At 47.2% G+C, this 57,671-nt stretch carries 43 protein-coding genes and 1 tRNA gene (1 of these 44 only partly in view); 16 read left to right on the forward strand and 28 right to left on the reverse strand.

Annotated elements, in window-relative coordinates; genetic code table 11:
• Positions 1–967, forward strand: a 967-nt coding sequence (locus BQ7480_RS18255; RefSeq protein WP_235816687.1) for a DUF3362 domain-containing protein, incomplete at its 5' end; no start/stop codon positions are given.
• Between the two features lie 25 nt (positions 968–992).
• On the opposite strand, the gene BQ7480_RS13215 is transcribed toward BQ7480_RS18255, so the two are convergent.
• From BQ7480_RS13215 to BQ7480_RS13230, 4 genes are all read right to left on the reverse strand, one after another.
• Positions 993–1,910 (reverse strand): DMT family transporter, encoded by a 918-nt coding sequence (locus tag BQ7480_RS13215; protein WP_022353615.1) that lies wholly within the window; start codon positions 1,908–1,910, stop codon positions 993–995.
• Positions 1,911–2,036: 126 nt separating this feature from the next.
• A complete protein-coding gene (locus BQ7480_RS13220) occupies positions 2,037–3,377 on the reverse strand; it encodes a citrate/2-methylcitrate synthase (protein WP_022353614.1) in 1,341 nt (446 codons plus the stop codon).
• A gap of 49 nt (positions 3,378–3,426) precedes the next feature.
• Complete coding sequence (gene icd, locus BQ7480_RS13225) at positions 3,427–4,692, reverse strand: NADP-dependent isocitrate dehydrogenase (RefSeq protein ID WP_072543233.1); 1,266 nt, start codon at positions 4,690–4,692, stop codon at positions 3,427–3,429.
• Between the two features lie 7 nt (positions 4,693–4,699).
• Positions 4,700–6,955, reverse strand: a complete 2,256-nt coding sequence (locus tag BQ7480_RS13230) for an aconitate hydratase (RefSeq protein WP_072543234.1) — start codon at positions 6,953–6,955, stop codon at positions 4,700–4,702.
• Between the two features lie 748 nt (positions 6,956–7,703).
• Here BQ7480_RS13230 and BQ7480_RS13235 point away from each other — a divergent pair.
• Genes BQ7480_RS13235 through BQ7480_RS13250 form a run of 4 tightly spaced genes read left to right on the forward strand, consistent with a single transcriptional unit; the run spans position 7,704 to position 11,412 of the window.
• Positions 7,704–7,931, forward strand: a complete 228-nt coding sequence (locus tag BQ7480_RS13235) for a helix-turn-helix domain-containing protein (RefSeq protein ID WP_072543235.1) — start codon at positions 7,704–7,706, stop codon at positions 7,929–7,931.
• The gene (locus BQ7480_RS13240) at positions 7,912–9,834 is read left to right on the forward strand and encodes an HsdM family class I SAM-dependent methyltransferase (RefSeq protein ID WP_072543236.1); all 1,923 of its coding nucleotides are present in this window, start codon (positions 7,912–7,914) and stop codon (positions 9,832–9,834) included. The genes BQ7480_RS13235 and BQ7480_RS13240 overlap by 20 nt, the downstream gene beginning before the upstream one ends.
• Positions 9,815–10,540 carry a restriction endonuclease subunit S gene (locus BQ7480_RS18260; protein WP_072543237.1) on the forward strand — a complete coding sequence of 242 codons (726 nt, stop codon included), beginning with the start codon at positions 9,815–9,817 and terminating at the stop codon, positions 10,538–10,540. Before BQ7480_RS13240 ends, BQ7480_RS18260 begins: the two co-directional genes overlap by 20 nt.
• Entirely contained in the window at positions 10,423–11,412 is a 990-nt protein-coding gene (locus tag BQ7480_RS13250) for a restriction endonuclease subunit S (RefSeq protein ID WP_235816741.1), read from the forward strand. Before BQ7480_RS18260 ends, BQ7480_RS13250 begins: the two co-directional genes overlap by 118 nt.
• 68 nt (positions 11,413–11,480) lie before the next feature.
• Here BQ7480_RS13250 and mobV read toward each other — a convergent pair whose 3' ends face one another.
• From mobV to BQ7480_RS13270, 4 genes are all read right to left on the reverse strand, one after another.
• Positions 11,481–12,851: a MobV family relaxase gene (gene mobV, locus BQ7480_RS13255; RefSeq protein ID WP_072543239.1), complete on the reverse strand. Its 1,371-nt coding sequence runs from the start codon at positions 12,849–12,851 to the stop codon at positions 11,481–11,483.
• 228 nt (positions 12,852–13,079) lie between these two features.
• A complete protein-coding gene (locus BQ7480_RS17830; protein WP_139255781.1) occupies positions 13,080–13,262 on the reverse strand; it encodes a hypothetical protein in 183 nt (60 codons plus the stop codon).
• Between the two features lie 633 nt (positions 13,263–13,895).
• Positions 13,896–14,267, reverse strand: coding sequence for a hypothetical protein (locus BQ7480_RS13265; RefSeq protein WP_022383915.1), 372 nt, complete (start codon positions 14,265–14,267; stop codon positions 13,896–13,898).
• Positions 14,264–15,493, reverse strand: a complete 1,230-nt coding sequence (locus tag BQ7480_RS13270; protein WP_072543241.1) for a site-specific integrase — start codon at positions 15,491–15,493, stop codon at positions 14,264–14,266. The genes BQ7480_RS13265 and BQ7480_RS13270 overlap by 4 nt, the downstream gene beginning before the upstream one ends.
• Positions 15,494–15,792: 299 nt before the next feature.
• Between BQ7480_RS13270 and BQ7480_RS13275 the strand changes: the two genes are divergently transcribed.
• A complete protein-coding gene (locus BQ7480_RS13275) occupies positions 15,793–17,997 on the forward strand; it encodes a sodium-translocating pyrophosphatase (protein ID WP_072543242.1) in 2,205 nt (734 codons plus the stop codon).
• A 160-nt stretch (positions 17,998–18,157) separates the two neighbouring features.
• Here BQ7480_RS13275 and BQ7480_RS13280 read toward each other — a convergent pair whose 3' ends face one another.
• From BQ7480_RS13280 to BQ7480_RS13305, 6 genes are read right to left on the reverse strand one after another with little or no spacing between them, the layout of a single operon-like run.
• A complete protein-coding gene (locus BQ7480_RS13280) occupies positions 18,158–18,574 on the reverse strand; it encodes a hypothetical protein (RefSeq protein WP_022353609.1) in 417 nt (138 codons plus the stop codon).
• A 17-nt stretch (positions 18,575–18,591) separates the two neighbouring features.
• Positions 18,592–19,893 carry a phenylacetate--CoA ligase family protein gene (locus BQ7480_RS13285; RefSeq protein ID WP_072543243.1) on the reverse strand — a complete coding sequence of 434 codons (1,302 nt, stop codon included), beginning with the start codon at positions 19,891–19,893 and terminating at the stop codon, positions 18,592–18,594.
• Positions 19,894–19,925: 32 nt separating this feature from the next.
• Positions 19,926–21,248: an aminotransferase class I/II-fold pyridoxal phosphate-dependent enzyme gene (locus tag BQ7480_RS13290; protein WP_072543244.1), complete on the reverse strand. Its 1,323-nt coding sequence runs from the start codon at positions 21,246–21,248 to the stop codon at positions 19,926–19,928.
• A gap of 6 nt (positions 21,249–21,254) precedes the next feature.
• Positions 21,255–21,842 (reverse strand): indolepyruvate oxidoreductase subunit beta, encoded by a 588-nt coding sequence (locus tag BQ7480_RS13295; RefSeq protein WP_072544037.1) that lies wholly within the window; start codon positions 21,840–21,842, stop codon positions 21,255–21,257.
• Positions 21,839–23,458, reverse strand: a complete 1,620-nt coding sequence (locus BQ7480_RS13300) for a thiamine pyrophosphate-dependent enzyme (RefSeq protein WP_072543245.1) — start codon at positions 23,456–23,458, stop codon at positions 21,839–21,841. The genes BQ7480_RS13295 and BQ7480_RS13300 overlap by 4 nt, the downstream gene beginning before the upstream one ends.
• Before the next feature lie 11 nt (positions 23,459–23,469).
• A complete protein-coding gene (locus BQ7480_RS13305; protein ID WP_072544036.1) occupies positions 23,470–24,231 on the reverse strand; it encodes an amidohydrolase in 762 nt (253 codons plus the stop codon).
• Between the two features lie 250 nt (positions 24,232–24,481).
• On the opposite strand from BQ7480_RS13305, the gene lysS reads away from it, so the two are divergent.
• The 4 genes from lysS to BQ7480_RS13325 all read left to right on the forward strand — a co-directional run bounded on the left by lysS (position 24,482) and on the right by BQ7480_RS13325 (position 29,509).
• Entirely contained in the window at positions 24,482–26,209 is a 1,728-nt protein-coding gene (gene lysS, locus BQ7480_RS13310; protein WP_072543246.1) for a lysine--tRNA ligase, read from the forward strand.
• Positions 26,210–26,281: 72 nt separating this feature from the next.
• Positions 26,282–27,277, forward strand: coding sequence for an NAD(P)H-dependent glycerol-3-phosphate dehydrogenase (locus tag BQ7480_RS13315; RefSeq protein ID WP_072543247.1), 996 nt, complete (start codon positions 26,282–26,284; stop codon positions 27,275–27,277).
• 14 nt (positions 27,278–27,291) lie between these two features.
• Positions 27,292–28,641 (forward strand): glucose-6-phosphate isomerase, encoded by a 1,350-nt coding sequence (locus BQ7480_RS13320; RefSeq protein ID WP_072543248.1) that lies wholly within the window; start codon positions 27,292–27,294, stop codon positions 28,639–28,641.
• Between the two features lie 127 nt (positions 28,642–28,768).
• The gene (locus tag BQ7480_RS13325) at positions 28,769–29,509 is read left to right on the forward strand and encodes an inorganic diphosphatase (RefSeq protein ID WP_072543249.1); all 741 of its coding nucleotides are present in this window, start codon (positions 28,769–28,771) and stop codon (positions 29,507–29,509) included.
• A gap of 81 nt (positions 29,510–29,590) precedes the next feature.
• Here BQ7480_RS13325 and BQ7480_RS13330 read toward each other — a convergent pair whose 3' ends face one another.
• Complete coding sequence (locus BQ7480_RS13330) at positions 29,591–30,796, reverse strand: ROK family transcriptional regulator (protein ID WP_072543250.1); 1,206 nt, start codon at positions 30,794–30,796, stop codon at positions 29,591–29,593.
• 176 nt (positions 30,797–30,972) lie between these two features.
• Here BQ7480_RS13330 and nagB point away from each other — a divergent pair, with 176 nt between their 5' ends.
• The 3 genes from nagB to BQ7480_RS13345 all read left to right on the forward strand — a co-directional run bounded on the left by nagB (position 30,973) and on the right by BQ7480_RS13345 (position 36,510).
• The gene (nagB, locus tag BQ7480_RS13335; protein WP_072543251.1) at positions 30,973–31,764 is read left to right on the forward strand and encodes a glucosamine-6-phosphate deaminase; all 792 of its coding nucleotides are present in this window, start codon (positions 30,973–30,975) and stop codon (positions 31,762–31,764) included.
• Between the two features lie 11 nt (positions 31,765–31,775).
• A complete protein-coding gene (locus tag BQ7480_RS13340; protein WP_072543252.1) occupies positions 31,776–33,761 on the forward strand; it encodes a glucosamine-6-phosphate deaminase in 1,986 nt (661 codons plus the stop codon).
• 118 nt (positions 33,762–33,879) lie between these two features.
• On the forward strand, positions 33,880–36,510 hold the full coding sequence (locus tag BQ7480_RS13345) for a transglutaminase-like domain-containing protein (protein WP_072543253.1): 2,631 nt from the start codon (positions 33,880–33,882) through the stop codon (positions 36,508–36,510).
• On the opposite strand, the gene BQ7480_RS13350 is transcribed toward BQ7480_RS13345, so the two are convergent.
• The 10 genes from BQ7480_RS13350 to BQ7480_RS13395 all read right to left on the reverse strand — a co-directional run bounded on the left by BQ7480_RS13350 (position 36,494) and on the right by BQ7480_RS13395 (position 49,285).
• Complete coding sequence (locus BQ7480_RS13350; RefSeq protein WP_072543254.1) at positions 36,494–37,243, reverse strand: copper homeostasis protein CutC; 750 nt, start codon at positions 37,241–37,243, stop codon at positions 36,494–36,496. The two genes, BQ7480_RS13345 and BQ7480_RS13350, sit on opposite strands and share 17 nt — an antisense overlap.
• Before the next feature lie 259 nt (positions 37,244–37,502).
• A tRNA-Arg gene (locus BQ7480_RS13355) sits at positions 37,503–37,574 on the reverse strand.
• Between the two features lie 163 nt (positions 37,575–37,737).
• The gene (locus BQ7480_RS13360; protein ID WP_072543255.1) at positions 37,738–39,240 is read right to left on the reverse strand and encodes an MBOAT family O-acyltransferase; all 1,503 of its coding nucleotides are present in this window, start codon (positions 39,238–39,240) and stop codon (positions 37,738–37,740) included.
• Entirely contained in the window at positions 39,206–40,174 is a 969-nt protein-coding gene (locus BQ7480_RS13365) for a GDSL-type esterase/lipase family protein (protein WP_083581894.1), read from the reverse strand. Before BQ7480_RS13365 ends, BQ7480_RS13360 begins: the two co-directional genes overlap by 35 nt.
• The gene (locus BQ7480_RS13370) at positions 40,161–41,537 is read right to left on the reverse strand and encodes an SGNH/GDSL hydrolase family protein (RefSeq protein WP_072543257.1); all 1,377 of its coding nucleotides are present in this window, start codon (positions 41,535–41,537) and stop codon (positions 40,161–40,163) included. The genes BQ7480_RS13365 and BQ7480_RS13370 overlap by 14 nt, the downstream gene beginning before the upstream one ends.
• Positions 41,538–42,014: 477 nt before the next feature.
• Complete coding sequence (locus BQ7480_RS13375) at positions 42,015–42,656, reverse strand: TetR/AcrR family transcriptional regulator (RefSeq protein WP_072543258.1); 642 nt, start codon at positions 42,654–42,656, stop codon at positions 42,015–42,017.
• A gap of 13 nt (positions 42,657–42,669) precedes the next feature.
• Positions 42,670–43,437, reverse strand: a complete 768-nt coding sequence (gene lpxA / locus BQ7480_RS13380; RefSeq protein WP_072543259.1) for an acyl-ACP--UDP-N-acetylglucosamine O-acyltransferase — start codon at positions 43,435–43,437, stop codon at positions 42,670–42,672.
• 22 nt (positions 43,438–43,459) lie between these two features.
• Complete coding sequence (locus BQ7480_RS13385) at positions 43,460–44,842, reverse strand: TolC family protein (protein ID WP_072543260.1); 1,383 nt, start codon at positions 44,840–44,842, stop codon at positions 43,460–43,462.
• An 8-nt stretch (positions 44,843–44,850) separates the two neighbouring features.
• The gene (locus BQ7480_RS13390; RefSeq protein ID WP_072543261.1) at positions 44,851–48,081 is read right to left on the reverse strand and encodes an efflux RND transporter permease subunit; all 3,231 of its coding nucleotides are present in this window, start codon (positions 48,079–48,081) and stop codon (positions 44,851–44,853) included.
• Positions 48,082–48,178: 97 nt separating this feature from the next.
• On the reverse strand, positions 48,179–49,285 hold the full coding sequence (locus BQ7480_RS13395) for an efflux RND transporter periplasmic adaptor subunit (protein WP_394332657.1): 1,107 nt from the start codon (positions 49,283–49,285) through the stop codon (positions 48,179–48,181).
• 435 nt (positions 49,286–49,720) lie between these two features.
• Here BQ7480_RS13395 and BQ7480_RS13400 point away from each other — a divergent pair, with 435 nt between their 5' ends.
• The 3 genes from BQ7480_RS13400 (at position 49,721) to BQ7480_RS13410 (ending at position 53,797) form a co-directional block, all read left to right on the forward strand.
• Positions 49,721–52,006, forward strand: coding sequence for an NADP-dependent malic enzyme (locus BQ7480_RS13400; RefSeq protein WP_072543262.1), 2,286 nt, complete (start codon positions 49,721–49,723; stop codon positions 52,004–52,006).
• A 109-nt stretch (positions 52,007–52,115) separates the two neighbouring features.
• Positions 52,116–52,295 carry a hypothetical protein gene (locus BQ7480_RS13405; RefSeq protein WP_072543263.1) on the forward strand — a complete coding sequence of 60 codons (180 nt, stop codon included), beginning with the start codon at positions 52,116–52,118 and terminating at the stop codon, positions 52,293–52,295.
• A 167-nt stretch (positions 52,296–52,462) separates the two neighbouring features.
• The gene (locus BQ7480_RS13410) at positions 52,463–53,797 is read left to right on the forward strand and encodes an NADP-specific glutamate dehydrogenase (protein WP_072543264.1); all 1,335 of its coding nucleotides are present in this window, start codon (positions 52,463–52,465) and stop codon (positions 53,795–53,797) included.
• 95 nt (positions 53,798–53,892) lie between these two features.
• On the opposite strand, the gene BQ7480_RS13415 is transcribed toward BQ7480_RS13410, so the two are convergent.
• The 3 genes in view from BQ7480_RS13415 to BQ7480_RS13425 are tightly spaced (at most 16 nt apart) and all read right to left on the reverse strand, a layout consistent with a single transcriptional unit that may run on beyond the window.
• The gene (locus BQ7480_RS13415; RefSeq protein WP_072543265.1) at positions 53,893–54,579 is read right to left on the reverse strand and encodes a DUF4493 domain-containing protein; all 687 of its coding nucleotides are present in this window, start codon (positions 54,577–54,579) and stop codon (positions 53,893–53,895) included.
• A 9-nt stretch (positions 54,580–54,588) separates the two neighbouring features.
• Entirely contained in the window at positions 54,589–56,856 is a 2,268-nt protein-coding gene (locus BQ7480_RS13420) for a DUF4493 domain-containing protein (protein ID WP_161946438.1), read from the reverse strand.
• Between the two features lie 16 nt (positions 56,857–56,872).
• Positions 56,873–57,671: the final stretch of a PCMD domain-containing protein gene (locus tag BQ7480_RS13425; RefSeq protein ID WP_072543267.1), read on the reverse strand. Its footprint extends 821 nt past the window's final position; 799 of the gene's 1,620 nt are visible here — the last part of the coding sequence; its start codon lies off the right edge, out of view — the gene reads right to left on this strand; it ends in the stop codon at positions 56,873–56,875.

A 57,671-nucleotide genomic window follows, 5' to 3' on the forward strand; every position in this document is an offset into this window, starting at 1 on the left:
TACCCGTATGCCGAATCCAAAATACAAGAACAAACGGATTCCGGCATACGAGATGATTAAATTCTCTGTCAACATCCACCGGGGCTGTTTTGGCGGATGCGCTTTCTGTACCATTTCGGCCCATCAGGGAAAGTTCATTGTCAGCCGAAGCAAGGAAAGTATCCTTAAAGAAGTGAAGGCCATCACCGAAATGCCCGACTTCAAAGGCTATCTGAGTGATTTGGGAGGTCCTTCTGCCAACATGTACCAGATGGGAGGAAAAGATACGTCCCTCTGTCAGCGTTGTAAACGCCCGTCGTGTATCCACCCCAAAATCTGCCCGAACTTGAATACCGACCATCATCCACTGCTGGAAATCTATCATGCGGTAGACAGCTTGCCGGGCATCAAGAAAAGCTTTATCGGAAGTGGAGTGCGTTACGACCTGCTTCTGCACCAAAGCAAGGACGCGAAAACCAACCAGAGTACCAAGGAATATACACGCGAACTGATTACACGCCACGTAAGCGGACGACTGAAGGTGGCACCGGAACATACCAGTGACAAGGTGCTCAACCTGATGCGCAAACCGCCCTTTGAGCAGTTCTATGAGTTCAAGCGTATCTTCGACAAAATCAATAAGGAAGCCGGACTGCGGCAGCAGATTATTCCCTACTTCATCAGCAGCCATCCCGGATGTACGGAAGAGGATATGGCCGAACTGGCCGTCATTACCAAGCGGTTGGATTTCCATCTGGAGCAGGTGCAGGATTTTACCCCGACCCCTATGACGGTCTCCACAGAAGCATGGTACACCGGACTGCATCCTTACACCCTGGAACCCGTCTTCTCGGCCAAAACACCGCGCGAAAAACTGGCCCAGCGCATGTTCTTCTTCTGGTACAAGCCTGAAGAGCGTAAGGCCATCATCAATGAACTGCGGAAAATCGGCCGGAACGACCTGATCAACAAGCTATACGGAAAATAAGGAATCCACGTGGGGTTCGTCCGTGTCAGGCATGACGCGGACGAATCTTACGGACCACCGTCGACAACGTTTTCTGAATGGTCTTGGTCAGCACAATCAACGTGACGGCCACCAGAATCAGAAAAATTCCCCAAGCCTCCTGTGCCGTAAACGATTCGCCGAAAATCAAAGCACCGATACAGACAGCCGTCACCGGCTCCATGGCTCCCAGCACAGAGGTAAGTGTACCCCCGATATGCTGTACGGCCAACACCAGCGTAATATTGGAGATGACGGTCGGTACCACGGCCAACAGCACCAGATTCCCTACCGACACGGCGTCCGGCACCGGTTGTATTCCTTGATTAGTCAGCGCCTTCACGGCAAACATCACCGTGCTGACAATAAACACATAAAAAGCCAGTTTCCGCCCGTTCATATCGCGCAGACGGGATTTGTTGACTGCCACAATATAACTGGCATAGCATACAGCCGAAAGGAGAACGATAATCACCCCCGACACATCAAACGACAATTCATCCCCTTTCAATGAAAGTTCAGACACGCCATACACCGCCAGCAGAATGGCAACCCATGTCACCCAAGACGCCTTCTCACGAAACAGCACCCACATCAGCAAGGTGACGAACACCGGATAGGTGAAATGCAGGGTAGTGGCCACTCCCGCCCCCATAAAACCATATCCCCAGAACAAGAACATGGCCGAACCGGTGTAAAACAATCCCAGCAAAAGAAACAGCGGAATATCCCGCAGCTCTATATGAAACGATTCCTTTTTCACCTTCATCATCACCCCCAAAGCAAAGGTGGCAAAAAGGAACCGATAGAAAAGAATGGAATCAAACATCATCCCTTTCCGCATCAGCGGAAGGGTAAACAAGGGTATCAAACCGAATGTCACCGAAGTGGCAAGTCCATAGAAAAATCCTTTCAAACTGTTCATACTGCGAAATGTAAGAATAAACTCCGCAAAGGTACACAATTCAAACCGATATACCTAACACAAAAGAGGCCACAGAAACCTTCTTCGGGTTTCTGCAGCCTCTTTCGGTTATTTTCATCGCAATAATCAGCGGTCTTTTATCGGCTTGTAGTCCACTTCCTCCAGCACGTTCTTGTAGGCCGGACGGATGATGCGGCGACCTTCGAAGTTCAGCTCCTCAATGCGGTGTGCCGTCCATCCTACGATACGGGCCATGGCAAACAGCGGGGTATAGATTTCATGCGGCAATCCCATCATTTCGTAGATAAATCCCGAATAGAAGTCCACGTTCGAACATACCTGCTTCTTGGTACCTTTCACCTTCTTGAAACATTCTATGGCACGCTGTTCCAACAGTTCCAGGAAAGCAAATTCCTTTTCGCATCCCTTTTCTGCCACCAGCTCGCCGGCCAGTTCCTTCAGCAAGACCGCACGCGGATCGGAAATGGTGTACACCGCATGACCGATACCGTAAATCAGTCCGCTGCCGTCGTATGCCTCCTTGTTCAACATACGGGTCAGATACGTATCAATCTCATCCACGTTCGTCCAATCGGAAATCACCTCCTTCAAATGATGGAACATCTTGATCACCTGAATATTGGCTCCTCCATGTAACGGACCTTTCAAAGAACCGATACCGGCGGCGATGCTGGAATAGGTATCCGTACGGGTAGAGCTGGTGACGCGTACTGTAAACGTAGAGTTGTTACCACCTCCGTGTTCAGCCTGCAACACCAACAGCAAGTCGAGCATACGGGCTTCCAGCGGCGTATAGTCCTTTTTAATCATATAAAGGAAGTTCTCGGCCAACGACAGGTTCTCGTGCGGGTGACGGATATGCAAGGAACGTCCGTGTATGCTGTGACGATAAATGTTGTAAGCATACGCAATGATGGTCGGGAACTTAGAAATCAGTTCGATGGACTGACGCATCAGGTTGTCGCGTGAGATGTCATCCGGATTCGGGTCGAACGTATACATCTCCAGCACACTGCGGGCCAGGATGTTCATGATGTTCTGTCCCTCCAGGTCGATGATGTTCATCGTGGTCTTCTTGTCGAGCGGCATGTTGTCGTTAATCAGTTCCTTGAACGAAGCCAGCTGTTCACTGTCCGGGAGTTCCCCCGAAAGCAACAGATAAGCCACTTCCTCAAAGCCGAAACGTTTCTCGCGCAACAGCGCATGGGCGATGTCATCCAGGTCGTATCCACGATAAAACAACTTGCCCGGAATCGGTTTCAGTCCCTGGTCGGTACGTTCATACCCTACCACATTACCAATCTTCGTCAGTCCCACCAGTACTCCCGTACCGTCTTCATTACGAAGGCCTCGCTTCACATTGTATTTGGTAAACAGTTCATTGTCAATACGGCATGCCTGCTTGGCACATTCGGAAAGCTTGTAAACGATATATTCCTTTTTCATAAACTACTCTTTTATCCATTAATCACTCCGACAAAAGAACCGTCTGCTCTTACAGCAGTTCGACGATTCGCTGTCCAAAATCCTTTGTTCCCAGTGCGTTTCCTTTCGGCATGAAACGGGCTAGGTCGGCCGTAGCTTCTCCGTTGGAGAATGCTTTTTCCAATGCATTCACAATCAGCTGGGCAGCTTCTTTCCAGCCCATGTATTCCAGCATCATCACCGACGACAACAACAGGGAGCAAGGATTGACCACATCCTGTCCGGCAATGTTCGGCGCCGTGCCGTGAGTCGCTTCAAAAATAGCATGTCCGGTCTGGTAATTGATGTTGGCACCCGGTGCGATGCCGATACCGCCCACCATGGCAGCCAGCTGGTCGGAAATGTAATCTCCGTTCAGGTTCAATGTCGCAATCACAGAATATTCTTCCGGCAGCAACAGCGTATTCTGCAGGAATGCATCGGCAATGCAGTCCTTCACCACCAGTTTGCCTTCATTGATGGCCTTGGCTACGGCAGCCTTGGCAGATTCCTCGCCCAGGTCTTTCTTCAGACGGTCATACTCGTTCATGGTGAAAGTACGGTCCTTGAATTCCGTTTCAGCCACTTCGTATCCCCAGCGCTTGAAGCCTCCCTCGGTAAACTTCATGATGTTTCCTTTATGTACCAGTGTCACTGAAGGCAGTCCGTTGTCCAGTGCAAACTGGATAGCCGCACGTACCAACCGCTGTGTTCCTTCCTTCGATACCGGTTTCACACCGAATGAAGAAGTTTCCGGGAAACGTACTTTGGTGACGCCCATCTCGTCGTGCAGAAATTTATAGAACTTCTGCGCTTCCGGAGTGCCCTGTTCCCACTCGATACCGGCATAAATATCCTCTGTATTTTCACGGAAAATATACATGTTCACCTTATGAGGCTCTTTTACCGGAGAAACTACCCCCTTGAACCAGCGTACCGGACGCAGACAGACATACAAGTCGAGCGTCTGTCGCAGTGCCACATTCAACGAACGGATACCTCCGCCTACCGGAGTGGTGAGCGGCCCCTTGATACCTACCAGGTATTCCTTGAATGCATCCAACGTAGCCTGCGGCAACCATTCACCTGTCTTTTCAAACGCCTTACCCCCCGCCAGCACTTCTTTCCATTCAATGCTGCGCTTGCCCACGTAGGCCAGTTCTACCGCCGCATTGACAATTTTCTGACATACCGGAGTAATTTCAGCGCCTACTCCATCGCCTTCGATAAAAGGAACCACCACATTGTCGGGAACCATCAGTTTCCCGTCTTCCATATACATCTTGCTGTTACTCATATCTCTCTTATTTTTTAAAGGTGTTCAAGGCAGAACCCGCTTTGAACCAGTTAATTTGCATTTCATTATAGGTGTGAAGCACTTCGAAAGTCTCCGTCGTGCCGTCATCGTGTGTCAATACGGCATACAGCGGATGTCCCGGTGCAAAATGCTGCAATCCCAGGATGGAAATCCGGTCGTGTTCACGCACCTTGTCATAATCGTTCTTGTCGGCAAAAGTCAGTGCCAGCATACCCTGTTTCTTCAGGTTGGTTTCATGAATACGGGCAAAGCTTTTGGCCAGAATCACCCGCACGTTCAGGAAACGTGGTTCCATGGCTGCATGTTCCCGGCTGGATCCTTCTCCATAGTTTTCTTCCGCCACGACGATAGAGCCCATGCCCTTCGCCTTGTACTGCTTGGCCACGGCAGAAACCGCCTCATACTCACCCGTCAGCTGATTCCATACGCAGTTCGTCTTTCCGTTGAAGGCATTGACCGCTCCCATCAGCATGTTATCGGAAATATTTTCCAAGTGCCCACGGAAACGCAACCACGGTCCGGCCATCGAAATATGGTCGGTCGTACATTTTCCCTGCGTCTTAATCAGCAGCGGCAATTCCAGGAAGTCTTCACCGTTCCATGGAGCAAACGGTTCCAGTTTCTGCAAACGCTGTGAATCCGGCTGAATGGTGACTTCCACCTTGCCTCCGTCGGCCGAAGGAGCCACATACCCGTTGTCATCCACCGTAAAGCCTTTCAAAGGCAAAGTTTCTCCTGTCGGAGGATCCAGTTTCACCGCCTCGCCCTTTTCATTCTTCAGGGTATCTGTCAGCGGATTGAAGCACAAGTCACCGGCAATGGCAAAAGCGACCGCAATTTCCGGTGAAGCAATAAACGCATGCGTATTCGGATTCCCGTCGGCACGTTTGGCAAAGTTACGGTTGAACGAAGTCACGATGGAATTGGCCCGCAACGGGTCGTCGGTCACACGCTTCCACTGGCCGATACAAGGACCACAGGCATTGGTCATCACCACGCCACCGATACTCTTCAGGTCTTCAATCATGCCATCACGCTGGGCCGTGCAATACACCTGCTCCGAACCTGGGTTGATAATCAGCGAAGCCTGCATCTTCAGTCCCTTCGCCTTTACCTGACGGGCTACCGAAGCCGCACGGCTCAAATCCTGATAAGAAGAGTTGGTGCAGGAGCCAATCAGTCCCACTTCCATTTTCTGCGGGAAACCTTCCTTCTTCACACGGGCCGCAAATTCCGAAATCGGACAAGCCGCATCGGGGGTAAACGGACCGTTCACATAAGGTTCCAAAGCCGAAAGGTCGATTTCAATCAACCGGTCGTAATATTTCTCCGGACACTGTGCCACTTCCGCATCCGCCTGCAAGTCGGCTGCATTGGCCTCAGCCAGTGAAGCAACCTCCTCACGGCCAGTCGCACACAGGTAGCGTTTCATTTCCTCATCGTACGGGAAGACCGAAGTCGTGGCCCCCACTTCCGCTCCCATGTTGCAGATGGTAGCCTTCCCAGTAGCCGACAACGAATGCGTACCTTCTCCAAAATATTCGATAATGGCATTGGTTCCCCCTTTCACGGTCAGAATACCTGCCAGCTTCAAAATCACATCCTTCGGCGAAGCCCAACCGTTCAGTTTACCGGTCAGCTTCACGCCAATCAGTTTCGGCATCTTCAGTTCCCATTCCATTCCGGTCATCACGTTCACCGCGTCGGCACCACCTACGCCGATGGCAATCATTCCCAAGCCACCTGCATTCGGCGTATGAGAATCGGTACCCACCATCATTCCGCCCGGGAATGCATAGTTCTCAAGCACCACCTGATGGATGATTCCTGCTCCCGGCTTCCAGAAGCCGATACCGTATTTCGAAGCCACACTCTTCAAAAAGTCATATACCTCTTTATTCGTGGTACAAGCGGAAGGCAAATCCTCTTCCACTCCCTTATATGCTTGAATCAAATGGTCGCAATGTACAGTGGCAGGCACTGCCGATACAGATTTCCCGGCATTCATAAACTGCAGCAATGCCATCTGTGCCGTAGCATCCTGCATGGCTACCCGGTCGGGACGGAAATTGACATACTCTTCTCCCCGACGAAACGGAGCCATCGTGTGCTCGTCGTACAAATGGGCATACAATATTTTCTCGGCCAAGGTCATGGCACGTCCCAGTTTTTTCCGGGCTTTTCCTACTTTTTCCGCATACGACGCATAGAACGTCTTCTGCATTTCCATGTCATAAATCATCTGAGCAATCCTTTTTATAACTTAGTGCGCAAATATATCGAAAATAAACCACAAATTTGTCTTTAAAAGTGATAAAAAAACAACAAACTGCTATTTATTGTTACATCTTCTTTACAATCTACATCTTCAAAGAAGGAACTCCAGCCGTTTTTGGGCAGACCCATCTGCAAACTGAAAAATACTTACATATTTTTACTATTCTCTCTCACAGAACTGGAATTTCCAGCAATATACGATGAGAATCTGACAAATGCAAGCATCTTGATCAAAATATCGACTTATCCGATTTATGTCTCCCGTGCGGGAAACATACGTTTTCCTAAGCAGAAACGTACGTTTTCCCAACCAGAAACATACGGTTCCGCCAAGGGAAACGTAGGGCTCTGCCTGCGGAAACGTAAAGAAGAACGAGGCTTTTTGCGAATTATTTCACTATAGTTTTAAATCATCCTATCCATCAGCCACATTATCCTCCTTTTCAGCCACCGGAATCCACTGGATTTTATGTGATTATTCCAAAGATTTTCCGTAAATCTGTATAAGGAATATAGCTATTTGATATTAAACGAGTTAGAAGGATTACCTTATTTTGGGGTAATGATTTGGCAACCGTCTTAATTGCTGTGTTCTGCTTTACTTTACGTATCGATAACTCTTATACTACAAAAATAATACAATTTTCAATACCAAGCCAATATTACCAAATAAAATTTTGTACCTTTGTCAAATTCAGACAAAAACGGCATATATGAACCGAATAAAAGAGGTATTAGATGCTAAGGGCATTAGTCAAACGGAATTAGCAAACAGGCTTGGAAAGACTTTCAATATGGTCAATCTATATGCTACGAACAAGGTGCAACCTCCCATTCCTGTTTTATATCAGATAGCAAACATTCTGAATATTGATGTAAGGGATTTACTTGTGCCTAACCAAATTAAAGAAGACTATATAAATGGCGAAAAAAGAGATTAAAACAGACTTTTGGGTGTATGGGCTATTGCAAGAAGCAGGTTTAAATTTGACACCGCAAGGTTGTGATATAAAAGAAGTTGACGAAGCGTTGAAAACTGCTTCAAAAGCGCAAACAGGAAACGTTGGTTATCCTGAATATTGTGGAATAGTAAAAGATTTTTTGCTTGTAATAGAAGATAAAGCAACACTTGAAAAGCATATTGTCAGAAATGACAAAAAATTAATATCACAAGATGTTAAAAGTGTAAAAGACTATGCAGTCAATGGCGCTTTGTTCTATGGACTTCATTTAGCTGCACACACTTCTTTTCATAAGGTACTTGCATTTGGTGTATCAGGTAATGAGAAACGACATCGGATAACTCCTATTTTTATAAATGAACGTGGAGATTATCAGGAACTTTCTGATGTGGAAACCTTTATTTCGTTCAATGAAAACAATATAGACGAGTTTTATTTGAAAGAAATCCTGAAAGAAGAAACAGATGTAGAAAAGACAACGGCTGAAATACTCAAAGATGCAGAGAAACTACATAATGATTTGCGGAATTACGGAAATCTGACAACAGAACAAAAACCGTTGATTGTTTCTGGGATTATGTTGGCATTAAGAGAAATAGAATACAAAACATTTTCTATTGATTCTCTTATTGGAGATAATGTAAAAACTGATGGACAAAAGATTTACGAAGCGATAAGAAGTAACTTGCAGCGGGCTAATGTAACACCTGATACAAAACGAGATAAGCTATTGAGTCAATTTGCTGTTATAAAAGATACGCCGAAAATCAATGAAAAAAATGATACTTTAGGTAAGACACCATTAAGACATTACACAGAGTTTCTTTACAATAGTATCTATAAGAATATACGTTACCAAAACTCAGCAGAAGACTATTTAGGACGTTTCTATGGAGAATTTATGTCATATTCAGGTGGGGATGGGCAGACATTAGGTATTGTTCTTACTCCAAAACATATTACAGAATTGTTTTGCGAATTGATAGATTTGAAAGTTGATGACAAAGTCCTTGATCCTTGTTGCGGTACTGCAGGTTTCCTTATTGCTGCCATGCACAAGATGGTTAAGCAAGCAGAAGATGAAACTCAGAGAAGACATATAAAACGTGACCAGTTATTTGGTATTGAATTACAACCTTATATGTTCACTATAGCCACAACCAATATGATACTTCGAGGAGATGGTAAAAGTAATTTGCATAATTGGGACTTTTTAAAGCATAATCCAAGCCAATTACAATTGAAAGGATGTACTGTGGGTATGATGAACCCACCTTATTCACAAGGTTCAAAGAGTAATCCAGATTTATATGAAATCAGTTTTACGGAACATTTGCTTGAATCATTAGTTGAGGGGGCAAGGGCTATTGTAATAGTTCCCCAATCTTCAGTAACGGGAAAGAGTAAAGAGGAACAGAATATCAAAAACAACATACTCAAACATCATACGTTGGAAGGTGTTATCACACTCAACAAAAATACGTTCTACGGCGTAGGAACAAATCCATGTATTGCTGTATTTACTGCTGGCATACCTCATGACAAAAACCATAAATGTAAATTCATCAATTTCGAGGATGACGGGTTTGTTGTAAGCAAGCATATCGGACTGGAAGAAACTGCCTGTGCTAAAGATAAGCGTCAACATTTGCTTGACGTGTGGTTCGGACGCATAGAGGCTGAAACAAAATTCTGTGTGGAAACCACTATAGAGGCAGAGGATGAATGGTTGCATGCGTTCTACTATTTCAATGATGAAATCCCTACGGAGAAAGACTTTGAGAATACAATGGCTGATTATTTGACCTTTGAATTTAATATGATTACTCATGGTAGAGGATATTTGTTTGAAGATATAAAAGATGGAGAAAATAATGAATAATCTTTCTTTAGATTCCCGGAATTGGGATGCATTCTTTATAGAGGATGTCGCTGAAATACTTTCAGGACGAGATATTTATGAAAGGGAACGTTTAGATGGACTTATACCATATATTACAGCAACTGCAAATAATAATGGTATAGGATACTTTGTTGCAAATAGTAATGAAACGCTTGAAAGTAATTGTCTTTCGGTAAACAGAAATGGTTCTGTTGGTTATTGTTTTTACCATCCATATAAGGCTTTATATGGGAATGATACACGGAAGTTACGCCCTAAAAAGAATAATAAATACATTTCTTTATTTATCTCCTTGTGTATTACAAAACAACGAGAAAAATATGGATATGGTTATAAAATGGGAACGGGACGTTTGAAAAGGCAACGAATATTACTTCCCATTGATGAAAATAACAATCCCGATTGGCAATTCATGGAGGATTATATGAAAGCCAAAGAACAACAAATCTTAAAACCAACAATAGAGAAATTATGCAAATACTTGATAATCAACGAAATAATAACGGGGGGGGTAAATTATCTCATGCCCATTGGAAAGCATTTTATTTCACAGAAGTATTCACGGAAATACAGCGAGGCAAACGGCTTAAAAAAGCCGATCACTCAGAGGGAAGAACTCCATACATCTCGGCAACCGCTCTCAACAATGGTGTGGATGGATTTGTTGGAAACGAAAGCGGCGTAAGAAAATTTTCTAATTGTTTGACTGTAGCTAATAGCGGTAGCGTAGGGAGTGCATTCTTTCATCAATATGAATTTGTAGCAAGTGACCATGTTACTCAATTGAAAAGAGAAGGATTAGATAAATACGCCTATCTTTTTATGTTACCGCTTATAAATCGCTTATCGGAGAAATATAGTTTTAACAGAGAAATAAATGACAACAGAATAAAAAGAGAAAAGTTAATACTTCCTGCAACTCAAACCGGAGAAATAGACTTTGCCTTTATGTCTTCCTTTATGAAGGAGATTGAACAAGACATCCTCAAAACTACGTTGAAAACCTTTAAGGATAGGATGAGTGTTAACAAATGTAAAATGGGGGGGGTAATTTGGAAACACTTCCTCATTCGTGACTTATTCCCTATTCTTGTACCAGGCAAGTCAAAAGGGCTTAATCATATCGAAAAAGTTGAAAACGGCATTAGTTATCTTGGAGCAACCAATCAGAACAATGGAGTGCTTTGCTTTGTTACAGCTAATAAAGATTTGGTACAAAAAGGAAATTGTATAGCTTTTATCCGAAACGGAGAAGGTTCTATGGGATATTCAGTTTATAAAGCAGAAGATTTTATAGCGACTTCGGATATGACATTGGGGTACAATGAGAATCTTAATAAATATATTGGTACGTTTATCACTACTGTAGCAGACCGCATAAGGGGAAAATACAATTTTGGTTACAAAAGAAGTGCTACACGTTTAGCAAAAGAGGTTCTTACTCTTCCTGTGGATGAAAACGGCAATCCTTATTGGGAATATATGGAGAATTATATGCGACGTATTGAAAACGAACAGATATTTAACTACTTCAAGACTTTAGGACTTACTTTATAAGCGAGACCAATGGGAGAATAGTAAAAAGGCAGTATACCTCAACGTCTACTATTTCCCATTGATATTGTTTATAATTCCATACCCTTACCCTTTTTGAGTGGTGCAACTGTTCTGCGTACGGAAGAAAACAATTTATTAAATTGTTCTTTGAACCACTCTCCAATAGGTTTTCCTTCGATACAAAGTACAAGTTTTGACTTGTCTTTCGGGGCTTTTACAACTTGGAAACCTGCGTTTTCTGTCTTGAACTTTCGGTTATGTTCCTCCGAATAGAGTTCGCCTTCGTAGAACAGCGGCTTTCCGCTGATGAGCGTGGCGGTCTGTCTTTCGTTGAAACCGACTTTGAGGCAGAACTTCTCCATGTACACCAACTCTTGGAACAGCGGGAACCACTTCTTGGCTTTCTGGATGATTGATTTCAGGAATGACACTTCTTCTTGGTGTGCCGTTTCTTTATCTGCCATCTCCCTGCGGTGCTTGACTTGCAATTCCATAAGTTGGCGGTTATGTTCCTCTTGCTGCCGCTGCATCTGCTGTTGCAACAACTTGATGCTCTCATCACGGGCGGCGACCTCGCCTTGCAGGGTGCGGTTGTTGGCTTCCAGCTCTTTCAATTTACCACCGCCCAAAAGAGAACCGACCTTTGCCACGAATGCGGCTTTCGCTTCCGTCTTGGCAGCTTCCAGTTTCTCCGACTTGACCTCCTGCCTTACCTCGTCAAGTTGTTGCTCTGCCTGTTGCTGCTCAGTCTGTAACTGTTGCACATTGGCTTCGAGTTCACTCGTCTGTCGTACCAAATCACGGTAGTATTGGGCTGTTGTCGTATGCCGTGCTTCCGAGCCACGTACGCCACGTTGCAAACCGTATTTTTCCATTACTCTTGCGTAACTGTCGTGATAGGCAACGAGTTTCTCACGTGTCAGCACATCATCGGCACACAGGCGCACGGTATTGGCTTTCTTGCGGTAGGAGCGTTTACCTTCCGTCTGCTTTTTCTTGGCTTTCCTGCGCTCTCCTGTTACTATCGGTACGACCGTGGCATGAATGTGCGGTGTGTGCTCATCCATGTGCAGGACTGCCGAAACGGTATTTTCCTTGCCGAAGGTACGGTGCAGCCATTGAAGGTTGTCATCACACCATTCGTCAAGTCTGCCCTCGTCCTGTATTTTCATCATATCCTCGTGCGTACCCGAAAGCACGATTCTGATTGCCCGCACTTGGTCTGGAGTTATCTTCCGCTTGATGCCAGCTGTGCGGATGCGGTGGCTTATCGCTTCGGTACGGTCGGACACTCCATCAGGGAACTCCACCAGTTCACGGTTGAGATGTGTACGTGTAGGGTCTGCGTTCTTGGGTGTGGTCTTACGTTCTATGTGGTCGGATGCGCCCGTGTCAGCCGAGCCTTTCGCTTTGTTGATTTGAATGCTTATATATCCCATGCTTATTTTTCGTTTTCAGGTTTGACAATTTGGTTTGTTGGTTTCCGTCTGCTGCGGTCATGCCGCATGGCAAACGGGGGTGTCCAGAGGGGTGCAACCCCGCTGGCTCATTGGGGCGTTTTTAGCATTAGCGTCAGCGTTGCGTGAAGAAAACGCCCTAATGAGCTATGGCTTTTTTGTTTCCAAAAGCCTGTGAGAGTACCAGCGGTATAGGCAGACCTTTTCTTTTCATTGATATGATACGTCTTCCCTTGTCGGCTGGTCGGACAGCAAGCAGGTCGGATGTCCGACCAGCCTGCGGATAGTGGCATTTTCTTCCGTCCGTTTGTTCGATAGACTTGTTGGCGGATGAAAATCCGATGAATTGATGAGGTGATAGGATAATATACTGATAACCAAAATGATATGCATTCATCATCGTTTCATCAAATCGCTCGCCAAAAGAAAAGTGATGTAGAGTGCGATATGTCCTTCCTCTTTTCATCAGCCCGATTCTCTTGTTGAAAGGTTGATGAAGACGTAAGTTGCTGTTTCTCTTTATGTTTATATATACTTTCATCATCTCATCAAAATATCAGAATTTTTCCAGCTGTGTTTTGTTTACCGTGTAGTAACGTCCTATTCCCCTTATAGGTGAATAATGACAATCCCGATTTACAATCCTGTAGAGAGTTGTACCTACGCAAATGATTTTTTTCTTCATGTTCTTGATACAGGTTTTAGTGCTGCCTACATTCTGTCGGCAACGGGTTAAACATGGTTGCAAAGCTACGGAAGTGTCGGTAAAATCTTGATACGCAAATCTATGCGGAACGGCGCAAAATAGGTCATGCCAAAAGAAAATGCAGTATAAACGGGTTGCTCTTTCAGGTAAAAGGAGATAAAAAAGCCCGAAGTCGTGGAATATGCACGTCTTCGGGGATTGGTTGTTGCAGATAATTACAGATTGACTGACGCACTGATTTACGGATTTAATGACTTCATGTCGTCACTACGTCAGATTAAACCGTTAATCATCAAATGGCTGGACATTAAAAGTTCATGCTAACATTCATACGGCATCCTGTTATTCACTGACACCAGCAGGACTTGTTCCTTTTTTCGCCGGCACAATCTTTCCAGCAGGACATTGCGAATCATTGCGGCACCTGACGTGTCAATGCGGAAAGCGAGTGCCACCACCATCGGCAGGGCATACATGTCCGCATAATAGCCGTTGGGCAGCCTGATACGTTTTTCTGCTTCAAGTGGATTCAAAACTCCACACTTGTACACGGCACGGATGGCGGCACGGAGCGTCGGGGCGATTACCCCGAACAGTTCCACCAGCTCCATTTCATTCATCCATATATTACCTGTATCGGATGGTATGGTAATTCTACCATAGCTGTCCGTTGTGATTATTTCCCGTTTCATATCCCTGCCATTTTCACGTTTCCGAATGATTTGCTCAGTTTGTCGCTCAGCATCGTGAGGTCATTATCCAATTTCTGCACGGTTATCTTCGCATAGATTTGCGTGGTCTCAATGTTCGTATGCCCCAAAATACGGCTGACGCTCTCGATTGGCATCCCTTTGCTGAGAGCCAGGGTCGCAAACCCGTGCCTTGAGCAATGAAAGCTGATTTTCTTGGTGATGCCGCATTCCTTTATCATCTTTCCCATACGCTTGCATATTGACCAATAGTTGAGATTGGGAAATACAAGATTGTTTTCCTGAAAAGCCTTGTAACGCTCGATTATCTGCAAGGGAATATCCAGCAGCTTTACCTGAAACGGTACACCCGTCTTGTGTCGTTTGGAAATAATCCATTTCTCACCGTTCACTTCCACAATCTGGTCGTTGCTTAATTCCTTTATGTCCACGAATGACAGGGCAGTAAAACTGGCAAAAACAAAAATATCACGGAGATAGGAGTTCTTGGGGTCTTTGAACTGAAATTCCATCAATGTTTTCAGCTCATTCTCCGTTAGATATTCACGTTCTTTCGTGTTCGGGCTTATATGAAACTGGGCAAACGGATTCCTCGGTATATGTCCGTTGAAGTGTGCCCGCATCACCACACCTTTCAGCCACATGCAGTTTTCCCATATCGAGCCGTTGTGCAGTCCGGCTTCGTTGGAAAGGAACACGGCGAACTCCTTGATGAAGTCGGGCGTAAGTTCAGGCATGGAGATGTCGTTCCGCTTGTAATGTGACCTGATGAATGCCGCCACATGGTTTCTTGCCCGTACCCTTGCCGTATAGGTAGCCCTGACCCTGTCTTTTCCGACACGCTTCTTGAACACTTCATTTTCCTTATCGAAAGCACCGAGCAATGTTTCATACTCACCGCCCAATCCCTGATAGGCATTGCGTACCATTTCTGCCGTTACATACGCTTCACGGTCGGATATACGCTGGTAATGCTTGATGATTTGAGCCTTGATGTTGTCAAGCACAAGATTGGTTTCCCTCGCTTCCATACTCTTGCCCTTTGCCTTGTTCCCTTTGGCATCCCAAAGCTCTTTCGGGATAGTCCGTTTGCAGCTGAACTGTGCTACCGTTCCGTTGATTGTAACTCGTCCCATGATGGGGACAATTCCGTTCTTTTCCTTACTGCCGTTCACGTAGAACAGCACCTTGAATGTGCTTCTTGCCATACTCGTTTCTTTTTGGTTGCAAAACTATAAATCAACGAGTTACCTATTGATAAGCAAAGCTGCGCAGAACGCCGCAAAATGAAACAGGGACTGTTAAATCTGCACTTTCATCGGGTAATGATTAGGAAACCGTTCTTTTGCTTTAATCTGCTTTAAGACGGTTTTCAACTGTCTGCCCAACTTCTGCGTTTTTCTTCTAACTCCCTAATTATCAAATCCTGTTGCGTTAATCTGCTGCAATTCGGCGGATATTCCAGAGATTTTTTGTAAGTTTGAGGAAACTCTTATATCAAGATATTATGGAAACATCCCTCTTCTGGCTGATACCGGCCGCATCGCTGCTGGCATTGGCACTTGCCGGATATTTCTACCGGCAGATGAAACAGGAAAGCGAAGGTACTCCTGCCATGGCACGCATCGCTTCGTACGTGCGGCAAGGAGCCATGTCGTACCTGAAACAGCAATATAAAATCGTCACAATTGTGTTTATCGCCTTGGCGGTGCTGTTTGCCATCATGGCCTACGGGTTCAACCTGCAAAACCACTGGGTTCCTGTGGCCTTCCTGACGGGAGGATTCTTTTCCGGCCTGTCGGGTTACCTGGGCATGAAAACGGCTACCTACGCTTCGGCACGCACGGCGCATGCGGCCCGGAACTCCCTGAACAAAGGCCTGAAAGTAGCCTTCCGCAGCGGAGCCGTCATGGGGCTGGTAGTGGTCGGACTGGGATTATTCGACATTTCTTTCTGGTACCTGTTGCTGGAACAATGCATCCCGGAAGATGCCCTGAATCCGACCGCCAAACTGTGCATCATTACCACCACCATGCTGACCTTTGGTATGGGAGCCTCCACACAGGCCCTCTTTGCCCGTGTAGGAGGAGGCATTTACACGAAGGCAGCCGACGTGGGAGCCGACCTGGTGGGGAAAGTGGAAGCGGGTATCCCGGAAGACGACCCGCGTAACCCGGCGACCATTGCCGACAACGTAGGTGACAATGTAGGCGATGTGGCCGGAATGGGAGCCGACCTCTATGAATCTTATTGCGGGTCCATTCTGGCCACAGCGGCCTTGGGAGCGGCGGCCTACATCGGAACCGGCGATACGGTCATGCAGTTCAAGGCAGTCATTGCCCCGATGTTGATTGCAGCAGTCGGTATCCTCTTGTCCATCATCGGTATTTTTGCCGTACGTACCAAAGAGGACGCTAGCATGAGGGAACTGCTCCGGGCCTTGTCAACGGGTACCAACCTCAGCGCGGGACTGATTGTCATCGCCACTTTCGTGATTCTTTGGCTGTTGCAACTGGAAAACTGGCTCTATATCTCCTGTGCCGTTGTCATCGGACTGGTGGTGGGAGTCATCATCGGACAATCGACGGAATTCTATACCTCTCAATCCTACAAGCCGACCCGGGAACTGGCGGAAAGCGGCAAGACCGGACCGGCCACGGTCATCATCTCGGGCATCGGACTCGGCATGGTATCTACCACGATTCCGGTCATTGCCGTCGTAGCTGGTATCATCCTGTCCTACTGGCTGGCCTCGGGATTTGACTTCACGAACATCAGTATGGGACTCTACGGCATCGGCATTGCGGCGGTGGGCATGTTGTCCACCTTAGGCATTACGTTGGCTACAGACGCGTATGGTCCGATAGCCGACAACGCCGGAGGCAATGCCGAGATGAGCGGCCTGGGAGAAGAAGTACGCAAACGGACTGATGCGCTGGATTCCTTGGGAAATACCACGGCAGCCACTGGAAAAGGATTTGCCATCGGCTCGGCTGCCCTGACCGGACTGGCACTGCTGGCTTCTTACATCGAAGAAATCCGTATCGGACTGGAACGCATCGGTACTACGATACTGGAACTTCCCAACGGACTGGAGGTCGTCATTCACGAAGCCGGATTCACGGATTTCATGATGTACTACGATGTCACACTGATGAATCCGAAAGTACTGTCCGGAATGTTTATCGGCAGCATGATGGCCTTTCTGTTCTGCGGACTGACCATGAATGCGGTGGGCAGAGCCGCAGCCCACATGGTAGAAGAAGTGCGCCGGCAGTTCCGTGAAATCAAAGGGATTCTGGAAGGCAAGGCGGAACCGGATTATGCCCGCTGCGTACAAATCTCCACACTGGGTGCCCAGAAAGAAATGGTATTTCCTTCTCTGCTGGCCATCATCGCTCCCATTGTGACGGGACTGCTGTTCGGGGTACCGGGCGTCATCGGACTGCTGATAGGGGGATTGTCATCGGGCTTTATCCTGGCCATCTTCATGGCTAACTCCGGCGGTGCCTGGGACAATGCAAAGAAATACGTGGAAGAAGGCAACTTTGGCGGGAAAGGCAGCGAAGTACACCGGGCCACCGTGGTAGGCGATACGGTGGGCGACCCGTTCAAGGACACTTCCGGTCCGAGCCTGAACATCCTCATCAAACTGATGAGCATGGTGGCCATCGTCATGGCCGGACTGACCGTCTCCTGGAGCTTGTTCTAAGCAGACTACCCAGCAACAATATAGAAATGCGACCTCCAATCGAGGAATGGAAACTGAATGATAACCATACAAAAAATCTCCTGCTCAGCCTCAGTTCATTCGAACCTTCCGGCTGAAAGCAGGAGATTTTTTACTTTATCTTTACAGACAGTTCTTTCCCCTAAAGTTCATCTTTCCCCAGCACACGGCAATGATGCGCTTCGAGCACCTTCAGACAGTGTGCCATATCATTGGGTTTGATAACTACATGGGCCTGGTCGGCCTGGGCAAACGCATACATGTATTCAATGAAAATCTGCTCTTCGGCCAGATATTCCAATACCACAGCCAGCGAGCCGGGCACATTGTCACACGACAGACAGACCACATCGGTCGACATCACGGCAAAATCTTTTGCCCGGAGCACCTCGACTGCTTTCTCCACATCGGAAACAATCAGGCGTAAAATACCGAAATCGGCAGTCTCGGCCATACTGAAGGCATGCATATTGATACCATTTGCTCCCAACGCATGCACCACGTCATTGATTCTTCCGGTCTTATTTTCCAGAAAAACGGATAATTGTTTGATTATCATAGATTCACTTCCTTTAATTACACCAATACTCGGTTATCAATCACACGTTTGGACTTGCCCTGGCTACGGGCTATGCTGTTCGGTTCCACCAGTTTGACTTCCGCACTGATGGAGAGCACACTCTTCAAGCGGTCGGACAGGGTCTTCTTCAGCCTCAGCATGGAACCGATGTCGTCGCTGAAAAAGTCGCGGCGCACTTCCACCTGTACTTCCAGCGTATCGAGGTTGTTCTTGCGGTCGACCACCAGCAGATACTGCGGTTCAAATTCCTTCATGCCCAAAATCACACTTTCCACCTGTGACGGGAAGACATTGATACCCCGGATAATCAGCATATCGTCGCTTCGACCCATAATCGGCGTCATACGCACGCTGGTACGTCCGCAAGGACACGGGTCAGCAATCAGGGAAGTCAGGTCTTTGGTGCGATAGCGGAGCAGCGGCATGCCCTCCTTGGTCAATGTGGTAAACACCAGCTCTCCCTGCGTGCCATACGGCAGGTTCTGACACGTCACAGGGTCGATGATTTCCGGATAGAAATGGTCCTCATTGATATGGGAACCATACTGCTCCTGGCATTCGTAAGACACGCCCGGCCCCATAATCTCGCTCAATCCATAAATGTTGTAGCCCTTCAACCCCAAACGGCTCTGGATTTCCTGACGCATGTTTTCCGTCCAAGGTTCTGCTCCGAAAGCACCGATACGCAATCCCAGTTCTTCCTTGCGGATACCCATCCGTTCCACCACCTCTGCCAGATACAAGGCATACGAAGGCGTACAGGCAATGCCCGTGATATGCAAATCCCGAATCAGGCGTACATGTTTTTCCGTATTTCCGGTAGAAGCCGGAATCACGGTTGCCCCCAGATTTTCCACGCCATAGTGTGCTCCCAGTCCGCCGGTAAACAGACCATATCCGTAACTCACGGAAAAAGTATCTTCCCGAGTCACCCCGTATGCCGAAAGACAACGTGACATCACCTCCGACCAGATAGACAAGTCACGGCGGGTGTATCCCACGATGGTCGGGTTACCAGTTGTTCCGGAAGAAGCATGCACACGCACCACTTCCGAAAGAGGAGCCGCCATCAGCCCGTACGGATAATTGTCCCGCAAATCCTGTTTGGTGGTAAAAGGCAGTTTCGTGATGTCCTCAATTTCCCGGATGTCATCAGGAGTGAGGTCCATCTCCTGCATCTTGTGCCGATAGAAAGGCACATTATGGTACACATACTGCACCAGTTTGCACAAACGTTTCCCCTGCAGCTCACGCATCTGTTCACGCGGCATACATTCTTTGTTCGGATTCCAAATCATAGTGTGTTTTTCTTTATTTTGTAGTAGTTTGGTTATTTGCTCGGCACAGGATGGTCCTCCTGAAAAGCCTTCATCCGTTCTTCCAGCACCGGATAGAGTTCCTCCCGCATCCGGGAGGTACAGGCTCTCACCCCCTGCTGTTCACTGCCCGTCGTCGACAGGGAGATACTGCTCACCCCGTACATCATCAGTTCACGGAGCAACTCACCACCCGTCAGTCCAGGATAGCCCAAGGTAAAGAAAAAGCCATCGCCCACCTGCTGGGTTACATCCTTGTCATATACCACCGAAAAGCCATGAGCGGTGAAAATCTGCTTCATCCGGCGGGCGCGCCGTTCATACTCACGAACGTCTTCCACAAAATTGATTTCACCGGTAATAGATTTTTCTAGCATCTCTGCCATGGCATACTGGGTAGTGGCCGTACAGCCGGAAGTAATCATATACATAATGGAAGCGATGAAGGTCGGCCCGAACACGCCTGAATCCTCATAACGGGAAGCCAAGGCCGGATACTGTGTATCAAACAGCTTATCAGACACACAAGCCAAGGCAATGCGCTGTCCGGCATAGCTGAAAATCTTGGAAGCAGACAACATGAGAATATAATTGTCGGTATAGCGAGCCACCGTAGGCACGAAAGGAGGCTGATAAGGACGACCGAACGCATGGCGGAAATCCATACAGAAATACGCCTGGTCTTCCATGACCACTGCATCATACCGCGTAGCCAGTTCACCGATAATTTTCAGTTCACTTTCTTCCAGGCAAATCCAAGCCGGATTGTTGGGATTGGAATAGACAATGGCCGCAATATCGCCTTTGGAAAGAAAACTTTCCAGTTTGGCACGCAACGGTTCTCCCCGGAAATCATGGATATCGAACGACTCCCACGCAATGCCCAAGATACGCAACTGGGACTTCTGTATCGGGAAACCCGGGTCGATAAACAGCACCTTGTCTTTTCCGGGAATTCGCTGGGTACAGGCGATAAAAGCCCCAAAAGAAGCCGCAACGGAACCCGTGGTAGGCAAACAGGCACGTGGAGAAATATCCACATCAATAAATGCCTTTACAAAACGGGAAGCAGCCTGCTTCAGCTCGGCCACTCCGGCAGCTGCCGGATACTGGGAACCGACTCCCCTGTCAAGCGCCTTTTTCTCGGCCTCAATCCCCACTTTATTTGCCGGGAGACCGGGAGACCCCTGATCCATCCGGATAAAGGGAATACCCGTAAGTTCTTCCAGACGGGAAGCCACCAGCAACACATCTCCGATGGTCGCATTGGACAAATCGGCCACCTTCATTTCCTTGGCCACAGAGTTGACCAGGTCTTCACTAAACACGCAGCTCATAAGCCTTTAGAATTTCAATTGTTTCACATATTCATGACCGATATCGAACGCCCGGTAATTCATCTGCACCACCTCTTCTCCTTTCGGCGCAAAGATACGTCCTACACTTTCACGCAGCACGTCCGCATTCAGGATTTTCAAGAAAGGAGCAGCCGCGCCCAACAAGATGACATTGGCCGACCTGGGTATCTGGTTCTCCTTCGCCAGATTTTCCACATCCAACACCACCACATGAGGCTGCGCATGGAGTTCCACCCTCAATTTTTCATCTTCCGGATAATTGGAAATGTTCTTGAACGGAGTGGCCGAAGTGATAATCCATCCGTCTTTCGACAAATACGGAAGATAACGCAGTGCCTCCATCGGTTCCAGTGAAATAATCATATCCGCTGTGCCCAAGGGTATCAAATCGGAAGCAATCGGCGCCTCCGACAAGCGCAGATTCGACTGTACATCGCCTCCCCGCTGACTCATTCCGTGTACTTCGGCCTGTTTCAAGTTCAGCCCCAGATGCAGGGCCGCCTCACCGATAATCGTGGCAATGGACAGAATTCCCTGTCCGCCCACTCCAGAAAGTATAATATCTGTTTTCATTGTTTCTTTGCTTTTTGCTGTTTCAGTTTCCGGTTCAACGTCTGCATACATTCCCTGCGCGGAATAATGACAGACACACCCTTGTATTCTATCTCTTCCCGAATGACCCGGGTGATTTCTTCCATGTTCTTAGGAAGCGGTACCACCACCCGAACATGCTCCGGCTCCACTCCCAATCCCAGACAGATGGCCTCGAACTTATTGGTACCGGCTGAATCCTGTCCTCCGGTCATGGCTGTAGTCAGGTTGTCGGAAATAACGACCGTGATGTTCGATTGATCGTTCACCGCATCCAGCAGCCCCGTCATTCCGGAATGGGTGAAAGTGGAATCCCCTATCACGGCAATGGAAGGAAACAGTCCTGCATCGGCCGCTCCTTTGGCCATCGTGATGGAAGCTCCCATATCGACACAGCTGCTCAATGTACGGAAAGGAGGAAGTGCCCCCAGCGTATAGCAACCGATATCTCCGAAAATCTTTGCATCCGGATATTCTGCAGCCACCTTATTCAAGGCATCATACACATCGCGGTGTCCGCATCCCTTGCACAAGGCCGGCGGACGGGGTACCACATTCTGTGCAGCCGCATAAACCTGTCCACCCGGTAACCCCAAGGCCCGACGCACATTGTCGGGAGTCAGTTCCCCCGTACGGGGCAAATCACCACTCAAACGGCCCTTTACGACATATTTAGAAGGAAGAATGCCTTTCAGCTGTTCTTCCACGAAAGGCTGTCCGTCTTCTACCACCAGAATCTCCTTGCAAGAGTCTGCCAGACGAGTCAAGGCTTCTACCGGCAAAGGATATTGTGAAATCTTCAGTATGGGATAAGGGCATCCTTCCGGAAAGTTTTCCATCACATAGTTGTAACCGATGCCACAAGCCACAATGCCTTTCTCAGCCATCCCTTCCTGCATGCTCAGCTGGTTATAGGCAGAACGTTCAGACTCAGCCTCCAGTTTCGGCTGGTTCTCGATGACTTCCATATAACGACGACGGGCATTTCCCGGCAACAGCACCCAGTCGGAAGGAACAGACTGACGTCCCGTACAAGTGACTTCCTTTCCGGACGCAGCGACTTCTACTGCCGCACGGGAATGGGCCATTCGGGTGGTAATACGCATCAATACCGGTGTACGCATCTGCTCCGAGAGGTCGTATGCATACGCCATCATATCGTAGGCCTCCTGCTGGGAAGAAGGTTCCAGTATCGGAATTAAAGCAAACTTGCCATAAAAGCGAGAATCCTGCTCATTCTGAGAAGAATGCATGGTAGGATCGTCGGCAGCCAACACCACTACCCCTCCATTGACACCCGTAATGGCTGAATTGACAAAAGCATCGGCACATACGTTCATTCCTACATGCTTCATGCAAACCAGTGCCCGCTTGCCCACATACGATACTCCCAAAGCTGCTTCCATGGCTGTTTTCTCATTGGTACACCAGCTGCTGTGCAACCCACGCGCTTTCGCTATCGGAGATTCCTGTATATATTCTGTGATTTCGGTCGAAGGAGTTCCCGGATAGGCATAAACCCCGGAAATTCCTGCGTGAATGGCGCCCAGCGCTATCGCCTGGTCGCCCAATAACAAAAGTTTATGATTGTCTTTCATAAAATAAGAAGTTAATTCAATGTAAAAGCGTCTGCATCCTCCAGCACCGGGAACTTTTTTCGGAAGGCTTCCAGCTCATTCATATCGATGAAGGCTTCCACCTGCCCCTCCTTGCCATCTTCACAAGCAGAAAGTGTCTTTCCATACGGGTCGATAGCCGCCGTACCCCCACAATAATCGCAGTACAGGTCTTTTCCTACCCGGTTCACACCCAGTACATAACACTGGTTTTCAATGGCTCGTGCCCGCAACAAAGCTTTCCAGGCCTCCACTCTGGGAGAAGGCCAGCTGGCTACATACAACGCCACATCGTAATCGCCCCGATTCCGGGACCAAACCGGGAAGCGCAAGTCATAGCATACTTCGAGCAGAAACCGTACACCACGGAAATTCACCACGACACGTTCCGTACCTGCCGTATAATGTTTGTCTTCTCCACCATAAGTGAACAAATGCTTTTTGTCGTACCATTGTACTTTCCCGTCGGGATGCACAAAGAAGAAACGGTTATAGAATTTTCCATTTTCCGCTATGGAGATACTGCCGGCAAGGGCACAATCATGCGTACAGGCCGTCTGTTTCATCCACTGCAAGGTAGGGCTGTCCGCCGGTTCTGCAATCCCTTCCGGCAAAGTGCAAAAACCTGTAGAAAACATTTCCGGAAGCACAAACAAATCGACTTTATCGTAATGATCAATGACCTTTCCCAAACGAGCCACATTGGCTACAGGATCGGCCCAACAAATATCTGTCTGCAATAAGATTATTTTCATGCTTTTCATTCATTAGAAACGCCCAAAGGTAACAATTTAATCACAGAAAGCAAATTTTGACTTCAAAATACTTCCATTCAAAGGAGAAATGTACATTTTTGAAATTCCAATTTCTATCCAATCGTTTATTACAAAAATCTGAATGACACTGATATTCTCAGGCTTTTTATTCTAAAAGAACCTTATAAATAGAGGTAATTTGCAAAATGTTTTTTATTTTTGTGGCCAAAATGAGTTAATATACTAACAAATGAACGTATTAGAATTAAGCGAACAGGAAATTATCAGACGTAACAGTCTGAATGAGTTGAGAGCAATGGGGATTGATCCATACCCTGCTGCCGAGTATGTAACCAACGCTTTTTCGACTGACATTAAAGCCGAATTTAAAGACGATGCGGAACCCCGCAAAGTATCTGTAGCCGGTCGTATCATGTCTCGCCGCGTAATGGGTAAGGCATCCTTCATTGAATTGCAAGACTCTAAAGGTCGTATTCAAGTATATATAACCCGCGACGACATCTGTCCGGATGAAAACAAAGATTTATACAATGTCGTTTTCAAACGTTTGCTGGACTTAGGTGACTTTATCGGAATTGAAGGCTTCGTATTCCGCACACAAACAGGCGAAGTTTCCATTCATGCACAGAAACTGACAGTGTTGTCCAAATCAATCCGTCCGCTTCCGATTGTAAAATACAAAGACGGAGTGGCATACGACAAATTCGAAGACCCTGAACTCCGCTACCGCCAGCGCTATGTAGACTTGGTAGTCAACGATGGAGTAAAAGAAATTTTCTTGAAGCGCAGCAAAATCTACAATTCCATGAGAGAGTATTTCAATTCCAAAGGCTATGTGGAAGTGGAAACTCCGATTCTTCAGTCTATCCCGGGAGGTGCTGCTGCACGCCCGTTCATCACTCACCACAACGCGCTGGACATTCCTTTGTACATGCGTATTGCCAGTGAGCTGTACCTGAAACGACTGATTGTGGGTGGTTTTGAAGGAGTGTACGAAATTGGTAAGAACTTCCGTAATGAAGGTATGGACCGTACGCACAACCCGGAATTCACTTGTATGGAAATCTATGTCGCTTATAAAGACTACAACTGGATGATGAAGTTTACGGAAAACATGCTTGAGAAAATCTGCATGGACGTAAACGGTACCACAGAAGTCAAGATTGGTGACAATGTTATCAGTTTCAAGGCTCCGTTCAAGCGTGTCACCATGCTGGATTCCATCAAAGAATTCACCGGATACGACCTGACAGGCATGAGCGAGGAACAGATTCGGGAAGTATGCCAGAAGCTGAACATGGAAATCGATGAGACCATGGGTAAAGGCAAACTGATTGACGAAATCTTCGGGGAATTCTGCGAAGGCAACTACATCCAGCCAACCTTCATCACCGACTATCCGATTGAAATGTCTCCGCTGACCAAAAAGCACCGCAACAATCCGGACCTGACCGAACGCTTCGAGCTGATGGTAAATGGAAAGGAACTTTGCAACGCCTATTCCGAGCTGAATGACCCGATTGACCAGCTGGAACGTTTCGAAGAACAGATGCGTCTGAGCGAAAAGGGAGACGATGAAGCCATGATTATCGACAAGGACTTCGTACGTGCGTTGGAATACGGTATGCCTCCTACTTCGGGTATGGGTATCGGTATGGACCGTCTGGTCATGCTGATGACAGGACAGAACACCATCCAGGAAGTATTGTTCTTCCCACAAATGCGCCCGGAAAAAGTCATCCCGAAAGATGCGCCGGCCAAGTTCACGGAATTGGGTGTAGCAGAAGACTGGGTACCTGTTCTCCAGAAAGCCGGATATAACCTGGTAAGCGACATGAAAGATGTCAATCCCCAGAAACTCCATCAGGATATCTGCGGCATCAATAAAAAATATAAACTGGAGCTGAAGAACCCGACTGTAGACGAAGTGGCGGGCTGGATTGAAAAGATTAAATAAATGAATAAAAGGATATGAAGGGCAAAGAAATTTCCTTGCCCTTCATATCTGTTTTTCATTAAATATAAAAGTATGAAATTACCCGGAAAAATAGCAATCATGGGGGGAGGAAGCTGGGCTACAGCTATTGCCAAGATTATATTGACCCAGGCGGAATCGATAAACTGGTACATGCGCCGTGACGACCGAATTGAAGAATTCAAGCGACTGGGGCATAATCCGGCTTATTTGACAAGTGTGCGTTTCGACATGAAATGCATCAATTTTTCATCAGACATCAACAAAGTGGTGAGAGAATCGGACACGCTGATTTTCGTAACGCCCTCACCTTATCTGAAAAGTCACCTCAAGAAGCTAAAAACCAAACTGAAGGATAAATTCATCGTTACCGCCATCAAAGGTATTGTTCCAGACGAAAACCTGATTGTATCCGATTATTTCCATCAGATATACGATGTCCCCGAAAATAACATCGCGGTATTGGCGGGTCCGTGTCATGCGGAAGAAGTAGCCTTGGAAAGACTTTCTTACCTCACAGTAGGCTGCAAGGATATCGAGAAAGCCAAAATGTTTGCCAAACAACTGGCGGGACACTACATCAAGACTTCTGTCAATACAGACGTGGCCGGCATTGAATATGCTTCCGTCTTGAAAAACGTATATGCCATTGCAGCTGGAATCTGCAGCGGTCTGAAATATGGAGACAATTTTCAGGCTGTACTGGTTTCCAATGCCTTGCAGGAAATGAACCGCTTTCTGGATACCGTACATCCGGTCAACCGCTGCACAAACGATTCGGCCTACTTGGGCGACCTGCTCGTGACGTCTTATTCCAATTTCAGCCGCAACCGTGTATTCGGAACCATGATTGGAAAAGGATACTCCGTGAAAAGCGCACAGATTGAAATGGAAATGATTGCAGAAGGTTATTATGGTACCAAATGCATCAAGGAACTGAACAAACATCTGCACGTAAACATGCCGATTGTGGATGCCGTCTACAATATTCTTTACGAGCGGATATCTCCAATGATTGAAATTAAATTATTAACTGATTCATTTAGATAAACTCAAAAACAGTTATGGAAAATATTAAACTAAACGTGGAAAAAACTTTGGACTTCATCTCCAAAGAGAAATTGGCTTCTTATGAACCGAAAGTAAAAGCTTGTATGGAAACGCTGGAAAAAGGTACAGGCTTGGGAAATGACTTTTTGGGCTGGTTGCATTTGCCATCTTCCATTACAACTGCACATTTGAACGACCTGAAGGCCACCGCACAGATTCTCCGTGAAAACTGTGAGGTAGTGGTTGTAGCAGGTATCGGAGGTAGCTACCTGGGTGCACGTGCCGTCATCGAAGCCATGTCAAACAGCTTTGCCTGGCTGCAAGAAAAGAAAGCCGGACAACCGACCATTATTTTTGCCGGACATAACATCAGCGAAGATTATCTGTTTGAATTGACTGAATTCTTGAAAGATAAAAAATTCGGTGTCATCAACATATCTAAATCTGGAACCACTACGGAAACGGCACTTGCTTTCCGCCTGCTGAAAAAACAATGCGAAGACCAGAGAGGCAAAGAAATGGCCCGCAAAGTCATCGTAGCCGTAACCGATGCAAAAAAAGGTGCAGCCCGTGTCACAGCTGACAAGGAAGGATACAAATCATTCATTATCCCGGACAATGTCGGTGGACGTTTTTCAGTACTGACTCCGGTAGGTCTGCTTCCCATCGCAGTAGCAGGTATCGACATCGACCAGCTGGTAGCCGGTGCATGTGAAATGGAAAAAGTATGCGCCAACGAAAATATGTACGAAAACCCGGCTGCTTTGTATGCCGCCACTCGTAACGAATTGTACCAGAGCGGAAAGAAAATTGAAATCCTGGTCAACTTCCAGCCCAAACTGCACTACTTCATGGAATGGTGGAAACAGCTCTACGGCGAATCAGAAGGAAAAGACCACAAAGGCATCTATCCTAGCTCTGTAGACTTCTCTACCGACCTGCACTCTATGGGACAATGGATTCAGCAGGGTGAACGTACCATCTTCGAAACAGTAGTTTCTATTGAAACTCCGAACCACGAACTTCACTTCCCGAGCGACGAAGAAAACTTGGATGGCTTGAACTTCCTGGCCGGAAAACGTATCGATGAAGTCAACAAGATGGCCGAACTGGGTACACAGCTTGCCCACGTAGACGGAGGCGTTCCTAACCTGCGTGTCAGCGTTCCTTCATTGAACGAATATTACCTGGGACAGCTTATCTACTTCTTCGAAAAAGCTTGTGGAATCAGCGGCTATCTGCTGGAAGTCAATCCGTTCAACCAGCCGGGTGTAGAAGCATACAAGAAAAATATGTTTGCACTTCTGAACAAACCGGGCTACGAAAAAGAATCTGAAGCTATCCAGGCCCGTCTGAAGAAATAAAAAACGAGACAACGCTCCGTTTTTTAGTTTACAGGCACGAATTACATGAAAAGCACCCTTCCGACGTGACAAACAGCGGAAAGGAATTCATGTAATGCGTGCCTGAATATTATAAAAAAGTATCATCATGTTTCAACAAAATATCCATCAATATCTCACAACCCATCATTTTACCCAAATCAATCTGAAAGCCGTATTGTTCGACATGGACGGAGTACTGTTCGATTCCATGAAAAACCATGCTACGGCCTGGCATGAAGCAATGAAACAATATGGCATGAACCTAAGCAGAGAAGAGGCTTACCTCCATGAAGGCCGCACTGGTGCCTCCACCATCAACATTGTCAGCCAACGGGAAAGAGGCTACGAGGCTTCTGAAGAAGAAATCAAGAAAATCTATCAAACCAAGAGCGATTTGTTCAACAGCCTTCCTAAAGCGGCTCCCATGCCTGGAGCCCTCGAAGTATTGAAGAAGATAAAGACTGCCGGCCTCATCCCTATGGTAGTCACCGGTTCCGGACAACATTCCTTGTTGGACAAACTGAACCACTACTTCCCAGACATCTTTCACCGCGAACTGATGGTCACGGCTTTCGACGTAAAATTTGGGAAACCCAATCCGGAACCCTACCTGATGGCCTTACAGAAAGCGGGAATCAAAGCTGATGAAGCGATTGTCATCGAAAATGCCCCACTCGGAGTACGGGCCGGAGTAGCTGCCGGAATCTTTACAGTCGCCCTGAATACCGGACCGCTTCCGGATGAAGTACTCTTGCAAGAAGGAGCTAACCTGCTTTTCCCTTCCATGCAAGCTTTCAGTGAAAACTGGGAATCATTCTACCAGTGTCTGCAAACCACTTCCCTATAACAAAAAATCCACCCAAAGAGATACAGTATTTGTGCAACTCTTTCGGTGGATTCTTATTTTATTGTTCAAAAGTCGGATTCGTTATTCCAACGCAAACAGCTTGCTTCTTGACAACAGAGAAGAACCTATCACATTTGCCTTTTCTTTTAACTCAGACAATACGATGTCTGAATCCTTATACATCAGATTCAATGTATATTTACGGACAGCCGAAATGACCGGAGGAAGCAGGTATTCTCCTACTTTTGAAAACTCACCGCCAATAATCACCTGCTCAGGATTGAATACATTAATCAAGTCTCCAATATGACGTCCTAATTTGGCTCCGATTTCTTCCACCAGCTCGATGGCCAGCACGTCTTCCCGACGTACTGCTGAAATAATGTCGGCCAGCGTAATATCATCGATGGCTTTCTCTTTCAGCAGGATGGAATTTTCTCCTTGACGAAGACGGGCGATAAACTTACGGTATAATGCCGAACAGGAAACTTCCGTCTCGATACATCCTTTCTTTCCGCAATAACAAATCTGCTGGTTGTCGTATCCATAGTTATGTCCAAATTCACCTGCAAACCCTGACATCCCGGAATACAACTTCCCATCAATGATGATGGCCATTCCCAGTCCCCAGTTCACATTAATAAAGATAAGATTCTTCGGACACTTCTCCGGACGTGTGATGAATTCTCCATACGCCATAGCCCGGCTGTCATTGTCGATGCAGACATTGATGCCCAGCCTGTCGGTAAACATTTGAGCCAACGGCTTGTCACCAAATGTCAGGTGTGTATAACTACATCCTGTTTCCGGATTGACACGTCCGGTCATACCGATACAAATATTCAATATCTTCGACTTGTCACAAGGAAGTTCATCGATAAAGATTTCTATTTCACGGCAAATACGCTCCAGACATTCCGGTGTATTTTCCAATTTAAACGGAATTTCCATCTTTGTCTGCAACACATCTCCCTTAAAATTAATAGCACCTAAACTTAAAGACTGCACTGCCAACGCCACTCCTATAAAATAGGCAGAATCCGAATTCAACCCATATAAACTGGGATGGCGTCCCCCACTGGTCTCCAGTTTTCCACAATCGTTCACATATCCCTCTTTGCACATTTCATCCACAAATTTTGTCACGGTAGGAACGCTTAGCCCCATTGATTTAGACAAATCTGTAATTGTGGTGCTGCCTGCATAAATCAGATGCGTAATGATACGCTGTTTTACTAATGCACTTTTAACGCCTTTCTGTATGTTCGTCAATAGAGTCTGACCCATATTCGTTATTTTTTATAGAAACATTTACAAATGTAGAATTTTTCTTTAAAAAGTCAAGCATAAAAAATCTATTTTTTTATTTGACATTCTGAGTAAGCTTTGATATATTTGCAGAAGTAAGCTAATTTTCGAAGATTACAATTAAATTAATTTCAATATTCAAAATTCTAACCACCATGAGACTAATCATTGAATCTGATTACAGTGCTCTGTCCAACTGGGCAGCAAATTATGTTGCAAAGAAAATCAACGCAGCGAACCCTACAAAAGAAAAACCGTTTGTATTGGGTCTTCCTACCGGTTCATCTCCACTGGGAATGTATAAAGCCCTGATTGAACTGAATAAAAAAGGAGCTGTCTCTTTTAAAAATGTAGTGACTTTCAACATGGACGAATACGTTGGGCTTCCCGAATCTCATCCGGAGAGCTACCACTCATTCATGTTCAACAATTTCTTCAACCATATTGACATCTGCAAAGAAAACATCCATATTCTGAACGGCAATGCAGCCGACCTGGAAGCAGAATGTGCCAATTATGAAAAGGAAATTGAGAAATTCGGCGGTATCGACCTGTTCCTGGGAGGTATCGGTCCCGACGGTCACATCGCATTCAACGAACCGGGCTCTTCATTGAGCTCACGTACCCGTGTGAAAACACTGACTACCGACACCATCATTGCCAACTCCCGTTTCTTTGAAAACGATGTCAACAAAGTGCCTAAAACCGCATTGACCGTAGGAGTAGGAACCGTACTTTCTGCCAAGGAAGTGCTGATTATCTGCAACGGACACAACAAGGCCCGCGCTTTGCAGCATGCAGTCGAAGGAGGAATCACACAGATGTGGACCATCAGCGCACTCCAGATGCACCAGCACGGCATCATCGTATGCGACGAAGCTGCCACGGACGAATTGAAAGTCGGCACTTACAAGTATTTCAAAGACATTGAAAAGAACAATCTCTAATTTGCTAAATCATGAGAACAAACCTAAGCTCTCAAATCTCACTGAACCGTGTATCTCCCAGATACTACCGCCCGGAAAATGCGGTGGAACGTTCTGTACTGACACGACTCGAAAAAATACCCACCAACATCTTTGAGACCATTGATGAAGGAGTGGTACAAATTGCCAATGAAATCGTAGCCAAAATACAGGACAGACAACGCGAGGGAAAATTCTGCACCATTGCCGTGGGTACAGGTGCTTCCTTACGTCCGCTCTTCGCCGAACTGATTCGGAAACACAAAGATGAAGGCGTCAGCTTCCGCAACGTAGTATTCTTCAACCTGTATGAATATTATCCGTTGACCGAAGGTGCCGGAAGCAGCTTCAACCACCTGAACAAACTTTTCCTTTCCCAGATAGACATCGACCGCCAGAACATTTTCACAATGGACGGAACGATTCCTCAGGAAGCCATTACGGAACACTGCCGCCTGTACGAACAGCGTATCCAGACGTTCGGTGGCATCGATATCGTCATCATGGGAGTAGGCCGGGAAGGAAATATCGGTATGAACGAACCGGGTTCACATGCCAGTTCAACTACCCGTCTGATTTTGATTGATGCGACCTCCCGCTCGGAAGCCGCACACAACATCGGAGTAGACAACCTGCCTCCATGCTCCATCACCATGGGTATCAATACTATCCTGAGCGCCCGCAAAGTATATTTGCTGGCATGGGGCGAAGACAAAGCCGACATCATCCGAAGTGCGGTAGAGGACAAGGTAAGTGATACATTGCCGGCTTCTTACCTGCAACTTCATGCCAATACTTCTGTCTGCATCGACCTGGCAGCCGCTGCCCATCTGACACGTATCCAGCGTCCGTGGCTGGTAACGAGCTGTGAATGGAACGACAAGCTGGTGAGAAGCGCGATTGTATGGTTGTGCACCACACTCAACAAACCGATTCTGAAACTGACCAACAAGGATTACAATGAAAACGGCTTGAGCGAACTGCTGGCACTCTACGGCTCTGCCTACAATGCCAACATCAAAGTGTTCAACGACTTGCAGCATACCATCACCGGATGGCCGGGCGGAAAACCGAACGCAGACGATACGTATCGTCCGGAACGTGCCAAACCTTTCCCGAAACGGGTAGTGGTATTCTCTCCGCATCCGGACGATGACGTGATTTCCATGGGAGGAACCTTACGCCGCCTCGTGCAGCAAGGCCATGAAGTACACGTAGCTTACGAAACCTCAGGCAACATTGCCGTAGGCGATGAAGAAGTGGTACGCTTCATGCACTTCATCAACGGCTTCAACCAGCTGTTTGAAAACAGTGAGGACAAGGTTATCTGCGACAAATACGCCGAAATCAAACAGTTCTTCTCTACCAAGAAGGAGGGCCAGATGGATACACGCGACATCCTGACCATCAAAGGTCTCATCCGTCGTGGAGAAGCCCGTACAGCTTGTACATTCAACCGTATCCCGCTCAACCGCTGCCACTTCCTGGATCTCCCGTTCTATGAAACCGGAAAGATTGAAAAGAATCCTATCAGTGAAGCCGACGTGGAAATCGTACTGAACCTGCTTCGTGAAGTGAAACCTCACCAGATTTACGTAGCCGGCGACTTGGCCGACCCGCACGGAACTCACCGTGTATGTACGGATGCCGTATTCGCCGCCATCGATGAAGAAAAGAATGCCGGAGCTGAATGGCTGAAAGACTGCCGCATCTGGATGTACCGTGGTGCATGGGCTGAATGGGAAATCGAAAACATCGAAATGGCCGTACCGCTGAGTCCGGAAGAACTTCGCGCAAAACGTAACTCCATCCTGAAACATCAGTCGCAGATGGAAAGTGCTCCGTTCCTGGGCAACGACGAACGTCTGTTCTGGCAAAGAAGTGAAGACCGCAACCGCGGAACCGCTTCACTTTACGACCAGTTAGGACTGGCTTGCTATGAAGCTATGGAAGCTTTTGTAGAATATAAACCTATCTAAAAGCATTCAGACTATTACCATAAAAGACACAGAAACGAAAGTTTTCTTCTACGCGAAGAAAGGCCCGTTTCCGTGTCTTTTCTTTTTTACTTGTCACTCACACTCTTTATTTATCTACATGAAAAAATTAGTTATCCCTATTCTGGCTTTCTGGCTCAGCTGCCTTTTCCCGGCCTGTACCTCTTCCGACCATTTTCTGAAAGAAACAGACTACCGTCAGAAGGTAGAGACCGATTTCAACCAGAAAAAAGAAATTCTCAACCGGGGCAATCTCTTTGCGGTTTTCAATGAAGAAATGACGCAGGAGGAACGGGAGGCCATGATGTTCCTATATGCCTACATGACGCCGGGCGATATTGCCGACTACTCTGGCGAATTCTACCTGAAAAATGTACGTCTGGCACTTCAGGACCGCAAGCAAACCACTTGGGGCGCCCAAATTCCGGACCTGATTTTCCGCCACTTTGTACTCCCCGTACGGGTAAACAACGAAAACCTGGACAATGCCCGCGAAGTATTCCGTCAGGAACTGATGCCCCGCGTAGAAAAATTGTCCATGTACGATGCAGTGCTGGAAGTAAACCACTGGTGTCATGAAAAAGTGGTCTACACTCCGACCGACAGCCGTACCAGTGCTCCGCTGGCTACCGTCAAAACAGCTTACGGACGTTGCGGAGAGGAATCCACCTTTCTGGTAGCCGCCCTGCGTGCCGTAGGTATTCCGGCCCGCCAGGTCTACACACCGCGCTGGGCACATACCGACGACAACCACGCTTGGGTGGAAGCCTGGGTGGACGGAAAATGGTACTTCCTCGGTGCCTGCGAACCGGAACCCGTACTGAATCTGGGATGGTTCAATGCCCCGGCCAGCCGAGGCATGCTGATGCACACCAAGGTTTTCGGAGCCTATAACGGACCGGAAGACGTGATGAAAACCACGGCCAACTACACCGAAATCAATATCATCGACAATTATGCACAGAGTGCGCCGGTCACCGTCACCGTGGTCGACTCATTGGGAAAAGCAGTGGAAGGTGCCCATGTGGAATTCAAGCTCTACAACTATGCAGAATTCTATACCGTAGCCAGCAAGACTACCGACGTTTCCGGCAAAGCCTCGCTTTCCGCCGGACTGGGCGACATGCTGGTATATGCTTCCGCCAACCAGCACTTCGGACTGAAAAAAGTATCTTTCGGCAAGGACAAGGAAGTGACCCTTACCCTCTCCCACCGTCCGGGTGACGTGTTTGCAGATACTCTGCACATCGTACCGCCTGCCGAAAAGGCCAACCTGCCGGAGGTGACCGAAGCCCAGCGCAAAGAAAATACCCTGCGTATGGCCCAGGAAGATTCTATCCGCAATGCCTACGTGGCCAGCTTCCCGACAGAAGAAAAGGCCCAAGCATTTGCCCTAGAACAGAAACTGGACGCAGCACGTACCAGCGACTTCATCGTAAAATCCAGAGGCAACTACGCCGACATCATGCAGTTCCTCTCACATGCCGTGGAAAAAGGACAGGGCACACGGGCACTGGAGCTGCTGGGCACACTGGCCGAGAAGGACTTGCGCGATACACCTTGCTCCATTCTGGAAGACCACCTTTATGGCACGGACACCGCTGCGGACGTACAAGAAGTGCTGGCCCCGCGCATTGCCAGCGAAATGCTGACACCTTACCGGAGCTACTTTCAGAAGGCATTCCCCACCGAATTGGCATCCCAAATCAAAGCCGACCCGCAAGTGCTCGTGAAATGGTGTAAGGACAGCCTGACCATCCGCAATGACCTGAGCACCTTGTTTACAACCACTTCACCGGAAGGGGTATGGCGCAGCCGGGTCACCGACTCCCAGTCCAGAGACATCTTCTTTGTAGCAGCCGCCCGCAGTCTGGGTATTCCTGCCTGGAAAGATGAAGTGAACGGCAATATCTGCTACCGTCTGAACGGTAATCCGGTGCTGGTGGACTTTGAAAAATCGGAAGGAGGTAATTTGTCGGAAGGCATACTGAAGGCCACCTACGAGCCGATTCCCCGACTGGACAACCCGAAATATTACACCCACTTCACCTTGTCGAAATACGACAACGGCACTTTCCAGCTACAGAACCATCCGGAAGATGCCAGCTGGGCCTCCCTGCTGAAAAACGGAAGCCAAATGTCGACGGGCTATTACATGCTGGTAACCGGCAGCCGTATGGCCAACGGAGGCGTATTGAGCCAGGTTTCTTTCTTTACGGTAGAAGAAGGAAAGACCACGGTCACCCCGCTCTGCATGCGCGACAATACGGAGGAAGTACGTGTCATAGGCAACTTCAACTCTGAAGCATTGTACACCCGTCCGGACAACGGGGAACAGGTATCCATCCTCAGCACCACAGGCCGCGGTTATTACATTGTCGGCGTACTGGGTGTAGGACAGGAACCTACCAACCATGCCCTGAAAGACATCGAAATCAAGAAAGCGGAATTTGAAAAATGGGGACGTACGATTGTACTGCTCTTTACCGACGAAGCGGCCTACCGGAAATTCGACCGCAAAGAGTTCCCCAACCTGCCATCGAACGTGGTATTTGGAATTGACAAGGACGGAAGTATCCTCAAGATGATGGCCGAAAACATGAAACTGGGCAACAAGCCCACCCTGCCGGTGATTATCCTGGGCGATACGTTCAACCGCGTGGTTTTCGAGTCACACGGATACACCATCGGCATGGGCGAGCAACTGCTCCACGTCATCCACGGGCTGTAAGCGCCGCGATGGTACGACGAACTTTTTCGGGGGTCGTGACCGGATGACAATATTCATCCATATCCGTATCTCCCATCGACAAAGCCGGATTGCGAAGAAGCATCCGGCTTTCTTTTTGTTCACGGGCCGAGAAATGGAATTCACAGGCACCCGTCACACTGGCCAATTCCGCGATGTTGTGTTCATTCACCCCGCATCCCGGCATGATAATGATACGGTCGCCTGCCTGCTTCACCAGTTCCGCCAGCAACGTAGCCCCTTCTATCGCAGTGGGCATCTGGCCGGAAGTCAGCACACGGTTCACTCCCATATCAATCAGTTCCTCCAACACCTTAGCAGGAGACTTCACATAATCAAACGCACGATGAAAAGTGACCGAGAGTCCCTTGGCAGCCTTCATCAATCGCTGCATGGCCGGCTTGTCGAGCTCTCCTTCCGGAGTCAGACAGCCGAACACTACCCCGTCGGCTCCAGCCTGACGGGCTGCCAGAATGTCTTCTTCCATGATGTCAAGTTCCGAAGGAGTGTACAGAAAATCTCCTCCGCGCGGACGGATAATGACATGCAGACGGATATCAATCAATTTCCGGGCCACCTTGATTTCGCCAATGGAGGGAGTGGTTCCCCCTTCCGGCATGCCGGCACACAATTCGACCCGATGGGCTCCTCCCTGCTGGGCAGCCACACAACTCTCCGCGGAGTTCGCGCAAATTTCAAACATGTAGTTTTTCATCTTTCAGTACACTTTAAAGAATGATTTTTTCACCTTCCGGAAACACCTTTGCGTTTACCGGAAAACGCCTTGACGTTTTACTCAAAACGTAAGTGCGTTTTATATGAAACGCAAGTACGTTTTACCTGAAACGCAAGTGCGTTTTCAACCAAACGTCGAAGCGTTTTTCTTTCTTCGTCCGCACAGGTTCCGAAAGGTATCGGTTTATAAACAAAAAAGCTTATTAAACCGTTCATTCTCAGTCTAATAAGCTATCATGTACGCCCGTGGGGAGTCGAACCCCAATCGAAGGAACCGGAATCCTTTATTCTATCCATTGAACTACGGGCGCAAATACCAATAAACACACTTCCCAGCTTCCTTTGTCGAAAAGGATATTTCGAAAGCGTGACAAAAATACAATTATTCCCCCTTTTCTCCTAATTTTTTCAGGAAAAAATAATTTTCCTCCCTCAAAATAGTTGTATCTCACTCACGCTCAGAAAGCCACCTCCTTAGAACTGGAAGTAGATAAAGGGCTGGATATCGCTGCTTTTCACCTGTATCACCAGATAAATCAAGGCAATCATCACCACGGCCTGTGCCACCAGCGGCAAGCGCACCATACCGCGGCTGCAGGCGTTCTGCCAGCTATCAGGACAGAAATGGAGCAGAAAACCGACTCCCATCAGCACAAAAACTTTCCAGTAACCCGTCAGAAGCTGTTCCAGCAATTCCGGATGAAAGGCCGTGAATATCTGACGAATCATGGTGACAGAGGCTTCAAACGTGGCATTGCGGAAGAAAATCCAGCAGAAGCACACAAAATGGAAGGTCAGTACCACGGCAAAAAATTTCCGTATACCCTGACTACGGTACTGCTTAGAACGCCCCAGCAAACTGCGGAAGAACTTATGCAAGGCCAGTGCCACCCCGTGCAGTCCGCCCCACACCACAAAGTTCCAGGAAGCTCCATGCCAGAGTCCTCCCAGCAGCATGGTCAATATCAAGTTGATATAGGTACGAATCTTTCCCTTCCGGTTACCTCCCAGAGAGATATAAAGGTAGTCGCGCAACCAAGTAGACAAAGAGATGTGCCAGCGATGCCAGAAATCGGTCACACTGTCCGCCTTGTAAGGCGAGTTGAAGTTGAGCGGGAAACGGAATCCCAGCAGCAAGGCAATACCGATGGCCATGTCGCTATACCCCGAGAAGTCACAGTAAATCTGCAAGGCATACCCGTACACTCCAAACAAGTTTTCCAGTCCCGAATACAATCCCGGATTATCAAATATACGTTCTACGAAGTTCACACTGATGTAGTCCGAAATGACCGCCTTCTTGAACAGGCCACTCACGATAAAGAAAATTCCCTGTCCGAACATCTCCGACGAAACGAACAGCGGCTGCCGGATTTGCGGAATGAAATCGCGGGCACGCACAATCGGTCCGGCAACCAGCTGCGGAAAGAAAGACACATAAAACGCATAGTCCAGCAGGTTCGACAATGGCTTCAAATCCCGGCGATACACATCGATGGTATAGCTCAACGATTGGAAAGTGAAAAACGAAATACCTACCGGCAAGAAGATGTCGAGCGGATGGAACTGTCCGTTCCACAACGGAGCCAGCATCTCATAGAAGAAGTTCGTGTACTTGAAATAGCAGAGCAATCCGAGGTTGATGCACAAGCTACACACCACCAGCATTTTCCGTTTCCATGCCGACACCGTGACCTCCATCCTGCGGGCCAGCAGGAAATCGGACACCGTGACAATACCTAGCAGGAAAAAGTAGAACCCGCTGCTTTTATAATAGAAGTAATACGAAAACAAAGTAACAAACAGCAGACGTGCCGTGGTCTTCTTCTGCAAGAGAAGATAGACCAGACTGAATCCTAAGAAAAGAAAAAGAAACAGTCCGCTGCTGAAAATCATCGGCTGCGCGGAATCATACGTCAGCACATCCTTCAATCTATCCCAGTCAATTCCGAGTTCCGTCCAGTTGAGTTTCCACATAATTGTTGTATGATTTGATAATCGCTTCGTGTAATAATAATCCTTGCAGGATATATCCGTCCTGCGTGAAATGAATCTTGTCCCGTTGGTAATAGTTTCCGGCACTCCAGTTCAGGCATGCCCGCCGTTCGCCGCCCACAATGTGGTACATGTCCCACAAGGCCAGTTTCCGGGAAGCCGCATAATCCTGTTCCGTCTTCACCACCAGTTTTGTTCGGGGATTGATAACCCGGGCCCCCCTCCGGCCGTTGCGCACGTAAGCCCCCGGTGGGGTGGTCAGCAGATAAACCGCCTGCGGACACCCTTTCTTCAACTCTCCCAGCAGATAATCCATGTGCGCTATATGTTCGGCAGAAGAATAACGACGGGCGTGAGCCTCGTTCGTGCCAAAAGAAAGAATCACCAAGTCGGGATTCAAATCGATAATCTGCTGTATGTTCTCCGGCGTAGAGAAAGAACCGTAAGTCGCTCCGTTCACCCCCAGTATGTGGTAGACGATTCCCGCCGCCCCCGTTTCCTGTGCCAATCCGGACGTACGGTAACTCACCTGCATATCGAGCACCGCATCTCGTCCGAAATCATCTTCCAGCTGTCGGCGGACCACATACGGAAACACATGTCCCCGCACGTGCGAGTCACCGATGTGCACAATGCGCAGCGGGCGGTCGAGCACGGAAAGCTTCTGCCAGAAAGGAAGCAGTTCTCCCGTCGGGTCTTCAATCCGGTTTTCCGTTGTTTCCCTGAAACTGGCAGGCATCGCATGGCTCACCTGGACAAATTTCAGCAACTGCTGCATGGCCTTGCTGTCGGACACATGACCGGAATGACGGTCAGGGCGTGATTTCACCGGCAACACATCCTGTGCCGACACCTCCATGGTCCAAAGGCACAGGACGCACCACGCTATCCAGACACACAGTTTATTCCATCTCATAAGCTTTCCGTTTTTCATACTGTTCCTTTCCGTACATCAACGTCTCAAACAGAAGTCCGGCAATGTGCTTACCTCCCCTGAAATTGATGTGCGTATAATCGTAATTGGCCATCTGCGGTTTGCTTTCCACCATCTTCACCATGCTGCCTTCCCCTCCCATGGCCTCAAACATATTCCAGAATGCCACATGCGTCTCTGCGGCCAGCGCCTGCTGGTAACGAATCAGCCGTTTCACTCCCGGCATGGTACACAGCTCACCGTTCTCATCCTTGTATTCCCGGTCGCCCACACTGACAATCAGAATCGAGGTTTCAGGGAAAGCCTCTTTCAGACGTTCCACAATGGGTTTCATGGCATCCTTATAATACGTATAGTTCAACACTTTTTCCGAAGCCACGTTCAACCCATATTGCAACACAATCAAATCATAAGGCCGCAACCGATTGTACTGGCGGAGAATAGACATAGGGATATGCCCAAGCTGCTGCCCGCTACTGCCACGGGTACTGAAATTATCCACCACTACTCCTTGCTTCGGGTCCATGGCCACCGCATAGAACAAAGCAGCCGAATCCAGCTTTTCCACGTTCCAGCGTATGGAACCAATCCGACCGCCCACTGACACGGCCTGCAGTTCCCCGTTTCCTTTTACAGGGAACAATCTCCCCTGCCCTCCATTGACTGAGGCACTCAGCGTCACGGAGTCTGAAGCCAAGAAGTAACACGTAGACAAGTCGCACGTATCGATGCGGGAAAGAAAACGCTTCTCCCCTTTCAGCGTGACATACGCCCCCGGAGAAGGGATGAAGTAATGATTGGAAATATCCTGACGGGAACGGTCGAAATAGACAGAGTCCGTAATGGCATGGCTGCGCCATCCACCAAACGTCTGGTGGACGGTAGGACGGAAACCGGCAATCTTGCTCGTAATCGGCACGTAGCCCACTCCACACCCGCCGAAACGCTTCTGCAGCATCTCGCGTAAATCGCCGGTCAGGATATCAGCCTCAATAAAAGAGTCACCGAAATAAGCGATACGTACCGGGCGGTCCATCGCATTGACCTGTCCCAATGCCTCATAAAAACGATTCATGCCACGCCCGGTAGAGTCCACGTATTCCTCAATACAGACCATACCACTCTTGCAGGTATCCACAAAGGCCGGCTTCACCGGAGGAGGCAAGACAAGGGTATCGGAATCCATCGGTTCCATCACCTCTTTTTTGATACGTATATCGGAAAGCAAATCCACCTTTCTCAAAGGCTTGTCACAGAAAGAGAGAGACGGCAGAAAATGCAAGGCAAACAAACCTGCCACCACCAAAAACGTAAACAGGAAAGTATATAATAATCTATTCTTCATGAATTTTCCTCTAAAATCGAGTGCAAAGATAGTGAAAGCCGAGTGCAGAGGCAAATAGAAAACGTAGTTTTCTGATTTTGACTATGCCGAGGCGTAGCCTAGCTTATTTAAAGATAGTGAAAGCCGAGTGCAGAGGCAAATAGAAAACGCAGTTTTCTGATTTTGACTATGCCGAGACGTAGCCTAGCTTATTTAAAGATAGTGAAAGCCGAGTGCAGAGGCAAATAGAAAACGCAGTTTTCTGATTTTGACGATGCCGAGGCGCAGCCTAGCTTATCTAAAGATAGTGAAAGCCGAGTGCAGAGGCAAATAGAAAACGCAGTTTTCTGATTTTGACGATGCCGAGGCGCAGCCTAGCTTATCTAAAGATAGTGAAAGCCGAGTGCAGAGGCAAATAGAAAACGCAGTTTTCTGATTTTGACTATGCCGAGGCGCAGCCTAGCTTATCTAAAGATTGAAGAATTAGGATACGAAAGCTTATTTCCGACGTTTTTCCCGGATATTCTTTAAGAATTCATCTACCATTCGGTTACCTTTCTCCGTGGTGATGCCCCTCATGTGGAGAATGGTAATTTCACTGTAAATCTCGGCCAGCGGATAATGCAGCGTGATATCAGAATAAATCAGCAAATCCATCTGCATGGCCATGGTCTGATTGATAATCAGAAAATTGATGTCGTCCCGAAAAATACCTTGTTCCACCCCTTTTTGAAAATATTTCACGGCGTCCGCATCGTTTCGCCGCTGCTCTTCATGTATGAAATCCAACACCTTGGGATACTTGCGCAAATCGCGGAAGAACAAAGGATTCACCTGATACAACTCGTTGACTTTACGTTCATAAAAAGTAAGGATTACTTCCAGCACGTTTTCCGCTCTGGAAGTAATCTCTTGCATATCCTGATTGACCCGCTGGCGATAAAAGCTGAAGACCTCGAGCAACAACTGCTCCTTGTCTCCGAACAATTCATAAAGTGTCCGCTTGGAAATGGAAAGTGAACCTGCGATATCGTCCATGTGGACAGCTTTAATGCCCGAACGCTTAAAAGCCTTTGCCGCAGTATCTACGATGCGCACTTTCAGCTCCTCACGGTTGCTCTCTCTTCTTCTTCCTGCCATCAGTCTTTCTCTATCAATGGATAATACCTAATTGAGAAGATTCCACAAACTGGAGGATATTCTCAATTTCCGGTCCGTGAGGAATCTGTTCCCGAATACGGGCCAATGCGTCGTGCTGTGATGTATTGGCCTTATACAGGATACGGTAAGCCTGTGCGATGTGCTTAATCACCGTTTCAGAAATACCGGTATATTCCAACACCTTCGTATTGATGCTGTAGAATGAAATAGGTTCATGGGCAGCGACAATATAAGGAGGGATATCTTTGATGAAACGACATCCGCCTTGTACCAGCGAATAACTACCCAAACGCGTGTTGCCTTGCATCAGCACATTGGACGTCAGAATAGCACAATCGTAAATAATACAGTTACCGGAAACCTGAGACCCATTACCGATGATGCAGCCGTTTCCCACTTCCACATCGTGTGACAAACGGGCACCTGTCATGATAAAGTTATTGTTGCCCACTTTTGTGGCATGCGAAGCATGAGTACCACGGATAATCACGGCATTCTCACGAATCACATTGTGATTTCCGATAATGGCCAGTGTATCTTCCCCTGTATAAGCAAAATCTTGGGGAACAGCCGCAACGACTGCTCCCTGGTGAACTGTATTTCCGTTTCCCATGCGCGTGCCACTCATCAGGCTGGCATAGGGCATAATCACATTATCATCGCCTATCTCTACGTTCTTGTCGATATAGGCAAATGGATGTACCGTCACATTCTTGCCAAGTTTGGCCGACGGATCCACATAAGCTAAAGGACTAATCATGTTTCTTCATATTTAAGGTTACTTATTCTCTTCCTCCACCCAGTGCGCTGTACAGGTTGATGACAGCCTGCATACGCTGGAAGTTGTCGGAAACTTCACTCAGCTGGGCGCTCAACAAGTTCTGCTGTGCGGTCAGGATTTCCAGGTAAGTGGCATCCCCGCTCTGGAACAAAGCCTTGGTGTAGGTTACCGCCTTATCCAGCTGGTCTACCTGTCCACGGTCTTCCACCAGTTTCTTGTTCTGCGTGTCGTACAGGAACAGCGCGTCGCTCACTTCCTTACCTGCTTCCAGAATAGTCTGCTGGTAATTCATCTGTGCAATCTTTTCTTCCGCTTTCGATACCTTCAAGTTGGCAATCAGCTTACCATTGTTGAAGATAGGCTGAGCCAGTGAAGCCACCGCATTCAGAATCAATTTACCCGGATTCAGCACTGCCATTCCTGCACTGTTCGTCCATCCGGCGGTACCCGTGATATTCAATCCCGGATAGAAAGCGGCACGTGCCGAATTAGTCGTATAATATGCTGCAGCCAAGGTCATTTCGGCCATCTTCACATCCGGACGATTTTCCAACAACTGCATCGGCACTCCGGCTGTCAGCTCTTCCGGCATCACCTGTTCATCCAGTGTACTGCGGTCGATAGGCTGCGGAGCCTTTGCCAGCAAGACAGCCAGTGAGTTTTCTGTTTCACGTACCTGACGTTTCAAGTCGAGCAAAGAAGCCTCTACCTGATGGCTGGCTGCACGCATCTGTGCTACAGCAGCCTCGGTAGTCATACCGGCAATCTTCATGGCTTCCATCACCCGTACGTTTTCCTTGTAGATAGCGGCCGTTTCAGTCGTGATTTCCACCTGACGGTCGAGCATCAGCAAAGAGTAATAGGTATTGGCAATACCGCAAATAATCTGTGAGCGTACAGCCTGTTCAGAATACTTACTCTGTTCGTAAGCTACTTTCTGTCCCCGCTTGGCATTCAGGATTTTCCCGAACAAGTCAATCTCCCAGCTGGCAGAAACCGGCAACTGATAAGTCTGTGTCGGTTTCGACTTGTCAAAGCTGCTCAACGTTCCCTGAGGAATAAAGTTTATAGTGGGCAGGTAAGACAGTTTTGCTGCCGTCAGCATCACTTTCGCTTCCTCTACACGAAGCGCAGCAGCCTGCATATCCACGTTATTGGCAAGGCCTTCTTCAATCAAAGCCTGCAGTTTTGCATCACGGAACACTTCCTTCCAAGGCAGATTTCCCATGTTGGCTGTGTCCGAAGCCAACGTATCGGTCGCCGAAGCCGGGTCGCGATAGATGCCTGAGGCATCTATCGTTTCCGGACGGTCGTAAGCTTTATAAATGTGGCAGCTGCTCATCATGGCAGTCAGACACATCATTCCTATTATCTGTTTTTTCATTATCAATCTTATTTATGCGTATTAGGAGAATACTGTTCAATTTCAGACTCTACTTCGCTTTCATCGAGGCTATCCCATTCCATCGGTTTTACCTTTTCTTGCAGCCACTGGAAAATGACGAACAATACAGGGACGATGAAAATCTGCAAAATCATACCAATCAACATACCACCGATAGCGGAAGAACCCAATGTACGGTTACCGTGGGCACCTACACCAAAGGCAAACATCAACGGAAGCAAACCGACAATCATGGCCAAAGAGGTCATCAAGATAGGTCGCAGACGAGCGGCGGCACCCAGTACGGCAGCCCATGAGATGCTCATACCTTGCTTACGACGATCGAGGGCGAACTCTACAATCAAGATGGCGTTCTTTGCCAACAGACCCATCAACATAATCAAGGCAATCTGCATGTAGATATCGTTTGACATGGAACCGACAATCATCTTCAAGGCCGGGATGCTACCCAGTGCACCGAATCCGTTGACAAAGATAAAGCTACCCATCAAACCGAACGGCACGGAAAGCAATACGGCCAGCGGAAGAATGTAACTTTCGTACTGGGCACTCAGCAACAGGTACACGAATACAAAACAGAGCACAAAGATGATACCTGTCGTACTACCACTTGAAGAAGCCTCTTCACGTGCCATACCTCCCAGCTCATAACCAAATCCGGTCGGCAGATTTTCCTTGGCTACTTCTGCAATAGCCTGCAGTGCCTGACCTGACGTATATCCGGAAGCCGGAGCCACCATCACCTTCATAGAAGTGTACAGGTTGAAACGGCTGATGATATCCGGGCCATATACTTTCTTCAGGCTGACAAACTGAGTGATAGGAGCCATTTCGCCATTGCTTCCACGAACTTTCACGCCATTCAGCGATTCCATGTTCTTGGTGGCATCCGGTTCTGCCTGAATCATTACACGGTACATCTTACCGAAACGGTTGAAGTTAGATGCGTACAGACCACCGAAGTATCCCTGCATGGTAGAAAGAATGTCGCTCGGGCTGATACCTGCTTTCTTACAAGCTGCCGCATCGATATCCAGCTGATACTGCGGGAAGCTCGGGTTGAAGGTAGTCTTCGCAGAGTTGATTTCCGGACGTGCTTCCAAGGCAGCAGTATAACTGTTCACCACTTCAAAGAAGTGATCCAGGCTACCACCGGTCTTATCCTGCATGTTCAACTCGATATCGCTTGATACAGAGTAACCCGGAATCATCGGAGGAGCAAAGAACAATACCTGTGCATCCTTGATGACTTTCTGCGCACGCATAAACAAAGTCGCATAAATAATATCTGAATTCTGCATCAGTGAACGTTCTTCCCAGTCTTTCAGCTTGATGATGACAGAACCGTAAGAAGGTCCCTGACCACCGATAAAGCTGTAACCGGAAATGATAGTACGTGACTGAACAGCCGGTTCTGCGGCTACCAGACTGTCTACCTTAGCCAACACTTCCATGGCGCGTTCCTGTGAAGTACCAGGAGGCAATGTCACGGCACCCATGATAGTACCTGTATCTTCGTTCGGCACCATACCTGTCGGAGTAATCTTCATGAAGAAAATCAACAGCACAATAGAAGCGGCTACCAATCCCATTGCCAGCCATTTCTTATGAATAAAGAAGACTACACGTTTCTTATAACTCTTCAGCAAAGAATCGTAGGCTGCGTTGAAGGAAGTATGGAAACGGTCAATCATGCTCATCTTCTTCGGTTTATGTTCTGAATCATGCGGTTTCAGGAAGAGAGCACACAAGGCCGGTGACAAAGTCAAGGCATTCAATGCAGAGAAGGCGATAGAGATGGCCATGGTAATACCAAACTGACGGTAGAATGTACCGGCTGTACCACCCATGAAACTTACCGGGATAAACACGGACATCATGACCAATGTAATGGAAACCAATGCACCACCCAGTTCACTCATGGCGTCAATGGAAGCCTCACGCGAAGATTTATATCCCTGGTCCAGTTTTGCATGGACACCTTCCACCACCACAATGGCATCATCGACCACAATCGCAATGGCCAGCACCATCGCCGAAAGTGTCAGCAAGTTCACACTAAATCCAATCAGCTTCAAAACGAAGAACGTTGCAATCAAGGCCACCGGAATGGCAATGGCCGGAATCAATGTGGAACGCATATCCTGCAAGAAGATATACACTACAATGAACACCAGGATAAATGCCTCAATCAAAGTCTTGATAACTTCGTGGATAGACGCATACAAGAAGTCGTTGGCATTCTGTGCCACGTTAATCTTCAAACCGGCAGGCAAGCTTTCTTCCGCCTTACTGATTACATCCAACAAGTTGTTGATGGTTTCCGTAGCGTTGGTTCCTGCCATCTGGAACACGATACAAGTTACAGCCTTATGACCGTTTACCGTATTATTAAAGGTATAAGCCAAACGACCCAACTCGATACGGGCCACATCTCCCAGACGAAGCACTTCGCCGTCGGGCAGAGCCTTGATGACGATATTTTCAAATTCTTCCGTCTGTTGCAGACGTCCTTTGTAACGGATGGTGTACTGGAATGTCTGATTACCACGCTCACCAAACTGTCCCGGAGCGGCTTCAATATTTTGTTCAGCCAAAGCATTGGAGATATCTGCTGGTACCAGGTTGTACTGTGCCATGATATCCGGCTTCAACCAGATACGCATAGAATAGTCCTGTCCCATCACGTTGGCATCACCTACACCTTTTACACGCTGTACTTCCGGAATCAAGTTAATTTTGGCGTAGTTTTCAATAAACTCAATGTTGTATTTATCTTCCGCATCATACAAAGAGAAAATCAACAACATAGAGTTCTGACGTTTCTGTGTAGTCACACCGACTTTGGTTACTTCGGCCGGCAACAGACCCTGTGCCATAGAAACACGGTTCTGTACGTTGACCGCCGCCATATCCGGGTCAGTACCCTGGTTAAAATATACACTGATATCTGCTGAACCGTTGTTGGATGCACTGGACTGAATGTACATCATGTTTTCCACACCGTTAATCTGGTCTTCCAGCGGAGCAATTACTGAGTTCAATACAGTCTGTGCGTTCGCACCTGTATAAGTAGCTCTTACCGATACGGTAGGAGGCGCGATGTCCGGATATTGTGTAACTGGCAAAGTAGCCAGACCAATCACACCCAAAATGACTATCAAGATAGAGATTACCGTTGATAGCACCGGACGGTTAATAAATTTATCTAGTTTCATTCTTTAATTACTATTTTTGTTACAGTTCCGGGAACTCTGTTTCATCCTCGCACGCATGCGACGCAAAGATTTCCCTAAAACCTACGAACTTTATTTATTAATTAAAAGCTGTCTGGATGTTACCCTCCTTCTGATCCTGCAAAGCTTTCTGATACTTCGCTTCCTTTTCAGCTGGAGTAATCGGAGTAATCTTCTGTCCGTCGCTCAAAGTCTGGACACCTTCCACTACAATTTTATCGCCCGGTTTCAAACCACCTGTTACAATGTAATTTTTCCCGTCGTTCAAATTAGAAATCTGTACTTCCGTATGTTTGATGGTATTGTCTGACTGCAACACATACACAAACTTCTTGTCCTGAATTTCCTGAGTAGCGGACTGAGGAATCAGAATGACATCATTCATGGTGTAAGGGAATACAACGTTGGCCATACCTCCACTACGCAATACATTCTGTTTGTTCGGGAAAATGGCACGCATGCTTACAGAACCGGTGCTCTGGTCAATAACTCCACTTACAGCATCAATCTTACCCTCTTCTGAATACATGGTTCCATCGGCCAGCTGCAGTTTCACGGCCGGCATCTTTTCCAGCTGTTCCTTCAGTGTACCTCCTGCACGGGTCAAGGCCAGCAACTGCTTTTCAGTCATAGAGAAATACACATACATATCGCCAATCTGAGAAACTGTAGTCAGCGGTTCTGCAACCGACGGACTAACCAGCGCCCCCACACGATACGGGAATGTACCAATCACACCGTCCGACGGACTGGTTACCGTACAGAATCCCAAGTTTTGTTTGGCTGCCGCATAAGCAGCTTCTGCCTGAGCCAGACTGGCTTTTGCAGAGAGCAAATTATTGACCGCAGTCTGATATTCAAAGTCACTGATAATCTTCTGTTCGTGCAGCATCTTCTTATTGGCCTCCGTAGAAGTCACAGTTTCCAGGTTAGCTTTGGCTGAAGCCACGCTCGCTTTAGCCTGGTCGTATGCAGCCTTGTACTGTGTCGGATCAATCTGGAACAATGCCTGTCCTTTGTGAACGGTCGCACCTTCATCCACACACAGCTTGACAATAAAACCTGAAACTTGAGGACGGATTTCGATGTCCTGTAAACCCTTGATTGTTGCCGGGTACTGAGTTGACTGATTGCTGGAAGTAAATGCAACCGCCTCTACCGCAAATTGGTCATCACCCATTTTCATACCCCCCTGACCACCACACGCAGTCAGAACCGAAAGAGTCAATGCATAGAATGCCACTCGGCTAGAAGAAAGACTTCTGTTTCTTTTTGTGCTCATACTTATTTTCATACTAAAAATTGATTTTATTCTTCACTCTCTCAAAATAAAAAGTTCTCCGTTGAAAAGAAAACTTTAAGCCTTTTTTTAGTTTTTAATGGTGCAAATATAGCAAAAAAATGCAGCCTGAAAAACGGTCTTTAACTAAGAATAACCATAATACGGAGATATAATTACATATCGCCGAATTAATCCGACCAATTGACGATAAACATCGACAAAAAATATCAACAAAATCCGTTTTATAGTTTTTTTCAGAAAAAAACAGTCCATTTGTTATTTTATTCCTACATTTGCGCGACACTTTATTCTTTGCAACCATCTAAAAAGAAAGAAAATATGACAAAAATAACAAAAGAGGCCGCTTTGCTCTACCATTCGCAGGGCAAACCGGGTAAAATCGAAGTAGTCCCCACGAAGCCCTATCAGACACAGAGGGATTTGTCATTAGCTTACTCTCCGGGAGTAGCAGAACCTTGTTTGGAAATCCAGAAAAATCCGGATACAGCCTACGACTATACCGATAAAGGCAATCTGGTGGCTGTGATTTCCAACGGAACCGCCGTACTGGGACTGGGTGATATCGGTGCCATGAGTGGAAAGCCCGTCATGGAAGGAAAAGGCCTGCTGTTTAAAATCTATGCGGGCATCGACGTGTTCGATATCGAAGTAAACGAAAAAGACCCCGACAAGTTCATTGAAGCTGTGAAGGCCATTGCCCCGACCTTTGGAGGTATCAACCTGGAAGACATCAAGGCGCCCGAGTGCTTCAAGATAGAACAGCGTTTGAAAGAAGAACTGGACATACCGGTGATGCACGACGACCAGCATGGTACAGCCATCATCTCCAGCGCCGGTCTGTTGAATGCGTTGGAAGTGGCAGGCAAGAAGATTGAAGACGTGAAAATCGTGGTCAACGGAGCCGGTGCTTCTGCCGTATCCTGCACGAAACTCTACGTCTCACTGGGTGCCCGTCTGGAAAACATTGTCATGATTGACAGCAAGGGAGTCATCTCCAAGCAACGTACCGATTTGAACGAACAGAAAAAATTCTTTGCAACCGACCGTACCGACATCCACACCTTGGCAGAAGCCATCAAAGGTGCCGATGTATTTCTCGGACTGTCCAGAGGAAACGTCCTGACACAGGATATGGTGCGCAGTATGGCCTCCCATCCGATTGTGTTCGCCTTGGCCAACCCTACTCCGGAAATCTCCTACGAAGACGCCATGGCTTCCCGCCCTGACGTATTGATGTCTACGGGCCGTTCCGACTATCCGAACCAAATCAACAACGTCATCGGATTCCCTTACATTTTCCGTGGTGCCCTCGATACCCGTGCCACAGCCATCAACGAAGAAATGAAACTGGCTGCCGTACGTGCCATCGCCGGACTGGCCAAGAAACCGGTACCCGACGTGGTCAACGAAGCTTACCATGTAAACAATCTGACCTTCGGACCGGAATATTTCATTCCGAAACCGGTAGACCCTCGTCTGATTACCGAAGTCTCCATGGCCGTAGCCAAAGCTGCCATGGAATCCGGCGTGGCCCGCAAACAGATTACCGACTGGGACGAATATAAAAACCGCCTGAAAGAACTGATGGGACAAGAGAACAAACTGACCCGCCAGCTGTATGAAACGGCCCGCCACAACCCGCAGCGTGTGGTCTTTGCCGAAGGTATCCACCCCAATATGCTGAAGGCTGCCGTAGAAGCCAAGGCCGAAGGCATCTGTCACCCGATTTTGCTGGGTAACGAAGAACGTATCGAGAAACTGGCCAAAGAACTCGACCTTAGCCTGGAAGGCATTGAAATTGTCAACCTGCGTCACGACCGCGAAGCCGAACGCCGCGAACGTTACGCCCGCATCCTCTGCGAGAAACGTGCCCGCGAAGGCGCCAACTTCCAGGAAGCCAACGACAAGATGTTCGAACGCAACTACTTCGGTATGATGATGGTAGAAACCGGTGAAGCCGATGCATTTGTTACCGGACTGTACACCAAGTATTCCAACACCATCAAGGTGGCCAAGGAAGTCATCGGCATCCAGCCGGGATACAAACATTTCGGTACCATGCACATCCTGAACTCCAAGAAAGGCACCTATTTCATTGCCGATACCCTGATTAATCGTCATCCGGATACCGATACCCTGATTGACATTGCCAAGCTGTCGGCCAAAGCCGTACGTTTCTTCAATCAGGAACCCGTGATGGCCATGCTGTCCTACTCCAATTTCGGTTCCGACACTGAAGGTAGCCCGGCCAAGGTACACGAAGCTGTGAGCCAGCTCCATCAGGAATACCCCGATTTGGCTATCGACGGCGAAATGCAAGTGAAGTTTGCCCTGAACAATGCACTCCGTGACGAGAAATATCCTTTCACCCGCCTGAAAGGAAAGGAAGTGAACACACTGGTATTCCCGAACCTGAGCTCTGCCAACGCCACCTACCAGCTTATCCAAAGCATGAGCGAAACGGAGGTCATCGGCCCGATTCAGATGGGATTGAACAAACCGATTCACTTTACAGACATCGAGAGCTCCGTGCGCGACATCGTCAATATCACCGCCATTGCCTGCATCGATGCCATCGTCGACAAAAAGAAAAAAGCGCAATAAGCGTTTCATAATCCATTAAATCCACACGGAGGTACGGACGCAAGAAAACCTGACATGTTCCCCTTGCCCGTCTGTTCCTCCGTGTATCATTTATTTCCAACTTACAACTATGAGAAAACCGCTTAACCACACCCAATGTGTCATCCTGACCCTCTGCTGGGCTGCCCTGTGCTTTCTGGTCCTCACTTCCACCCCCAAAATAGACGGACCGCTCATTGTCATGATACTGATTTCGGGAGCCTTGGTATTTATCCCCGTCATCAAGTCACTTAAAAACAGAAACAAATAAACACAAATAAGTTACTAAATAGATATTTTTGACACTTCTTACTCACTTTTCTTGATTTATTGTTGCATGAAAGAAATTTTATCTATATTTTTGGCACATCAAACAACAAATAAAACGATTAAGCAAATTAATCAAACCAATAAATAAGACAGATAATCTTTTAAATTATGAATGCAGCGAAAGTTCTGGAAGATCTGAAAAGAAGATTCCCCAATGAACCTGAGTATCATCAGGCAGTAGAAGAAGTGTTAGGAACCATCGAAGAGGAATACAACAAGCATCCTGAATTCGATAAAGTCAATTTGATTGAACGTCTTTGTATTCCTGACCGCGTATATCAGTTCCGTGTCACTTGGATGGACGACAAAGGCAACATCCGCACCAACATGGGTTACCGCGTACAACACAACAACGCCATTGGCCCGTACAAAGGCGGTATCCGTTTCCATAGTTCCGTAAATCTGGGAATCCTGAAGTTCCTGGCTTTTGAACAGACCTTCAAGAACTCACTGACCACTCTGCCGATGGGTGGAGGTAAAGGTGGATCCGATTTCTCTCCGCGTGGCAAGTCCAACGCCGAAGTCATGCGTTTCTGCCAAGCCTTCATGTTGGAATTGTGGCGCCACATCGGTCCTGAAACCGACGTTCCTGCCGGTGATATCGGTGTAGGCGGTCGCGAAGTAGGCTACATGTTCGGTATGTACAAGAAACTGACCCGCGAGTTCAGTGGCGTACTGACGGGTAAAGGCCGTGAATTCGGTGGTTCACTCATCCGTCCGGAAGCTACCGGTTATGGTAACATCTACTTCCTGCTCGAAATGCTGAAAACCCGTAACATCGACATCAAGGGCAAGACCTGTTTGGTATCCGGTGCCGGTAACGTAGCACAGTACACCGTAGAAAAACTGATTCAGCTGGGAGCCAAAGTAGTCACCATGTCCGACTCCGACGGTTACATCTACGATCCGGACGGCATCGACCGTGAGAAACTGGACTACATCATGGAACTGAAGAACCTCTACCGCGGACGTATCCGTGAATATGCAGAGAAATACGGCTGCAAGTACGTAGCAGGTGCACGTCCATGGAATGAAAAAGCTGACATCGCCCTTCCTTCTGCCACTCAGAACGAAATCAACGGCGACGATGCGAAAGCTTTGATTGCGAACGGTGTATTTGCCGTATCCGAAGGAGCCAACATGCCTTCTACTCCAGAAGCTATCCGTGTGTTCCAGGAAGCCAAGATTCTCTACGCTCCGGGTAAGGCTGCCAATGCTGGTGGTGTATCTGTATCCGGTCTGGAAATGACACAGAACTCCATCAAGCTGAGCTGGACTCAGGAAGAAGTGGATGAAAAACTGAAGAGCATCATGAAGAACATCCACGAAGCTTGCGTGAAATACGGTACGGAACCCGACGGTTACATCAACTATGTGAAGGGTGCCAACGTAGCCGGATTCATGAAAGTGGCCAATGCCATGATGGCCCAAGGTATTGTATAACGCTTGATTTTAATATTACACAAAAACCGGGTGGAACTTGAAGATTCAGGTTTCACCCGGTTTTTTATGTTGTGATGAATGATTGTGATTGTCGGTTATTCCACCGCCAACTTCTGTGTAGCCCAATTATAAGTCACAGTATACACCGTATTCTGTTCTACCGTTTTCCCATTCTCCGTTCCCCAACTACCCGACTGTTCCTTTGATTCTCCATCCGAGTTAGTAACGGACAACTGATAATTGAAAGAATCCGAATAAGGGAAATAAGCCGTTTCTCCATCAAGGAGTCCAACCGACCGATTCCCGGAAGTCACGGTAAAAGTATAACCTTGCAGCCAGTCGCCCGTCACCGCCGTCAAATTCAAACAAACCGCGAAAGTAATCATAGGTACCTGCACCTCCACAGCAGTTGTGGTACCTTCTGTCACGACAAAAGACACCTCCTTATAATAGACTGGTTCTCCTTTGGTTTCATTGTCCCAAGTAGATTCCTTTCCATAGTTTGCACTATACGCTTTCAGCATATAATCGGTAGCCGGCTCCAATTCAATCTTGTTTTGCATCTCTTCCGGAGTCAAAGTACGAACAAATTGCTCTCCTTTATACAAATCTACAGTCAAACTTTCATCCACCGCACGCGAAGCGACTTCCGTCATCACTTGCGACTGCAATTCAATCCCTTCTACAGACAAATAACCTTTTCCTGAAGGAATCTCATTTTCCTGCTGACAGCTTGCCAGCAGAAAAATTCCCAATAAAATATATACTATATTCTTTTTCATCGTTCTTCTTTATTTGTCGTAAACCAAGGAAATATCGTCAATAGTTAACACACTACCTACATACGCATCATCAAAAGACATTTCAGACAAGGCACTTCCATTCTGAATATAAAATGTCTGAGTTATCTTCTGATATGGCATATTAGCTCCTGCATTTATTGTAGAACTAAAGATCACATAAATATATTTACATTTTGAATACAATGTTTCATCCACATAATCCAAATCCACAACAGCCTCAGTCCAATCTCCTTTCGCTTCCGAAGAGGTATAATCTTTCTGAATAATTACATTCTTACCTTCGTCTAATAACTCAATATGCGCTTGCCACGTGTCAGAAGTATATGGAGCATACTTGTACCAGAACTTCAAAGCAGTAGGACGATTATAGAACGAAGCATCTTTTATACGCTCATACGTATCTTTGCTACCATCAGCATCTCCCAATACTCCACTGGTTCCCATCGTTACATTTGTGGTACCTGTAAACAATTCACCAGCCACCTTATTATAATCTTTAGCATCAACCCCAGTCGTATTTCCACGTCCATTAGCAGTACTTCTAATTTCAGCAGCTAAATTTCCAGAATGCGCATTTGGAGTATACGAAACAGAATGGAAACCATTATAATGGGCCATTGTTGATATGCCCAAAAATGATGAATTGTGTCTATGTCTTGTCGTAAACAGGTTACTTGTATCCCAATGACAATCTGTTTTTTCTTTCCAAGGATTAAAAGAATAGTAATCATTCTTATAATTATCATCCGTCCATTCTTCCATTCCCGAATTCGGCAATTGCAACGGTGTTTCCAGCGTAGCTTCCGCCTCAGCAGAAGCAATCACCCCACGATACAGCGCACGCACTTTATATACTTTGTTTGAGATGTCTTCTGCACGCTGTGTAAACTGCTGAATGCGTCCTTTGGCAGCTTCACGAGTAGTACAATCAATCCACTTCGATCCGTCATAATACTGATAAACCAGATTCGCTTTTATTGTTTCCGGATCTCCAGCTGTTACATTTACTTCGTCTATGGTAAACTCTCTCGACCAGCAATTCCTTTCATCCACAGCAATACTGAACTCCGGCTTGTTGCATTTCAAGGTGTATACCCTGTTAACGGCCTCATCCTCACTAGCCCAGCGATTATTGGCTTCCACATCCACCGTAATGGTAGAAGAAACCGTATTTCCCGCGTCTGTCATCAACTGAGGAATCAAAGACGTAAAATCAAGACTTCCCTCTGTCGCACCGATTTCCGGCAAAGTAATACCCAAAGCATTCTCCACAGCCGCCTTATCGTCTGCATTTGACAACAAATATTCCTTTTCAACCAATCCAGCAAATTTTTCATCTTTAGAATCAAATTTCAGTTTGATATCCTGCAGAGGAGAAGACAACATCAAATTAATAATCGCAGGTTTCTTTTCTGTTTCCACAAAAGAAAGTACATTGTTTTCAAAACCTTCCGATTCCAGTTTAGGCTTCGGCAAGAATTCCAAAGGCAAAGTTTCAGTCACAGAAACAGTAGAAACTTCCACCTTTTCCACCGAAATACCGGCACCCGATGAAGTTGTTCCATCCGTTCCCAGCATGATTTTCACATGTGTTTTTGCAGGGATATTGGTAAAGGGTTTCAAATCAGGATCTTCCGGAATGACAGGTTCAGCGATATCATACGATACTTCCTGACCTGTACCCAGCAAATGTCCATGAAAAACAAGCTTTACGGTAGAACCCGCCTGAAAATACGCACTCTCACCCGTAGAAGCCTCCACTTCTACCGACTGATCGCCGACAGAAACAGTCACCGCATAATCCTTATAGACTTTCTGCAGACTTTCCGTATTATAATTCACTGAGAGCAACGCATTTGCCACCGCACATGGAATCGTAGCCGAAGTCATCTGCCCCGTTATGACTTGCTGATTTTCCAGTGTACCCATATAATAAGGCTCATCCAATGCGATGACAGGATTGTCTCCATAAGTAGCCGTCAGATTGTATGTACCTTCTTTCACCAAGACCGATTCGGTACATTCTCCAGAATAGGCAACCTTACCAGTCGTAGCATCTGTCACACGCAACTGAAACATGGATGCCAACGGCTTTTCCAGTGCAGAAGGTGCCGTACGTGAATAAGCCTGGTCTGCTTCATCCGTCAAAGTAAGCTGGAAACCCGTCTGAGCAGAAGAACGCAAATCGTCTTCCTCCTGACATCCTCCCAACCATAAGCCCAACAGCACTAATAAAAGACTACTAAACCACTTCATATCTCTATCTGTTCCTTTACTCATAACTTAATTCAAATTCATCTACCCATAATGTACTACCGTCACCTACTTGACCGATGACCTTCTTTCCATTTTCATCAAACTCACCTCCATATTTGCTGGAAGTAGCCACAATTGTAATCTTCGCAGGCTTAGATATTGTATCCGTATAATTGATATCAAACTCAAACTTCTTGTATTCCGTCACTGTCTCAGTACCCGTAAACTCTCCATAAGCGATTTCCTGACCAGCTGCATTCCACAACCGCAAGTAAATTTGACATTGGTCATTCTTCAAGTTTCCCGGAACCGTCCCATTGTAAGTGATAGGCATGGACTTATACTTATAATATCCGCTTAACTTCGTAGGACGTGCACCCGAATACGGACGTCCAAAAGAAGGACTAGACTCGGGAGTCCCCATATTCGTCTTATAGGTACCAATAAAAAGATTACCGGCAGCAGCTCCTACCAAAAGGATATCACCATAGGTATATAATTTGGCTGAGGTTCCACGATACGCATCACTTCCTGTCACAGGCACCGTACTCGATTCCTTATAAATGGTCACCCCTTCGTTTCCTGTTGCCCAGTATGCTTGCGCATCATCCAAATTGTTGGCTACCGGATTCGGATACCAGGTTTTTCCGCTCTGGGTCCACGTATCAAAATTCATATTCGGAATCGTCACGATAGTTTCGGTCTGGAAAGAAAGTGCTTCTCCCGCACCTCCATCCGCCAGCGCACGCACTTCATAATTTGTTCCGCTTTTCAGTCCGGTCAAAGTAGCCGAATAAGAACGAGTACCAGTTGTC

The organism is Bacteroides mediterraneensis, assembly GCF_900128455.1.
Taxonomy (GTDB): domain Bacteria; phylum Bacteroidota; class Bacteroidia; order Bacteroidales; family Bacteroidaceae; genus Phocaeicola; species Phocaeicola mediterraneensis.

Bases quoted from the DNA above. Each gene is read 5' to 3' on its own strand.
- BQ7480_RS13420 (WP_161946438.1), bottom strand. From the start codon at position 56,856: ATGAAGTGGTTTAGTAGTCTTTTATTAGTGCTGTTGGGCTTATGGTTG.
- BQ7480_RS13385 (WP_072543260.1), bottom strand. From the start codon at position 44,842: ATGAAAAAACAGATAATAGGAATGATGTGTCTGACTGCCATGATGAGC.
- BQ7480_RS13370 (WP_072543257.1), bottom strand. From the start codon at position 41,537: ATGAAGAATAGATTATTATATACTTTCCTGTTTACGTTTTTGGTGGTG.
- BQ7480_RS18260 (WP_072543237.1), top strand. From the start codon at position 9,815: ATGGAGAAAATAATGAATAATCTTTCTTTAGATTCCCGGAATTGGGAT.
- BQ7480_RS13340 (WP_072543252.1), top strand. From the start codon at position 31,776: ATGAGAACAAACCTAAGCTCTCAAATCTCACTGAACCGTGTATCTCCC.
- BQ7480_RS17830 (WP_139255781.1), bottom strand. From the start codon at position 13,262: ATGCATATCATTTTGGTTATCAGTATATTATCCTATCACCTCATCAAT.
- BQ7480_RS13375 (WP_072543258.1), bottom strand. From the start codon at position 42,656: ATGGCAGGAAGAAGAAGAGAGAGCAACCGTGAGGAGCTGAAAGTGCGC.
- BQ7480_RS13305 (WP_072544036.1), bottom strand. From the start codon at position 24,231: ATGAAAATAATCTTATTGCAGACAGATATTTGTTGGGCCGATCCTGTA.
- lysS (WP_072543246.1), top strand. From the start codon at position 24,482: ATGAACGTATTAGAATTAAGCGAACAGGAAATTATCAGACGTAACAGT.
- BQ7480_RS13300 (WP_072543245.1), bottom strand. From the start codon at position 23,458: ATGAAAGACAATCATAAACTTTTGTTATTGGGCGACCAGGCGATAGCG.
- BQ7480_RS13415 (WP_072543265.1), bottom strand. From the start codon at position 54,579: ATGAAAAAGAATATAGTATATATTTTATTGGGAATTTTTCTGCTGGCA.
- BQ7480_RS13410 (WP_072543264.1), top strand. From the start codon at position 52,463: ATGAATGCAGCGAAAGTTCTGGAAGATCTGAAAAGAAGATTCCCCAAT.
- BQ7480_RS13400 (WP_072543262.1), top strand. From the start codon at position 49,721: ATGACAAAAATAACAAAAGAGGCCGCTTTGCTCTACCATTCGCAGGGC.
- icd (WP_072543233.1), bottom strand. From the start codon at position 4,692: ATGAGTAACAGCAAGATGTATATGGAAGACGGGAAACTGATGGTTCCC.
- BQ7480_RS13290 (WP_072543244.1), bottom strand. From the start codon at position 21,248: ATGAGCTGCGTGTTTAGTGAAGACCTGGTCAACTCTGTGGCCAAGGAA.
- BQ7480_RS13365 (WP_083581894.1), bottom strand. From the start codon at position 40,174: ATGAGATGGAATAAACTGTGTGTCTGGATAGCGTGGTGCGTCCTGTGC.
- BQ7480_RS13220 (WP_022353614.1), bottom strand. From the start codon at position 3,377: ATGAAAAAGGAATATATCGTTTACAAGCTTTCCGAATGTGCCAAGCAG.
- BQ7480_RS13345 (WP_072543253.1), top strand. From the start codon at position 33,880: ATGAAAAAATTAGTTATCCCTATTCTGGCTTTCTGGCTCAGCTGCCTT.
- BQ7480_RS13215 (WP_022353615.1), bottom strand. From the start codon at position 1,910: ATGAACAGTTTGAAAGGATTTTTCTATGGACTTGCCACTTCGGTGACA.
- BQ7480_RS13330 (WP_072543250.1), bottom strand. From the start codon at position 30,796: ATGGGTCAGACTCTATTGACGAACATACAGAAAGGCGTTAAAAGTGCA.
- BQ7480_RS13325 (WP_072543249.1), top strand. From the start codon at position 28,769: ATGTTTCAACAAAATATCCATCAATATCTCACAACCCATCATTTTACC.
- BQ7480_RS13315 (WP_072543247.1), top strand. From the start codon at position 26,282: ATGAAATTACCCGGAAAAATAGCAATCATGGGGGGAGGAAGCTGGGCT.
- BQ7480_RS13360 (WP_072543255.1), bottom strand. From the start codon at position 39,240: ATGTGGAAACTCAACTGGACGGAACTCGGAATTGACTGGGATAGATTG.
- BQ7480_RS13230 (WP_072543234.1), bottom strand. From the start codon at position 6,955: ATGATTTATGACATGGAAATGCAGAAGACGTTCTATGCGTCGTATGCG.
- BQ7480_RS13275 (WP_072543242.1), top strand. From the start codon at position 15,793: ATGGAAACATCCCTCTTCTGGCTGATACCGGCCGCATCGCTGCTGGCA.
- BQ7480_RS13350 (WP_072543254.1), bottom strand. From the start codon at position 37,243: ATGAAAAACTACATGTTTGAAATTTGCGCGAACTCCGCGGAGAGTTGT.
- BQ7480_RS13320 (WP_072543248.1), top strand. From the start codon at position 27,292: ATGGAAAATATTAAACTAAACGTGGAAAAAACTTTGGACTTCATCTCC.
- BQ7480_RS13295 (WP_072544037.1), bottom strand. From the start codon at position 21,842: ATGAAAACAGATATTATACTTTCTGGAGTGGGCGGACAGGGAATTCTG.
- BQ7480_RS13265 (WP_022383915.1), bottom strand. From the start codon at position 14,267: ATGAAACGGGAAATAATCACAACGGACAGCTATGGTAGAATTACCATA.
- BQ7480_RS13390 (WP_072543261.1), bottom strand. From the start codon at position 48,081: ATGAAACTAGATAAATTTATTAACCGTCCGGTGCTATCAACGGTAATC.
- BQ7480_RS13270 (WP_072543241.1), bottom strand. From the start codon at position 15,493: ATGGCAAGAAGCACATTCAAGGTGCTGTTCTACGTGAACGGCAGTAAG.
- lpxA (WP_072543259.1), bottom strand. From the start codon at position 43,437: ATGATTAGTCCTTTAGCTTATGTGGATCCGTCGGCCAAACTTGGCAAG.
- BQ7480_RS13395 (WP_394332657.1), bottom strand. From the start codon at position 49,285: ATGAAAATGGGTGATGACCAATTTGCGGTAGAGGCGGTTGCATTTACT.
- BQ7480_RS13280 (WP_022353609.1), bottom strand. From the start codon at position 18,574: ATGATAATCAAACAATTATCCGTTTTTCTGGAAAATAAGACCGGAAGA.
- mobV (WP_072543239.1), bottom strand. From the start codon at position 12,851: ATGGGATATATAAGCATTCAAATCAACAAAGCGAAAGGCTCGGCTGAC.
- BQ7480_RS13285 (WP_072543243.1), bottom strand. From the start codon at position 19,893: ATGATTTGGAATCCGAACAAAGAATGTATGCCGCGTGAACAGATGCGT.
- nagB (WP_072543251.1), top strand. From the start codon at position 30,973: ATGAGACTAATCATTGAATCTGATTACAGTGCTCTGTCCAACTGGGCA.
- BQ7480_RS13235 (WP_072543235.1), top strand. From the start codon at position 7,704: ATGAACCGAATAAAAGAGGTATTAGATGCTAAGGGCATTAGTCAAACG.
- BQ7480_RS13405 (WP_072543263.1), top strand. From the start codon at position 52,116: ATGAGAAAACCGCTTAACCACACCCAATGTGTCATCCTGACCCTCTGC.
- BQ7480_RS13240 (WP_072543236.1), top strand. From the start codon at position 7,912: ATGGCGAAAAAAGAGATTAAAACAGACTTTTGGGTGTATGGGCTATTG.